The 57,671-nt window shown below is 56.1% G+C and carries 51 protein-coding genes and 1 pseudogene (1 of these 52 running past the window's edge); 19 read left to right on the forward strand and 33 right to left on the reverse strand.

Features of this window, described 5'->3' with window-relative positions; all coding sequences use genetic code 11:
* Window positions 1–225 precede the first annotated feature (225 nt).
* Genes FHC52_RS18500 through FHC52_RS18510 form a run of 3 tightly spaced genes read right to left on the reverse strand, consistent with a single transcriptional unit; the run spans window position 226 to window position 3,141 of the window.
* Window positions 226–696: a DUF1456 family protein gene (locus FHC52_RS18500; protein WP_008500891.1), complete on the reverse strand. Its 471-nt coding sequence runs from the start codon at window positions 694–696 to the stop codon at window positions 226–228.
* A 46-nt stretch (window positions 697–742) separates the two neighbouring features.
* Entirely contained in the window at window positions 743–1,462 is a 720-nt protein-coding gene (gene btsR, locus FHC52_RS18505) for a two-component system response regulator BtsR (protein ID WP_045418521.1), read from the reverse strand.
* Complete coding sequence (locus FHC52_RS18510; protein WP_032622865.1) at window positions 1,456–3,141, reverse strand: sensor histidine kinase; 1,686 nt, start codon at window positions 3,139–3,141, stop codon at window positions 1,456–1,458. Before FHC52_RS18510 ends, btsR begins: the two co-directional genes overlap by 7 nt.
* A 218-nt stretch (window positions 3,142–3,359) precedes the next feature.
* On the opposite strand from FHC52_RS18510, the gene mlrA reads away from it, so the two are divergent.
* Both mlrA and FHC52_RS18520 read left to right on the forward strand, forming a co-directional pair.
* Complete coding sequence (gene mlrA, locus FHC52_RS18515; protein ID WP_008500894.1) at window positions 3,360–4,100, forward strand: HTH-type transcriptional regulator MlrA; 741 nt, start codon at window positions 3,360–3,362, stop codon at window positions 4,098–4,100.
* Window positions 4,101–4,169: 69 nt separating this feature from the next.
* Window positions 4,170–4,283, forward strand: a complete 114-nt coding sequence (locus FHC52_RS18520) for a protein YohO (RefSeq protein WP_008500895.1) — start codon at window positions 4,170–4,172, stop codon at window positions 4,281–4,283.
* Here FHC52_RS18520 and FHC52_RS18525 read toward each other — a convergent pair.
* From FHC52_RS18525 to bglX, 5 genes are all read right to left on the reverse strand, one after another.
* Window positions 4,258–4,995 carry an ABC transporter permease gene (locus tag FHC52_RS18525; protein WP_023344535.1) on the reverse strand — a complete coding sequence of 246 codons (738 nt, stop codon included), beginning with the start codon at window positions 4,993–4,995 and terminating at the stop codon, window positions 4,258–4,260. The two genes, FHC52_RS18520 and FHC52_RS18525, sit on opposite strands and share 26 nt — an antisense overlap.
* Window positions 4,979–5,929 (reverse strand): ABC transporter ATP-binding protein, encoded by a 951-nt coding sequence (locus FHC52_RS18530; protein WP_008500897.1) that lies wholly within the window; start codon window positions 5,927–5,929, stop codon window positions 4,979–4,981. The genes FHC52_RS18525 and FHC52_RS18530 overlap by 17 nt, the downstream gene beginning before the upstream one ends.
* Complete coding sequence (locus tag FHC52_RS18535; RefSeq protein ID WP_023293823.1) at window positions 5,922–7,079, reverse strand: ABC transporter permease; 1,158 nt, start codon at window positions 7,077–7,079, stop codon at window positions 5,922–5,924. The genes FHC52_RS18530 and FHC52_RS18535 overlap by 8 nt, the downstream gene beginning before the upstream one ends.
* Before the next feature lie 12 nt (window positions 7,080–7,091).
* Window positions 7,092–8,009, reverse strand: a complete 918-nt coding sequence (locus FHC52_RS18540) for an ABC transporter substrate-binding protein (RefSeq protein WP_021241490.1) — start codon at window positions 8,007–8,009, stop codon at window positions 7,092–7,094.
* Between the two features lie 147 nt (window positions 8,010–8,156).
* Window positions 8,157–10,454 (reverse strand): beta-glucosidase BglX, encoded by a 2,298-nt coding sequence (bglX, locus tag FHC52_RS18545; RefSeq protein WP_220420193.1) that lies wholly within the window; start codon window positions 10,452–10,454, stop codon window positions 8,157–8,159.
* A 189-nt stretch (window positions 10,455–10,643) separates the two neighbouring features.
* Here bglX and dld point away from each other — a divergent pair, with 189 nt between their 5' ends.
* On the forward strand, window positions 10,644–12,392 hold the full coding sequence (dld, locus tag FHC52_RS18550; protein WP_032663196.1) for a D-lactate dehydrogenase: 1,749 nt from the start codon (window positions 10,644–10,646) through the stop codon (window positions 12,390–12,392).
* 112 nt (window positions 12,393–12,504) lie between these two features.
* Entirely contained in the window at window positions 12,505–13,059 is a 555-nt protein-coding gene (locus FHC52_RS18555; RefSeq protein WP_008500902.1) for a GNAT family N-acetyltransferase, read from the forward strand.
* An 83-nt stretch (window positions 13,060–13,142) separates the two neighbouring features.
* On the opposite strand, the gene pbpG is transcribed toward FHC52_RS18555, so the two are convergent.
* Window positions 13,143–14,066, reverse strand: a complete 924-nt coding sequence (gene pbpG, locus FHC52_RS18560) for a D-alanyl-D-alanine endopeptidase (RefSeq protein WP_023293820.1) — start codon at window positions 14,064–14,066, stop codon at window positions 13,143–13,145.
* Window positions 14,067–14,233: 167 nt separating this feature from the next.
* Window positions 14,234–14,821: a Yip1 family protein gene (locus FHC52_RS18565; protein WP_008500904.1), complete on the reverse strand. Its 588-nt coding sequence runs from the start codon at window positions 14,819–14,821 to the stop codon at window positions 14,234–14,236.
* A gap of 157 nt (window positions 14,822–14,978) precedes the next feature.
* Between FHC52_RS18565 and FHC52_RS18570 the strand changes: the two genes are divergently transcribed.
* Window positions 14,979–15,551 carry a DedA family protein gene (locus FHC52_RS18570; RefSeq protein WP_126289517.1) on the forward strand — a complete coding sequence of 191 codons (573 nt, stop codon included), beginning with the start codon at window positions 14,979–14,981 and terminating at the stop codon, window positions 15,549–15,551.
* An 82-nt stretch (window positions 15,552–15,633) separates the two neighbouring features.
* Here FHC52_RS18570 and FHC52_RS18575 read toward each other — a convergent pair whose 3' ends face one another.
* The 8 genes and pseudogenes from FHC52_RS18575 to FHC52_RS18610 all read right to left on the reverse strand — a co-directional run bounded on the left by FHC52_RS18575 (window position 15,634) and on the right by FHC52_RS18610 (window position 25,886).
* Window positions 15,634–16,398: an SDR family oxidoreductase gene (locus FHC52_RS18575; RefSeq protein WP_008500906.1), complete on the reverse strand. Its 765-nt coding sequence runs from the start codon at window positions 16,396–16,398 to the stop codon at window positions 15,634–15,636.
* Between the two features lie 50 nt (window positions 16,399–16,448).
* Window positions 16,449–17,867, reverse strand: coding sequence for a multidrug resistance outer membrane protein MdtQ (gene mdtQ / locus FHC52_RS18580; RefSeq protein WP_126289515.1), 1,419 nt, complete (start codon window positions 17,865–17,867; stop codon window positions 16,449–16,451).
* Between the two features lie 201 nt (window positions 17,868–18,068).
* The gene (locus tag FHC52_RS18585) at window positions 18,069–19,463 is read right to left on the reverse strand and encodes a glycoside hydrolase family 1 protein (protein WP_059363949.1); all 1,395 of its coding nucleotides are present in this window, start codon (window positions 19,461–19,463) and stop codon (window positions 18,069–18,071) included.
* Window positions 19,464–19,475: 12 nt separating this feature from the next.
* A pseudogene (bglF, locus tag FHC52_RS18590) lies at window positions 19,476–21,441 on the reverse strand (PTS beta-glucoside transporter subunit IIABC).
* A gap of 24 nt (window positions 21,442–21,465) precedes the next feature.
* Window positions 21,466–22,299 carry a BglG family transcription antiterminator LicT gene (gene licT, locus FHC52_RS18595; protein ID WP_023293816.1) on the reverse strand — a complete coding sequence of 278 codons (834 nt, stop codon included), beginning with the start codon at window positions 22,297–22,299 and terminating at the stop codon, window positions 21,466–21,468.
* 166 nt (window positions 22,300–22,465) lie between these two features.
* A complete protein-coding gene (locus FHC52_RS18600) occupies window positions 22,466–23,755 on the reverse strand; it encodes a carbohydrate porin (protein WP_404997210.1) in 1,290 nt (429 codons plus the stop codon).
* A gap of 359 nt (window positions 23,756–24,114) precedes the next feature.
* Window positions 24,115–25,047 (reverse strand): tRNA dihydrouridine(16) synthase DusC, encoded by a 933-nt coding sequence (gene dusC, locus FHC52_RS18605; protein WP_063615915.1) that lies wholly within the window; start codon window positions 25,045–25,047, stop codon window positions 24,115–24,117.
* A 41-nt stretch (window positions 25,048–25,088) separates the two neighbouring features.
* Complete coding sequence (locus tag FHC52_RS18610) at window positions 25,089–25,886, reverse strand: helix-turn-helix domain-containing protein (protein WP_045259735.1); 798 nt, start codon at window positions 25,884–25,886, stop codon at window positions 25,089–25,091.
* A 59-nt stretch (window positions 25,887–25,945) separates the two neighbouring features.
* Here FHC52_RS18610 and FHC52_RS18615 point away from each other — a divergent pair, with 59 nt between their 5' ends.
* From FHC52_RS18615 to FHC52_RS18640, 6 genes are all read left to right on the forward strand, one after another.
* Window positions 25,946–26,650 (forward strand): type 1 glutamine amidotransferase, encoded by a 705-nt coding sequence (locus tag FHC52_RS18615; protein WP_039266754.1) that lies wholly within the window; start codon window positions 25,946–25,948, stop codon window positions 26,648–26,650.
* 190 nt (window positions 26,651–26,840) lie between these two features.
* Entirely contained in the window at window positions 26,841–27,236 is a 396-nt protein-coding gene (locus tag FHC52_RS18620) for a CidA/LrgA family protein (protein WP_014884558.1), read from the forward strand.
* Window positions 27,233–27,928, forward strand: a complete 696-nt coding sequence (locus tag FHC52_RS18625) for a CidB/LrgB family autolysis modulator (RefSeq protein WP_008500916.1) — start codon at window positions 27,233–27,235, stop codon at window positions 27,926–27,928. The genes FHC52_RS18620 and FHC52_RS18625 overlap by 4 nt, the downstream gene beginning before the upstream one ends.
* Before the next feature lie 129 nt (window positions 27,929–28,057).
* Entirely contained in the window at window positions 28,058–28,942 is an 885-nt protein-coding gene (gene cdd, locus FHC52_RS18630) for a cytidine deaminase (protein WP_220420194.1), read from the forward strand.
* Window positions 28,943–29,069: 127 nt separating this feature from the next.
* Window positions 29,070–29,786, forward strand: a complete 717-nt coding sequence (gene sanA / locus FHC52_RS18635; protein ID WP_008500918.1) for an outer membrane permeability protein SanA — start codon at window positions 29,070–29,072, stop codon at window positions 29,784–29,786.
* A 124-nt stretch (window positions 29,787–29,910) separates the two neighbouring features.
* On the forward strand, window positions 29,911–31,299 hold the full coding sequence (locus FHC52_RS18640; RefSeq protein ID WP_126289521.1) for a glutamine synthetase family protein: 1,389 nt from the start codon (window positions 29,911–29,913) through the stop codon (window positions 31,297–31,299).
* 49 nt (window positions 31,300–31,348) lie between these two features.
* On the opposite strand, the gene mglC is transcribed toward FHC52_RS18640, so the two are convergent.
* The 7 genes from mglC to FHC52_RS18675 all read right to left on the reverse strand — a co-directional run bounded on the left by mglC (window position 31,349) and on the right by FHC52_RS18675 (window position 39,543).
* Entirely contained in the window at window positions 31,349–32,359 is a 1,011-nt protein-coding gene (mglC, locus tag FHC52_RS18645) for a galactose/methyl galactoside ABC transporter permease MglC (RefSeq protein WP_008500921.1), read from the reverse strand.
* A gap of 15 nt (window positions 32,360–32,374) precedes the next feature.
* Window positions 32,375–33,895: a galactose/methyl galactoside ABC transporter ATP-binding protein MglA gene (gene mglA / locus FHC52_RS18650; RefSeq protein WP_008500922.1), complete on the reverse strand. Its 1,521-nt coding sequence runs from the start codon at window positions 33,893–33,895 to the stop codon at window positions 32,375–32,377.
* 79 nt (window positions 33,896–33,974) lie between these two features.
* Window positions 33,975–34,973, reverse strand: a complete 999-nt coding sequence (gene mglB, locus FHC52_RS18655) for a galactose/glucose ABC transporter substrate-binding protein MglB (protein ID WP_008500923.1) — start codon at window positions 34,971–34,973, stop codon at window positions 33,975–33,977.
* 295 nt (window positions 34,974–35,268) lie between these two features.
* Window positions 35,269–36,291, reverse strand: coding sequence for an HTH-type transcriptional regulator GalS (galS, locus tag FHC52_RS18660; RefSeq protein WP_008500924.1), 1,023 nt, complete (start codon window positions 36,289–36,291; stop codon window positions 35,269–35,271).
* A gap of 155 nt (window positions 36,292–36,446) precedes the next feature.
* Window positions 36,447–37,604 carry a DUF418 domain-containing protein YeiB gene (gene yeiB, locus FHC52_RS18665; protein ID WP_032675203.1) on the reverse strand — a complete coding sequence of 386 codons (1,158 nt, stop codon included), beginning with the start codon at window positions 37,602–37,604 and terminating at the stop codon, window positions 36,447–36,449.
* Between the two features lie 19 nt (window positions 37,605–37,623).
* Entirely contained in the window at window positions 37,624–38,292 is a 669-nt protein-coding gene (gene folE / locus FHC52_RS18670) for a GTP cyclohydrolase I FolE (RefSeq protein ID WP_008500927.1), read from the reverse strand.
* Between the two features lie 102 nt (window positions 38,293–38,394).
* Entirely contained in the window at window positions 38,395–39,543 is a 1,149-nt protein-coding gene (locus FHC52_RS18675) for a YbfB/YjiJ family MFS transporter (protein WP_032652753.1), read from the reverse strand.
* A gap of 138 nt (window positions 39,544–39,681) precedes the next feature.
* On the opposite strand from FHC52_RS18675, the gene fghA reads away from it, so the two are divergent.
* Window positions 39,682–40,509 carry an S-formylglutathione hydrolase gene (gene fghA / locus FHC52_RS18680; protein WP_069598556.1) on the forward strand — a complete coding sequence of 276 codons (828 nt, stop codon included), beginning with the start codon at window positions 39,682–39,684 and terminating at the stop codon, window positions 40,507–40,509.
* Between the two features lie 103 nt (window positions 40,510–40,612).
* Here fghA and cirA read toward each other — a convergent pair whose 3' ends face one another.
* The 3 genes from cirA to yieE form a co-directional block, all read right to left on the reverse strand.
* Complete coding sequence (gene cirA / locus FHC52_RS18685; protein ID WP_126289508.1) at window positions 40,613–42,583, reverse strand: catecholate siderophore receptor CirA; 1,971 nt, start codon at window positions 42,581–42,583, stop codon at window positions 40,613–40,615.
* A gap of 224 nt (window positions 42,584–42,807) precedes the next feature.
* A complete protein-coding gene (locus tag FHC52_RS18690) occupies window positions 42,808–44,277 on the reverse strand; it encodes an amino acid permease (RefSeq protein ID WP_008500931.1) in 1,470 nt (489 codons plus the stop codon).
* Between the two features lie 158 nt (window positions 44,278–44,435).
* Window positions 44,436–45,302 carry a DNA-binding transcriptional regulator YeiE gene (gene yieE, locus FHC52_RS18695; protein WP_008500932.1) on the reverse strand — a complete coding sequence of 289 codons (867 nt, stop codon included), beginning with the start codon at window positions 45,300–45,302 and terminating at the stop codon, window positions 44,436–44,438.
* 97 nt (window positions 45,303–45,399) lie between these two features.
* On the opposite strand from yieE, the gene FHC52_RS18700 reads away from it, so the two are divergent.
* Together FHC52_RS18700 and nfo are read left to right on the forward strand one after the other, a co-directional pair.
* Window positions 45,400–46,446: a YeiH family protein gene (locus FHC52_RS18700; RefSeq protein ID WP_023294037.1), complete on the forward strand. Its 1,047-nt coding sequence runs from the start codon at window positions 45,400–45,402 to the stop codon at window positions 46,444–46,446.
* Between the two features lie 64 nt (window positions 46,447–46,510).
* Complete coding sequence (nfo, locus tag FHC52_RS18705; RefSeq protein ID WP_008500934.1) at window positions 46,511–47,368, forward strand: deoxyribonuclease IV; 858 nt, start codon at window positions 46,511–46,513, stop codon at window positions 47,366–47,368.
* A 46-nt stretch (window positions 47,369–47,414) separates the two neighbouring features.
* On the opposite strand, the gene fruA is transcribed toward nfo, so the two are convergent.
* The 3 genes from fruA to fruB are packed head-to-tail and all read right to left on the reverse strand — an operon-like array spanning window position 47,415 to window position 51,185.
* On the reverse strand, window positions 47,415–49,100 hold the full coding sequence (gene fruA, locus FHC52_RS18710) for a PTS fructose transporter subunit IIBC (protein WP_008500935.1): 1,686 nt from the start codon (window positions 49,098–49,100) through the stop codon (window positions 47,415–47,417).
* Window positions 49,101–49,116: 16 nt separating this feature from the next.
* Window positions 49,117–50,055, reverse strand: a complete 939-nt coding sequence (fruK, locus tag FHC52_RS18715; RefSeq protein ID WP_008500936.1) for a 1-phosphofructokinase — start codon at window positions 50,053–50,055, stop codon at window positions 49,117–49,119.
* Window positions 50,055–51,185, reverse strand: a complete 1,131-nt coding sequence (fruB, locus tag FHC52_RS18720) for a fused PTS fructose transporter subunit IIA/HPr protein (protein WP_039025028.1) — start codon at window positions 51,183–51,185, stop codon at window positions 50,055–50,057. The genes fruK and fruB overlap by 1 nt, the downstream gene beginning before the upstream one ends.
* Window positions 51,186–51,546: 361 nt before the next feature.
* On the opposite strand from fruB, the gene setB reads away from it, so the two are divergent.
* The gene (setB, locus tag FHC52_RS18725) at window positions 51,547–52,728 is read left to right on the forward strand and encodes a sugar efflux transporter SetB (protein WP_065102631.1); all 1,182 of its coding nucleotides are present in this window, start codon (window positions 51,547–51,549) and stop codon (window positions 52,726–52,728) included.
* On the opposite strand, the gene FHC52_RS18730 is transcribed toward setB, so the two are convergent.
* Window positions 52,725–52,910 carry a hypothetical protein gene (locus FHC52_RS18730; RefSeq protein ID WP_039025027.1) on the reverse strand — a complete coding sequence of 62 codons (186 nt, stop codon included), beginning with the start codon at window positions 52,908–52,910 and terminating at the stop codon, window positions 52,725–52,727. The genes setB and FHC52_RS18730 overlap by 4 nt on opposite strands.
* Window positions 52,911–52,999: 89 nt before the next feature.
* Here FHC52_RS18730 and FHC52_RS18735 point away from each other — a divergent pair, with 89 nt between their 5' ends.
* The 4 genes from FHC52_RS18735 (at window position 53,000) to FHC52_RS22825 (ending at window position 57,109) form a co-directional block, all read left to right on the forward strand.
* Window positions 53,000–54,916, forward strand: coding sequence for a recombinase family protein (locus tag FHC52_RS18735; protein WP_220420195.1), 1,917 nt, complete (start codon window positions 53,000–53,002; stop codon window positions 54,914–54,916).
* 505 nt (window positions 54,917–55,421) lie between these two features.
* Window positions 55,422–56,183 carry a lysozyme inhibitor LprI family protein gene (locus tag FHC52_RS18740; RefSeq protein ID WP_198680129.1) on the forward strand — a complete coding sequence of 254 codons (762 nt, stop codon included), beginning with the start codon at window positions 55,422–55,424 and terminating at the stop codon, window positions 56,181–56,183.
* Complete coding sequence (locus FHC52_RS18745; RefSeq protein ID WP_045339449.1) at window positions 56,173–56,541, forward strand: hypothetical protein; 369 nt, start codon at window positions 56,173–56,175, stop codon at window positions 56,539–56,541. The genes FHC52_RS18740 and FHC52_RS18745 overlap by 11 nt, the downstream gene beginning before the upstream one ends.
* Entirely contained in the window at window positions 56,525–57,109 is a 585-nt protein-coding gene (locus FHC52_RS22825) for a hypothetical protein (protein ID WP_129694150.1), read from the forward strand. Before FHC52_RS18745 ends, FHC52_RS22825 begins: the two co-directional genes overlap by 17 nt.
* Before the next feature lie 117 nt (window positions 57,110–57,226).
* On the opposite strand, the gene FHC52_RS18755 is transcribed toward FHC52_RS22825, so the two are convergent.
* Window positions 57,227–57,671, reverse strand: partial view of a VIT family protein gene (locus FHC52_RS18755; protein ID WP_129694149.1) — the 3' portion only. The gene runs 245 nt beyond the window's last position; 445 of the gene's 690 nt are visible here — the last part of the coding sequence; its start codon lies off the right edge, out of view; the stop codon is at window positions 57,227–57,229.

The raw sequence follows: 57,671 nt of genomic DNA on the forward strand, positions 1-57,671 counted from the left end.
CTGTCTCCTTTTACTTGTGGTGAGTAAGAAGAGATATTCCGGCATGGGCATTCTTCAGGCTATAGCCTTACAGGATCAATCACCACCTCCCCAGGAGGTGGTTTAGGGATGACAACAAAAAAGCCGGAGATTATCTCCGGCTTTTTTTTGCCCGGCGGCGCTACGCCTGCACGGGCCTACGGGTTTTGTAGGCCGGGTAAGGCGAAGCCGCCACCCGGCTAAACATCACGCCTTCGGGTGATGCACCCGGTGGGTCAGCCCGCGCAGGAAATTACGCAGAAACTGGTCGCCGCACTCGCGGTAGTTTTTATGATCCGGCGCGCGCATCATGGCGGTCACTTCCGGCACGGATACGCGGAATTTTTGCTCGGTCATGATCGCCACGATATCGTCCGTTTTCAGCGAGAACGCGATACGCAGCTTTTTCAGCACCGTGTTGTTGTTCACCCGACGCTCCAGCGCCAGCTCTGGCGCGGCAGGATCTTTGCCACGCTTATCGTAAATCAGGCCGTTCAGGAAGCCCGACAGAATGATATCAGGACAGCGGACAAACCCCTCTTCGTCTTCTTTGGTCATCCATGTGTCAAAACTCGCAGACGTGGATTCCATGTCGGACAGCGCAAGAATGCGCACCATGTCGTTATTGTTCGCTTTCAGGGTGTAGCGCAGGCTACGAAGAATATCGTTACTTAGCATAGAGCCTTCGAATGTCGATGATGCAATGGCGCGCAGTGTACCAGCTTTACAGCCCAATCGCCTCTTTCAAACTCTTCAGGTAGCGGCGGCTGACCGGGACGGTTTGCCCGGCGCGCAGCACCAGCTCGGCCTGGCCGTTATCTTCCAGGCGGATCTCCTTCAGATGCGCCATATTCACCAGGTACTGGCGGTGACAGCGAATCAGCGGCGTGCGGCTCTCCAGCGTGCGCAGGGTCAGCTCGGTAAACCCTTCGTTCCCTTCCGCGCTGGTAACAAATACCCCGCTCAGGCGGCTGCTGACAAAGGCAACATCATCCATCTGCAGAAGATAGATCCGGCTGTGCCCGGTGCAGGGGATAAACTTCAGCGGCTGCTGGTTCTCCGGCAGCAGCGTGACGTCCTGCACGGTACGCTCCTGGCGTAAACGGGTGAGCGTTTTATCCAGACGCTTCTCTTCAATCGGCTTGAGTAAATAATCAAACGCATGCTCCTCAAAGGCCTTAACGGCATATTCGTCGAACGCCGTCAGAAACACGATGTAGGGACGATGGTCCGGGTCAAGCATGCCGACCATCTCCAGCCCGCTGATGCGGGGCATCTGAATATCAAGGAACAGCACGTCCGGGCGCAGCTTGTGCACCGCGCCGATAGCCTCAATGGCGTTGGCGCACTCCCCCACAATCTCAATATCCGGCTGCTCCTGCAGCAGAACGCGCAGGTTTTCCCGTGCCAGCGGCTCGTCATCCACAATCAGCACTTTTAACATGCGTTTTCCTCCAGCGGCAGTCGTAGGGTAATACGGGTAAATCGGTCGGGCTCGCAGGCGACGGTAATGCCACAGTCATCGCCAAAATGGGCGCGCAGGCGTTTATCCACCAGGCTCATCCCTAATCCGCCGGAGGCGGAAGGCTGATAAAGCCCGGCATTATCTTCAATATCCAGCACCAGGTGATGGTTGAATCGGCTGGCGGCAATGGTTATCTCCCCCCTTCCCAGCAGCTGTGATGTACCGTGCTTAATGGCGTTTTCGACAATCGGCTGCAGGGTAAAGGCCGGAAGATGCTGATACGCCAGCTCGTCCGGCACGGAGAGCGACACCTGCAGACGCGACTGGAAACGCGCCTGCTCAATCTGCAGATAGGCATTCACGTGCTCAATCTCATCGGCGAGGGTCACGATCTCCGACGGCCGCTTCAGGTTCTTGCGGAAAAAGGTCGACAGAAACTGCACCAGCTGCGCGGCCTGATCGCTGTCGCGGCGGATCACCGCTTTAAGCGTATTGAGGGCGTTGAACAGGAAATGCGGATTGACCTGCGCATGTAGCAGCTTAATCTCCGACTGCGTCAGCAGGGCTTTCTGCCGCTCATACTGCCCGGCGAGGATTTGCGCGGACAGCAGCTGGGCGATCCCCTCCCCCAGCGTGCGGTTGATGGAGCTGAACAGACGGTTTTTCGCCTCATACAGCTTGATGGTGCCCATCACCCGCTGATTCTCGCCGCGCAGCGGAATCACGAGCGTGGAGCCCAGCTTGCACTGGGGATGCAGCGAACAGCGGTAAGGCACTTCGTTACCGTCGGCATACACCACCTCGCCGGTTTCGATGGCGCGCAGCGTATAGGCTGAGGAGATCGGCTTGCCCGGCAGATGGTGATCGTCGCCCGTACCGGTAAAGGCCAGCAGCTTTTCCCGATCGGTTATCGCCACCGCGCCGATATCCAGCTCCTTGTAGAGCACCTGGGCCACCTTCATGCTGTTCTCTTCGTTGAACCCCTGGCGCAGGATCCCTTCCGTCGAGGCGGCAACCTTCAGCGCCGTGGCGGAAAAGGCCGAGGTGTACTTCTCAAACATGGCGCGCTTGTCGAGCAGAATGCGCATAAACAGCGCCGCGCCCACGGTATTGGTCACCATCATCGGAGCGGCAATGCTGCTGACCAGGTGCAGCGCATCCTCAAACGGACGGGCAATCAGCAGAATGATCGCCATCTGCGCCATTTCGGCCACAAAGGTAATGGCTCCGGCGGTGAGCGGGCTGAAGACTTTATCCGGGCGACCGCGCTTGATCATATAGCTGTGCACCAGGCCGCCGAGGAGCCCTTCAACGATCGTAGAGATCATACAGCTCAGCGCCGTCATCCCGCCCATGGAATAGCGATGCAGCCCCCCGGTTAAACCGACAAGCCCCCCGACGACGGGACCGCCGAGCAGCCCGCCCATCACCGCGCCGATAGCGCGCGTATTGGCAATAGAGTCTTCGATATGAAGACCAAACCAGGTCCCCATAATGCAGAATATGGAAAATACGACGTAGCAGAGGAATTTGTGCGGCAGACGGACGGTGACCTGCATCAGCGGGATAAACAGGCGCGTTTTGCTCATCAGCCAGGCAATGACCAGAAACACGCACATCTGCTGAAGCAACAGCAGCACCAGGTTAAACTCGTACATACTCAAAACCGCACACGCTAAAAAACGCGTAACATACACGGATGCGGCTCAACTTTCTTTGAAGCATCCCAAAAAAGCGTAAAATCGTGCCCGTTATCACACCTTTTTCAGAATATCGCATACGCTTCGCATTCTTTGTGCAAAAAACAATCAATTCTTCCTGGTTCGGCAAAGTGGGTCTACAGTTAAGCTGGGGACGCGTAAGCCAGGGGGCGAATATGGCGCTTTACACGATCGGTGAAGTGGCACTCCTTTGTGATATCAATCCCGTTACCCTACGGGCGTGGCAGCGACGGTATGGATTACTCAAACCGCAGAGGACCGACGGTGGGCATCGCCTTTTTAATGATGACGATATCGACCGCATTCGTGAAATCAAAAGCTGGATCGACAACGGCGTGCAGGTTGGGAAAGTGAAGTCCCTGCTGAGCCACGACGACCCGGATACGCAACATCTCTGGCGCGAACAACAGGAAACCCTGCTGCGGCTCCTGCAGGCGGGCAACCTGCAGCGCCTGCGTGGATGGATAAAAGAGCAGGGTCGCGATTACCCGGCGCAGACGCTGATATCCCATCTTTTCATTCCGCTGAGGCGACGCCTGCAGTGCCAGCAGTCCACCCTACAGGCGCTGCTCAGCATGCTCGACGGCGTGCTGATCAACTACATTGCCGTCTGCCTTGCCTCAGCGAAGAACAAAGCCGGAAAAGATGCGCTGGTTGTCGGCTGGAACGTACACGATACCACCCGCCTGTGGCTGGAAGCGTGGATTGCCACCCAGAAGGGCTGGCGCGTGGATGTTCTGGCGCACTCGCTGGCGCAGCTCAGACCTGAGTTTTTCGACGGCCAGACCCTGCTGGTCTGGTGTGGCGAAGTGCCGTCCGCTTCGCAGCAACAGCTGCTGACGGAATGGCGTGAGAATGGTTACCCGGTCTATTCCCTTGGTCCGGATGAGCCATAACGGCATTTAATGGTTCATTAACAGCTGCGCTTCACCGTATAATTGTTCCGTTAACAACAGGAGCACATGATGAAGGCAACCAAACTGGCCATTATTACCCTTTTTGTCCTGATGGCCGTAAGCGGTATCGGCGGCGTGATGCTGGCAGGGTACTCGTTTATTGTTCGCGGCGGTGTCGGCTGAGGTACAGCGCCAGCCGCTCAAAAGCGCGATCGACGACGATTGCCGCCAGCGCAACCAGCAGCGCTCCCTGCACAATATACGCCGTATTAAACCCGCTTAAGCCGATAATGATCGGCGTGCCCAGCGTATTAGCGCCGACCGTCGACGCAATGGTCGCCGTCCCGATGTTAATGATGACCGACGTGCGGATCCCGGCAATGATAACCGGTGCCGCTAGCGGCAGTTCAACCTTGCGAAGCCGCTGACCGCGACTCATCCCCATCCCTTCCGCCACGCTCAGCACGGACGCAGGTACCGCCGCGAGGCCCGCCAGCGTGCCCTGCAGCACCGGCAATACGCCGTACAGAATCAGCGCAATGATGGCAGGCTGTTGGCCAAAGCCCATCACCGGCACCGCTATCGCCAGCACCGCCACCGGGGGAAACGTCTGTCCGATGGCCGCAATCGTCTCCACCAGCGGGCGAAACTCCCGGCCCGCGGGCCGCGTGACCGCGATGCCCGCCCCCACGCCCAGCACAACCGCGATGGCGCTTGAGAGCGCCACCAGCCAGAGATGCGCCAGGGCGAGATTAATGAAGCTCTCCTGTTGATACACCGGCCGCGGCAGCCCGGGAAAGAGACCGTTAAACAGCGCCGCGCTGTGGGGCATCAGAAACAGTAAGCCGACAAAGAGCGCTACCAGCCAGAGAAGCGGATCACGCAGTGCCTTCACGCGTCACCTCCCCGGCCAGCAGATCGCGAAAGTGTAAGGTGCCGCACGGCGCGCCCCGGGCATCCGAAACGGGCAATACTTCGCACTGGCGCGCGACAAACGCGGAGAGCGCATCCCGCAGGCTCATCTGCGCCTGCAGCGGTTCGCCGCTCACCGGCGCCGCCTCCCGACGCATATAGTCGCTCACCGTGCGCAGGGAGAGCAGCCTGACGCCCAACTCGCTGCGGCCAAAAAACTCGCGCACAAAGTCGTTCTTCGGCCAGGTTAACAGCTCAAGCGGCGAGCCCTGCTGCACCACTTCGCCATGATCCATCAGCACCAGATGGTCAGCCAGGCGCAGGGCTTCATCAATATCGTGCGTCACGAGCACGATCGTGCGTCCGAGAATGCGGTGAATGCGGGTCATCTCCGCCTGCAACGCGCCGCGCGTGACCGGATCCAGCGCGCCGAAGGGTTCATCCATCAGCAGCACCTGCGGGTTGGCCGCCAGCGCGCGCGCCACGCCCACGCGCTGCTGCTGCCCGCCGGAAAGCTGGTGCGGGTAGCGATCGCGCAGCGCGGGCTCTAGCCCCAGCAGAGCCATCAGCTCATCAACACGTTCGGCGATTTTCGTCCGCGACCATTTCTCCAGCTGCAGCACGGTGGCGATGTTCTGCGCCACCGTCCAGTGCGGAAACAGGCCGATGGACTGAATGGCATAGCCCATCCGACGGCGCAGCTCCAGCACCGGCAGGCTGCGGATCTCTTCCCCGGCAAAGCGGATCAGCCCGCTGTCATGCTCCACCAGCCGGTTGATCATCTTCAGGGTGGTGGATTTGCCCGACCCGGAGGTGCCAATCAGCACGGAAAACGCGCCCTCGGCAAAGTTCAGGTTCAGGTGGCTCGCCGCGGGGCGACCGGCAAAGGTTTTACTGACATCATGAAATTCAATCATTGGCTCTTCTCCCGAGCAGCGCGAGCCATAAGGCAAACAGTGCATCGACGACCACCGCCAGCGCAATCGTGGGCACTACGCCCAATAACACCAGATCCAGGGCACTGCTCAGCAGCCCCTGGAAGACCAGCGCGCCAAAGCCGCCCGCGCCAATCAGCGCCGCAATCACCGCCATGCCGACGGTCTGGACCGCCACCACCCTCAGGCTGCGCAACAGCAGGGGCAGCGCCAGCGGCAGCTGAATTTTCCAGAAACACTGCCGCGCGCTCATTCCCATCGCATGGGCGCTTTCCAGCACGTCAGGTGCGACCTGACCTAAGCCCGCGACCACGCCGCGTACCAGCGGCAGCAGGGCATACAGCACCAGCGCGATAAGCGCGGGCGTTAATCCCGTTCCGGCTATTCCCAGCATTCCCAGCGCCGGAAACGACTTCACCAGCCCGGCCAGCGGCGCAATCAGCAGGCCAAACAGCGCGACGGAAGGAATGGTCTGGATAACATTGAGCACGGTAAAAACCCCGCCCTGGCGTGAAGGATGGCGATAGCACCACATGCCAAGGGGGATCCCAACCAGAAGCGCCGGAAAGAGCGTACCGAAGAGGATCGTCAGGTGCTGCGCGAGGGCATCATCAAACACCTCCTGACGGTTGGCGTATTCTTTTAACAGCGAGAGGTTGTTCAGCTCACCGCTGAACAGCAGGAGTAAAGGAATACACCATATCTGCGCATTGAGCACCCATCGCCAGACGGCGCTGGGGATGAGTCGACGAATCGCATCGCTGCAGGCCAGCAGGCAGAGCGCCAGCCACAGCCACAGGCCGCTGCCGATAGTGGTTCTCGCCAGCGGACTTTCCGCCGAGGCCATATGCGTCGCCGCCAGCCCAGCGCTCCAGAACAGGAGAATAAACAGCCCTTCAGAGAGAAGCAGCGTCAGCCACTGGGCCAGGCGTCCCTGCCAGAGCGACAGGATCACCCACGCGCCCAGCGCCGCCGCCAGCCACCCCGGCGTAAACGACCAGACCTGCCAGAGCGCTTTGCCCTCCCCCGACATCAGGCGGTTTGGGGCAACGTTAACAAACGGTAACGCGACCGCCGCGATGGCTACGCAGGCCAGCAGCAGCAGGACGCGGTTATGACATTTTATTGGCACAGCCTTTTCCCGTTACTTCACAAGCCCTTGTTGTTTCAGGAAGTCGGCGGCCACTTTTTTGGCATCCAGCCCCTCGACGGCAATGCTGGCATTCAGCTGCTGCAGCGTTTTTTCATCCAGCTTTTCGAAGACCGGTTTGAGCCATTCTGCAATGTCCGGGTACGCTTTCAGCACCGCCTCACGCACCACCGGGGTCGGCGCGTAAATTGGCTGTACGCCTTTTGGATCGGTCAGGGTCTGCAGGCCAAGCGCCGCCACCGGGCCGTCGGTACCGTAGGCCATGGCCGCGTTAACGCCGGAAGTTTGCTGTGCCGCCGCTTTGATGGTCACCGCGGTATCCCCACCCGCCAGCGAGAGCAGCTGAGCCTGGTCGAGCTTGAAGTCGTAGGCTTTTTCAAACGCGGGCAGCGCGTCAGGACGCTCGATGAACTCCGCCGACGCCGCAAGCTTAAAGTCGCCCTTCTCTTTCAGGTAGCGGCTGAGATCCGCCAGGGTAGTCAGCTTCCCTTTCTCTGCCACGTCCTTGCGCACGGCGATAGTCCAGGTATTGTTGGCCGGCGCCGGGGTCAGCCAGACCAGTTTGTTCTGTTCCGCGTCGAGTTTTTTGACTTTCTCATACCCGGCTTTGGCGTTTTTCCATGCCGGATCGTTTTCATCTTTGAAGAAGAATGCGCCGTTGCCGGTGTATTCCGGGTAGATATCCAGCTCGCCGGAGGTAATCGCGCCGCGCACGACGGGCGTGGTGCCGAGCTGGACTTTATTGACCGTTTTCACGCCGTGGCTTTCCAGCACCTGCAAGATGATATTGCCGAGCAGCGCGCCTTCGGTATCGATCTTCGAACCCACTTTTACCGGCTCCGCCGCCTGTAACGGCAGGCTCAGCGCCGCCAGTAACACCGCAGATCCCAACATCCCCTTTGCAATCGTCATTCCGCTATCCTCATTTTTTTGCTGCCTTTTTCAGAGGCTTGAGAGAAAAGCGTAGCTTAAAACGGCGGAATTAACCGTCAAAATGCCTTTTTAGCATAAGGTAAGACGCCTCCCCCGCAGGACGGGGGGAGGCAAAGGAGGGAAAGGTTACAGCAGCTCGAACTCGCCTTTATTCACGCGGGCGGAGTCCACGCCGATAAAGACGTTAAATTTGCCCGGTTCCGCATCGTATTTCATCTGCTGGTTCCAGAACTTCAGCGCATCCACGTCGATCGGGAAGCTGATGGTTTTGGTTTCCCCCGGCTTCAGGTTGACCTTCTCAAAGCCGCGCAGCTGTTTCACCGGACGGCTCATCGACGCGGTGACATCCTGAACGTACATCTGAATCACCGTTGCCCCTTCGCGCTTGCCGGTGTTGGTCACCTCAACGCTGGCGGTGACCTTGCCGTCACGCTTCAGGGTCGGCGCCGACATTTTCACGTCGGAGACCTTGAAGGTGGTGTAGCTCAGGCCGTAACCAAACGGATAGAGCGGGCCGTTAGCTTCGTCAAAGTAGCGAGAGGTGTACTTGTTCGGCTTGTCGGCGTTATACGGGCGACCGGTGTTCAGGTGGCTGTAGTACACCGGGATCTGCCCGACGGAGCGCGGGAAGGACATCGGCAGCTTGCCCGACGGGTTGTAATCGCCAAACAGCACGTCGGCGATGGCGTTACCGCCTTCGGTACCGGCGAACCAGGTTTCCAGGATGGCGTCAGCCTGCTGGTTCTCTTTCACCAGCGCCAGCGGACGACCGTTCATCAGCACCAGCACCAGCGGCTTGCCGGTGGCTTTCAGGGCGGCAATCAGAGCGCGCTGGCTCTGTGGAATGGTGATATCGGTACGGCTGGAGGCTTCGTGCGCCATACCCTGCGCCTCACCCACGACCGCGACAACGACGTCAGACTGCTTCGCGGCTTTCACCGCTTCGTCAATCATCTCCTTCGGCGTGCGCGGATCGACCTTCACCGCTTCCTCGTACTGGTTGAGGAAGGTCACGATGTCTTTATCGTTGGTGACGTTCGCCCCTTTGGCGTAAATCACTTTGGCGTTTTCACCGACGGCACTCTTGATACCGGTCAGCACGGTCACGGACTGGTCAGCCACGCCCGCGGCAGACCAGCTGCCCATGACGTCGCGCTTGCTGTCGGCCAGCGGACCCACCACGGCAATGGTGCCGGATTTTTTCAGCGGCAGCGTGTCGAGGCGGTTCTTCAGCAGCACCAGGCTTTCGCGCGCGACGTCACGCGCCTCTTTGCGGTGCAGGCGGCTTTCAGCGTTGGTATCTGCCGGGTCGGAGTCTTTCGGACCCAGGTGGCTGTACGGATCGTTAAACAGCCCCATGTCGTATTTCACGTTCAGCACGTGACGGGTGGCATCGTCCAGCTCCGCCATCGTCACCTTGCCGCTCTTCACCAGCCCCGGCAGGTATTTGCTGTAATACTCGTCGCTCATGCTCATGTTGATGCCGGACTTGAGCGCGACGCGCACCGCGTCTTCCGGATCGGAGGCGGTACCGTGTTTGATCAGCTCTTTAATCGCGCCGTGGTCGGAAACGGTGATGCCCTTAAAGCCCCACTGGTCGCGCAGCACGTCTTTCAGCAGCCAGGAATCAGAGGTTGCAGGCGTGCCGTTCAGCGAGTTCAGCGCCACCATCACCGCGCCGCTGCCCGCATCCAGCCCTGCCTTGTACGGCGGCATGTAGTCGTTGAACAGGCGCTGCGGGCTCATGTCGACGGTGTTGTATTCTTTACCGCCCTCCACCGCGCCGTAGGCCGCAAAGTGTTTGACGCTGGTCATCACCGAGTAGCGGTCCGCGGGACTTTTGCCCTGCATCGCTTCCACCATGGTTTTACCCATCGTGGAGGTTAAATACGTATCTTCACCAAAGCCTTCCGAGCCGCGGCCCCAGCGCGGATCGCGCGAAACGTCCACCATGGGCGCCCAGGTCATGTTCAGGCCGTCGTCCGCCGCTTCATAAGCCGACACGCGCCCGACGGTTTTCACCGCGTCGAGGTTAAAGGAAGACGCTAAGCCGAGGCTGATGGGAAAGACGGTTCGCTGGCCGTGCACCACGTCATAGGCAAAGAACAGGGGAATTTTCAGGCGGCTGAGATCCATCACCTGGTCCTGCATCTTGCGGATGTCCTGGCGGGTGACGGTATTAAAGATGGCCCCTACCTGCCCGTCTTTGATCATCTCGCGGATGGCCTCTTTCGGGTTATCCGGGCCGACGCTGATCAGACGCAGCTGGCCGATTTTCTCATCGACCGTCATTTTCTTGAGCAATTCCGTGACAAACGCGTCCCGCGCTTCAGGCGTGAGCGGGTGATTGCCAAACAAATCCTCTGCCAGCGCAGGTTGCAGCGCCAGGCTGACGGCGACACCTACAGAACATAGCCATTTCATGTCGTTTTACTCTCTCATCAATAACCGCCGGACGATCTCGGCCATACCGTGCGAAAAGCGCAGTGTGCCACAAACCCTCCGATCGTTGCAGGGTTATTCTCTGATTTTTCTCGTGAATACTCGACCGCTTAACAGTTAATCGCGCTATGCTTTACAGCGAGAAATTTGCCCCACCACAAGGAGTGGAAGATGTCTTCTGTTCGAACTGACGATAACAAAACCTTTATTAACGAACTGTCGCGCCTGGTTGGCTCCTCTCACCTGCTTACCGACCCGGCTAAAACCGCCCGCTACCGCAAGGGCTTCCGCTCCGGTCAGGGCGAGGCGCTGGCGGTGGTTTTCCCCGGCACGCTGCTGGAGCTGTGGCGCGTCCTGAGCGCCTGCGTCGCCGCCGACAAGATTATTTTAATGCAGGCGGCCAACACCGGCCTGACCGAAGGCTCCACGCCGAACGGCAACGATTACGATCGTGACATCGTGATTATCAGCACCCTGCGCCTCGACAAGCTGCACCTGTTGGATAAAGGCGAGCAGGTGCTCGCGTTCCCCGGCACCACGCTTTACTCCCTCGAAAAAGCGCTTAAGCCGCTGGGCCGCGAACCACACTCGGTGATCGGCTCCTCCTGCATTGGCGCCTCGGTGGTCGGTGGGATCTGCAATAACTCTGGTGGCTCGCTGGTGCAGCGCGGTCCCGCCTATACCGAGATGTCCCTGTTTGCCCGTATTGACGAAAACGGCAAGCTGACGCTGGTGAACCACCTGGGAATCGATCTCGGCGTCACGCCAGAACAGATCCTCAGCAAGCTCGACGACGATCGCGTGAAGGACGAAGACGTTCAGCACGACGGTCGCCATGCGCACGATCATGACTACGTGACCCGCGTGCGGGATATCAACGCCGATACGCCGGCGCGCTATAACGCCGACCCGGATCGCCTGTTTGAATCCTCCGGCTGCGCGGGCAAGCTGGCCGTTTTTGCGGTGCGTCTCGACACCTTCCCGGCAGAGAAAAAGCAGCAGGTATTCTACATCGGCACCAACCAGCCTGAGGTTCTGACGGAGATCCGCCGTCATATTCTGGGCGAATTCACCCACCTGCCGGTGGCGGGCGAATACATGCACCGGGACATTTACGACATCGCCGAGCGCTACGGCAAAGACACGTTCCTGATGATCGACAAGCTCGGCACCGACAAAATGCCGTTCTTCTTCACCATGAAGGGCCGTACCGACGCGATGCTGGAGAAAGTGTCGCTGTTCAAACCCCACTTCACCGACCGCTTTATGCAGAAGCTGGGCAACGTTTTCCCGGCGCATCTGCCGGAGAGGATGAAAACCTGGCGCGACAGGTACGAACATCACCTGCTGCTGAAAATGGCCGGAGACGGGATCGCCGAAGCGCAGGCCTGGCTGACCGAATTCTTTAAAACCGCCGAAGGGGATTTCTTTGCCTGTACGCCTGAAGAGGGCAGCAAAGCCTTCCTGCACCGCTTTGCCGCCGCAGGGGCCGCCATCCGATATCAGGCGGTACATTCCGAAGAGGTGGAAGATATTCTGGCGCTCGATATCGCCCTGCGGCGTAACGACACCGAGTGGTTTGAACACCTGCCGCCGGAAATCGACAGCAAGCTGGTGCACAAGCTCTATTACGGCCACTTTATGTGCTATGTCTTCCATCAGGATTACATCGTCAAGAAAGGGGTCGATGCACACGAACTGAAGGAGCAGATGCTCGCCCTTCTGCGTGAACGCGGCGCACAATATCCTGCGGAACACAACGTCGGACATCTTTATAAAGCCCCTGACGCACTTAAGCAGTTTTATCGCGCGAATGACCCTACAAACAGCATGAATCCCGGCATCGGTAAAACAACGCGGAAGAAATACTGGAAAGAGAGCGCAGACGCGGAGCGGCACATAACGCAAACGTCTGATTAATTCCTACAGCCAAATTTGAGAGATTGTTAAGCGCTCCTTAATCGTAATAGAGTAACCGCTTATCGCCGGAGAAACGTTTCTCCGGCCTTCGATAACGAGGAGCAGGCACATCATGTCGGCTATTGATGTTTTATCCGAGACCGAGCTGGAAGTGCGCGACGCCCGTCCCGATGATGTGCATGCCATTGCCGCGATCTATGCCTGGCATGTGCTTCACGGGCGCGCGTCATTTGAAGAAGTCCCCCCGACTATTGACGAAATGCGTCATCGCATGAAAAGCGTGGCGGAGAACGGTTTACCGTGGCTTATCGCGCTGTATCGCGGCATTGTGGTGGGCTACTGCTATGCCACCCCTTACCGACCGCGACACGCCTACCGCTATACCCTGGAAGAGTCGATTTACGTGGATGCCAGCATCACCGGGCGCGGTTTTGGCACGGCACTGATGGATGCGCTGATCGCACGCTGCGAGCAAGGGCCGTGGCGGCAGATGATTGCCGTGGTAGGAGATGGCAATAACAATGCCGGCTCGTTACGTCTGCATAAAAAACATGGTTTCGTGATTGTCGGTCAGCTGCGCAGCGTAGGCTACAAGAAAGGCGACTGGCGGGATACGGTGATTATGCAGCGCCCGCTCAACGATGGTGACTGGACGCTGCCGGAATAAACGCAAAACGGTAACCTGGGTTACCGTTTTTAGTGTTTGTAGGCCGGGTAAGGCAAAGCGGCCACCCGGCGCTGACAGACGGCTCAGTCGTTCTGCGCCGTCGCCATCTGCTCCGCTTTTTGCTTTTTATACGTCAATGCCGCGGCCGGGACAGGCTGCACTTTTCCTGTTTCAATCCAGGTACGCAGGCGGCTCGCGTCGGCGAAGTGCGTATATTTGCCGAAGGCATCCATCACTACCAGCGCCACCGGCTTACCGTTAAATACGGTGCGCATCACCAGACAGTGTCCCGCCGCGTTGGTAAAGCCGGTTTTGGTTAGCTGAATATTCCAGTTATCCCGGTATACCAGATGGTTAGTATTGCGGAACGGCAGCGTATAGGCCGGGTTCGCAAAGGTCGCCATCTCTTCACGGGTGGTACTGAGCTGACCAATCAGCGGGTACTGTTTGCTGGCAATCAGCAGTTTCGTCAGATCGCGCGCCGTGGAGACGTTGTTGATCGACAGCCCCGTCGGTTCAACATAGTGCGTATTGTTCATCCCCAGCGCTTTGGCTTTCGCGTTCATCGCGCGGATAAACGCGTCGTAGCCGCCAGGATAGTGGTGCGCCAGGCTCGCCGCCGCGCGGTTTTCAGACGACATCAGCGCCAGCAGCAGCATATTTTTACGGCTGATCTCACTGTTCAGCCGCACGCGGGAGTAGATCCCTTTCATCTCCGGCGTGTGGCTAATATCCACTTTCAGTTTTTCGTCCAGCGGCAGATGGGCATCAAGCACCACCATCGCGGTCATTAATTTAGTAATTGAGGCGATCGGTCGCACCAGGTCCGGATGGCTGGCGTAAATCACCTTATTGGTGTTGAGATCGACAATCATCGCGCTGCCGGACGCAATTTGCGGCTGAGCAGCAGCGGTGGTCACCGCGGGCGTTTTGGCGACGGCCGGTACGACTGCGGACGCACCCAGCAACAGCGCCAGGCTAAGTAAAGAGACTCGGAATTTCAGCATGGTGAGACTTCTGATGATTATTCACGCACGTTATGACGTACACCGCCTGGGTTGTTGGATAAACACAGGCTGGCCTCGGCATCATAGCCGTCAGCGGGCGTTGTCGCCAGAGGATAATCGTGAACGGATGCTGCATTGCTGGCATTTACGCCAGCAATGCAGTGAACTCAGAAGAGACGGTATCCATAACCCCAAAGAATCACCGTCAGCGCCAGGAGCGCCTCCAGCACCAGCACCCCGATGGCGAGCGTTGAGCTCGAGAAGCTCAGCCCCTCTTCTTTATTGATATTCAGGAAGGTAGGAACCCCCAGATACAGCAGATAACCGGTGTAAAAGAGGGCAATGGTACCGATCAGCGCGCACAGCCAGACCAGTGGATAGAGCGCAACAATACCGCTTAAGAACAGCGGGGTCGCGACATACCCGGCAAAGACCATACAGTGCGCCAGCGATGGACGCTGCGGATAGTTACGCGCCATCCAGTGAATGACGCGCCCCATGACCGCCACCCCCGCCAGCATCAGGCCATAAAAGATGATGGCAAGATAGAGTCCCGTAAACCAGGAAAGCTGAACCACGGTGCCGTCACCGAAGTTCCAGCCGATTTGTGTCGTTCCGATAAAAGCGCATATTACCGGCACCGCGGCCATCAGCAGCACGTGGTGCGTGTAATGATGCGAGACCGTTTCGTTCTCACTTTTAATGACATGCATTTCACGATCGGGATGGGAGAAAAGTCCCCAGACATGGTTCATAGCGCCCCCTTGTTGTCGGCCCGTCAGCGATACCTTAAGTATAATGCAGGCTTTAGATTATTTTATGTACAGTGGGAAATTTCCGTTGATTTCCCCGCCGTTGATTCAAGGGGTATATGATTAAACGAGGCACGCAGAGGGAGAAAACCGTTACGTAATGGATATTAACGCACTCATTGAGCAATATGGCTATGCCGCGCTGGTCATCGGCAGCGTGGCAGAAGGTGAAACCATCACGCTGTTAGGGGGCGTCGCCGCGCATCAGGGGTTACTGAAGTTCCCGCTGGTTGTTGCCGCGGTCGCGCTGGGCGGGATGATAGGCGATCAGCTGCTCTACTTTCTGGGGCTGCGCTTTGGGCCCACGCTGCTCAAGCGTTTCGCAAAGCATCAGAAGAAAATCCGCCGCGCTCAGCGGCTCATTCAACGTCATCCCTACCTGTTCGTTATTGGCACGCGCTTTATGTATGGCTTTCGCATTATCGGGCCGATACTGATTGGCGCCAGCCATCTGCCGCCCAAAATTTTTCTGCCGCTCAATATTGTGGGCGCGATTGCCTGGGCGCTGATCTTTACGACGCTCGGCTATGTAGGGGGCGAAGTGATTGCGCCCTGGCTGCATAATCTCGACCAGCACCTGAAGCACTGGGCGTGGTTGATTCTGGTGGTTGTGGCGGTGATTGCGGTGCGACTGCGGCTGAAGCACCGTGAAAAGACGCGGGATGAGGAGTGAATGCGGCCTGATGCCCTCACACTAACCCTCTCCCACAGGGAGAGGGAACTAAAAATACCCTCTCTCACAGGGAGAGGGGAATCTATCCCTCCGGCTTAAACTGCGGGTTCGCCAGCATAAAGCCCCCGTCGACGATAAACGATTGCCCTGTTGTATAGCTGGCGTCGCTGTCACACAGCCACGCCACCAGGCTGGCAATCTCTTTCGTGTGGCCCGGCCTTGCCAGCGGGATTTCCGGCATGGAGCCTTCCTTCACTTCGCTGTCGTCCATGTCGTTCATCGGCGTGGCAATCGCACCCGGCGCGACGGCGTTCACCAGAATGTTGTGCTTCACCAGCTCCATCGCCATGGATTTGGTTAACCCGCCGAGCGCGTGTTTAGCCGCCGTGTAGGCACTCGCTTGCGGCAGAGGCGTGTGTTCATGCACCGAGGTGATGTTCACAATCCGTCCCCCTTCCCCCTGCTTCACCATCTGCCTTGCGGCTATCTGTGAACAGAGAAACGCACCGTCCACGTCGACGGTGAAAATATTCCGCCAGTCGTCAAACGGCATCTCGAGGAACGGCGCTTTGGTCATCGCCCCTGCATTATTGACCAGCACGTCCAGCCGGCCAAAGCGCGCAATCAGCGTCTCTATTGCCTCAGCGCCTTCCGGCAGCGTGCTTAGATCAAGATGGACAGCCTCCGCGCGCTGCCCCTGCGCTTCGACTTCACGGCAGGTTTCCAGCGCCCCTTTCTCATCCGAGTGCCAGGTGACGCCAATATCAAACCCGCGCTCTGCCAGCATCAGGGCCGTGGTTTTACCGATCCCGGAATCCGATGCGGTCACAATCGCTACTCTGGTCATACTCACCTCCTGAAAAACTGCAAAGAGGTAAGTATAGTTAATGACCTTTTTTAGCCATGATGATAGCCACCGCCCAGCGCGGAGGTCAGCTGCAGCGTGGCGTCTACATACTGCCCCTTCAGCAGCAGTCCTTCGAGGTGCTCTTTGAGGGCCGGTATTCTGGCTTCACTGACCCGGGAGCCCGCAACGATCCCCGCGCTGAAACGCGCCTGCGCCAGCGCTACAACCCGTGCCGCATCTTTTTCAACCTGCTGCTGGTGGCTGTTTTTCGCCATGAGCGTTTCGACTTCACTGGCCGTGTGTGCCACCTGATTGACGGCCTCTACCACCGCTTTGTTGTAGTTGGCTACTGAAAGGTTGTTCTGCGCCTGAGCGATATCCAGCCCGGCGTTAAGCCTGCCGCTGTCGAAAATCGGCAGCGTCAGCCCGGCGGTCACGCCCATCTGCTGCGCGGACGAACGGAACAGATCGCTCAGATGGAGGGCATCCTGCTGTAAGAACGCCATCAGGTTCACGTCAGGATAAAACGCCGCTCTGGCGGCCTCCACTTCGCTCATGGAGGCTTCGATATACCAGTGCGCCTCCTGCAGATCCGGACGGCGTGCCAGCAGTTCATAGCCGAGCATCGACGGTAGCGAGGCTTCCACCGTCGGCAGGGCGTGCCGCGTCAGCTTCACGGAGGAGGCGTTCGTCAGCGCAACCAGACGCGCCTCAATGGCTTTCATTTTCCCGTTGACTTCGGCCAGCTGCTCTTCGGTTTTGCTGGCGTTGATATCCGTTTCAACGCCCTCCACGGAGGAGGTGATCCCGTGCTGATACAGCTCGCGATCGGCACCGATAATATTGTCCTGCTCATGTTTAATCTGCGCGAGGACCTCCCCCACGCCGGCCTGCGTTTGCCACTCCCAGTAGAGCCGCGCCACGCTGCTGGCCAGCAGCTGACGGGTCTGCTCCAGCTCCGCTTTTTGCGCATTCACTTTGCCAATCCGGGCTTCGACCTGCGCGCGATTTTTTCCCCACAGATCGAGATCCCAGCCTGCCGTCAGGCCAAAGGTGCCGTTGGTGTACCACGGCCCGGTTGTCCCTGCCGCCGGGTCGGTAATGGCAAAGGGCCCCATCAGCCCCTCGGCGGACATTTTCTGACGTTCGGCATCCGCTGAAAAATCAATCTGCGGACCGTCGGCAGCCATAGCCGCTTTGGCCTGGGCTTCCGCAAGCGTAATGCGCTGACGGGCAATCTGCATATCCGGCGCATCGCTTAATGCTTTTGCAATAAGCCCGTTAAGTTCCGGATCGTTATATGCTTTCCACCACTCATTTTTCGGCCAGTCCTGATGATTCAGAACCGTATTCACCGACGCCGCCGTGGTTTGCGTTTTAATGGGAGATACCGTGGCATGTTCAGGCGCACAGGCAGCCAGAATAAAAACGAAGGGAGCACTCAGAGATAAAATAAGAGAACGTTTCATGACGCCATAAACTCAAAAAATAAAGGCGCAAATTACGCTTGATTCTCTTTATTTTTTTAGTAATGCGTGGCAATGCGTAAATTGTCATAGATTTAAATATACGGAAAAGTATTCACCAAAATTATTATTTAAATTGAATTATGCAAATGAAAAATAATCAACCCGACAGGGTGAACATCCCCTGTCAGGTTGATCGCTTTATTAAACTTTCAGCGAAGCGCCTTTTGTCGCAATAACCTCTTTATACCAGTAGAAACTTTTCTTACGGCTGCGCGCCAGCGTGCCTTTCCCGCTGTCATCGCGATCGACGTAAATAAAGCCGTAGCGCTTAGAAAGTTCAGCTTTTGATGCGCTCACCAGGTCGATGGGCCCCCAGCTGGTGTAGCCCATCACCTCAACGCCGTCTTCGATCGCTTCCCGCACCTGCACCAGGTGATCGTTGAGATAGCTGATGCGGTAGTCATCCTGCACCGTGCCGTCTGCGTCCGGTTTATCCTTCGCCCCGAGGCCATTTTCCACGATAAACAGCGGCTTCTGATAGCGATCCCAGAGCACGTTTAGCAGAGTACGCAGGCCGATGGGGTCAATCTGCCAGCCCCATTCGGAACTGGCCAGATGCGGGTTTGGCACCATGCTCAGGATATTGCCGCGCGCCTGCTGGTTGAGGGCGTCATCCGCGGTGACGCAGCCCGTCATGTAGTAGCTGAAGGAGATAAAATCGACGGTAGATTTCAGCGCCTCGCGGTCGGCGTCCGTGACCTCAAGCTGAATACCGTTGTCGCGGAAGAAACGCTGCATATACCCCGGGTAGGCGCCGCGGCACTGCACGTCGCCAAAGAATTGCCAGGCGCGGTTTTCCTGCAGCGTCTCCAGAACATCTTCCGGCTTGCAGGTCAGCGGATACATCAGGCCGCCCAGCAGCATGTTGCCGATTCTGGCATCCGGGATAATCTCATGGCAGGCCTTCACCGCCAGCGCGCTGGCCACCAGCTGGTGGTGGATCGCCTGGTACACCTCCCCTTTGCTGCTGGTTTCCGGCAGACCGACGCCGGTCATCGGCGCGTGCAGAGACATATTGATCTCGTTGAAGGTCAGCCACAGCTTGACCTTCTCTTTGTAGCGCGCAAACACGGTACGGGCATAGCGCTCAAAGAAGCCGATAGTCTGACGGCTGCCCCACCCGCCGTACTGCTTCACCAGCCCCCACGGCATTTCATAGTGCGACAGCGTCACCAGCGGCGTGATGTTGTGCGCGGCCAGCTCGTCAAACAACCGGTCGTAAAACGCCAGCCCCGCCTCGTTCGGCTGCTGCTCGTCACCGTTCGGAAAAATGCGGGTCCAGGCAATGGAGACGCGCAGGCAGCTAAAGCCCATCTCGGCGAACAGCTTGATGTCTTCCGGGTAGCGATGATAGAAGTCGATGGCGACATCCTTGATGCCGCTGTCCCCAGGGACGCGCTCAACTACCGGGCCGAAGACACCCTGCGGCTGAACGTCAGAGGTGGACAGCCCTTTCCCCTCTTCCAGATACGCACCCTCTACCTGATTCGCGGCAACCGCGCCACCCCATAAAAAATCGTCCGGGAAAGTTTTCATCACGTTCTCCTGTTATTGATGACTGACGCTGAGTAACGGCGCACCGGCATTGACGGACGTTGCCGCCACGGTCGCCACCTCGCGATACTCGTCGCTGTTACTGATAATAATCGGGGTCGCCAGGTCGTATCCGGCATCGATAATCGCCTGTCGGTCAAACTCCAGCAGCAGATCGCCGGGCTGCACCTTGTCACCGACCTTCACATGGGCGGTAAACGGCCTGCCGTCGAGCTTCACGGTGTCGATACCCACGTGGATCAACACTTCAATCCCGCTGTTACTGAGCAGGCCGATGGCGTGTTTGGTCTGGAACAGCGAAGCCACCACACCGGCAAACGGGGCAACCACTTTGTTATCGGAGGGAATAATCGCGGCGCCGCTGCCCAGCAGGCCGCTGGCAAACGTGGTATCCGGCACCTGGTCGAGAGCAAGAACGGTACCGGTCATCGGCGATAGCACATCGTTTTCGCCCGCGGAGACCACACCTTCTGGCGCGGTGTTTCCTGGCATACCGGCGAGCAGCGTCAGGCCGCAGCTCAGCACCAGCGCCACCACCGTGCCGATAATGCCTCCCCACAGCGTGGCGTCCACGCCGCCCGGCGGAATCATCTGAGCGATGGTAAAGATATTGGCGAAGCCGAAGGAGTAAACGTGGGTGTCGCTGAAGCCGACAATCGCCCCACCGATAGCGCCAGCCACGCAGCCAAAGATAAACGGACGGCGCAGCGGCAGGTTTACGCCATACACTGCGGGTTCGGTGATACCAAAAATACCTGCCGTCACGGATGAACCGGCCAGCATTTTCTGACGCGCATCGCGGGTACGCAGAAAAATGCCCAGCGCCGCCCCCACCTGGCCAAACACCGCAGGCAAAAGCATGGGCAGCATGGAGTCATGCCCCAGCACCGCCAGGTTGTTGATCATCAGCGGCACCAGCCCCCAGTGCAGGCCAAAAATAACGCAGACCTGCCACAGCGCGCCCATCGCCGCGCCCGCCAGCCACGGTGCCAGAACGTAAATAGTCTGATAGCCGTTCGCCAGCATCTGGCTCAGCCAGGTCGCCAGCGGCCCGATAACGAGGAAAGTCAGCGGCACGGTCACGGCCAGACAGATCAGCGGCGCGAAGAAGTTTTTCATCGAGGAAGGCAGCAGCCTGGTGCTCTGTTTTTCCAGCCAGCAGCTGACCCACGCGGCGAGAATAATCGGGATCACTGACGCGCTGTAGTTGAACCACGTGACGGGGATGCCCAAAAAGGCTTCCGATACCGCGCCCGGCTGCTGGCTGGCGTTGAACGCCGCAATCATCACCGGATGGGTGAGCGCCCCGCCGATCACCATGGTAATAAACGGGTTGCCGCCGAACTTTTTCCCGGCGGTATAGCCCAGCACCAGCGGGAAGAAGAAAAACAGCGCATCGCTGGCGGCAAACCAGATTTTATACGTGCCGCTCTCGGTCGTGAGCCAGCCGCAGACCACGGCCAGCGCCAGCAGCCCCTTCAGAATACCGGACGCGGCCAGAATGCCAATAAATGGGGTAAAGATCCCGGAGACGATGTCAATCAGGCGGCCCAGCAGGTTCCCCTTTTCGCCCTTCTCTTCCACGACAGGGGCGTCGTCGGTCAGGCCTGCTTCATTGCGCACTGCCTGCCAGACGTCGTGAACGTGGTTGCCAATCACCACCTGAAACTGGCCGCCGCTTTCGACCACCATGATCACGCCCGGGTTTTTCTTGAGCCCTTCCGCATCCGCCCGTTGATTCTCTTTCAGTTTGAAGCGAAGCCGGGTCGCGCAGTGCACAAGACTGACGATGTTCTCTTTTCCGCCAACGTGGCCGAGAATATCCTTCGCTAACGCCTGGTATTCCATCTCGATTTCCTTACATCCGATGCCCGCAGGCACCTGTTGACTGAGTACAAAAATAAAAAAACCCGAGAACGACCTTCTGACGAAGGTCGCGCTCAGGTTTTGCCTGCGTGATGCAGTAACAATCCTGTTTTGAGGCTTAACGCCCCTCTTTTCTCACCCGCTCGATATGAATGGCGAGGAACATAATTTCTTCGGTTGTCAGCTCACGCTGGTAGCTTTTGTTCAGGTGCTGCGCAATTTTCTCGGCGCATTTCCACGCCTTCGCGTAGTTGTCTTTGACTGCCGTATGCAGCGAGACATCGTCATCTTCCACCACGGTGCGGGTGAGCATCCGCTGGGCAAAAAACTTCAGGTGGGTGACGAAACGCTGGTAGCTGAGCGACTCTTCGTCATACTCAAGCTGCAGCTGATACTTCACCAGCTGCAGGATCTCCTGCATCACCCGCGTCACGTGCATCACCTCCGGCATTTCGCTGTTCAACTGCGCGGTAACCAGATGCAGCGCGATAAAACCGGCCTCATCCTCCTCCAGTTCGACGTTAAGGCGTCTGGCGATAATGGCCCGCGCCTCCTGCCCTAATTCGAACTCCTTCGGATACAGCCGTTTAATATCCCACAGCAGCACGTTTTTGATGGCCAACCCGTTCTTCTGCCGCTCAATCGCAAAGTAGCAGTGATCGGTGAGGGTGATATATAAGCTCTCCTGCAGCTTGCCCAGCCGCTGCGCCGCCAGCCCGATGATGCGGTCGCAGGTGGTCATCACCTCCAGCGGAATCTGACTCAGCAGCTCGCCGAGCCGACGCACCAGTTCATCGCTTTGTAACGCAAACACCTTTTCAACCCGCGCGGTATCCAGCGCCTCACCGACGCGCTTCTGAAAGGCCAGCCCACGGCCCATCACCACCTGTTCGCGCCCGCGCTCATCCTGAACAACCACCACGTTATTATTGAGTATCTTGGCGATTTTCATCTGAACCCCAGAAACAAAAAAACCTGACCTCCGGCAGATGCCAGAAAATCAGGTTTTGCCTGCCTAAGCAGTAACAATCCAGTTCTGGCACTCTAACAGTTTCATTCGTAGCCTCAATGCGTCACGCGTCAGAAACGTGACGCGGATCGAACTTGCTACCGTGATATCAGAAGGTCACCACCGTTTTCAGCTCGGTGACCCAGGCATCCTGGGTTCGGCTGACCCCGCCGGGATGGTGCCAGTACTGAATGCCAGGCTGCAGTTCAAGCCATGACACCGGACGAAAGCGGTAGTAAAACTCGCCGTTCAGGGAATGGCCCGGCACGGGGTGCCAGGCCGGATTGTTGTAGTCGCTCACGCCGCTCAGGCTGTTCAGGTAACGCTGGTTGCGGGCGTACTGGCTGCTCATATCAATCCAGGTTAAGCCAAAGCCAATCCAGTCTTCCGGTCGGGCATCAAACAGTCCGCGATAGCGCAGCGAGGCGGCGTAAACCTGATGCATGTAGTTAGTGCTCTGATCCGCAAGGCTCATGCTGAACGAGGTGCTCAACCCGCGATTCGGGTCATCCTGATGCTGCGTAAGCTGCTGGTTCAGCCCGGCGTACATGAACCAGGTCCGGTTGTGGGTATCGAATCCGTCCGGGTCCGTCGCGCCCGCCCCGCCGGATTTGCCGCGATAGAGATCGGTTTGCGGCGCGTTGGTAAACACCACGCCCAGGTTGTACGCGCCCGGCAGGCCGTTAATCAGCGGACGCGCTTCGATTTCAACCGGCAGTAAGATCCCTTTGCTGCCCTTCGTCGACCAGCTCCAGGCATGGCTGCGGCTGGCGGCCTGCGGATTCTGCTCCATTACGCCGCCTTTTAAGGTCAGCGTCGGGGTGAGTTTATAGGCAAGCGTGGTGCCCCAGGTGTGTACGTTCCAGTTGTTCCAGGTCAGCGAGTTGGCTGACTTCCCGCCGCACTGGGACAGCAGCTGGAAATCACAGGGGATAATTTGATCGAAGGTCTGCACCTTGTTCATCATCCCGATGCGCCAGGTCAGACGCCGGTCGTCAAAGCTGCGGGCAAAGGTTAGCCAGCCCAGACGGGTAATCGACTGCCCGCCCCAGCTCTCCTGGGTCAGATCGTTGAAGTTGACGCGCGGGTCCTGCACGCGTTTGGTGGTGAGATCGTCATTGTGGTTGCGGTTGACGATGTTCCCCTCGATACGCGCGTCCGGGATACCGGTCCAGCGCTCCAGGTCCTGGTTGAAGGTCAGCGCGAACTGGTCAATATAGGCCACGTGGGAGTCGTGGTTATATCCGCCACCGCCGTTCCAGCCAATTTCATTCAGGTATCCGAGGTTATAGGTAAAACCGTTATCGTTAAGGATTTTGCGTATGCCGAGCATTTCGCCCAGCACAGGCTCCGACGGAGCTTCAAACCCTAATACCGTACCGTTCCAGTCTTGCGCCATCGACAGCGGGGATATCGCCAATAAGGCGAACGCATAGAGTTTATTTTTATATGCCATGATAACAACCTGTGATTGAGTATTGAGTGCGTAACCGGCCGCAGGAAATTTTTCTATTTCCTGTCGCTATTTCTTTTTTTAAAAATCATTAAAAAGCGCTAAGCCAAATATCTCTCCTGCGTAAATGACAGGCAAAAAAAAACCTAAGCGCCCCACAGCGAAAATGCTGTGGAACGCTTAGGTTTTGCCTGTTAACCAGTCACAATCCTGCGTTGAAAACAGTGGCACCTTAACACCGTCGCGCCACGTTGAAAACCTGAACTGTTTTCTGTTTTAAAAAAATGTGAGCAATTTAACGCTTATTATTTGGACTGAATCACCCGCGCAATATCAGCCGACGTCTGTAAAGTACGAATCTCCTGAAATAATTCCAGCGCTTCATCGTACTCTTTGCGTAAATAACTCAGCCACTGCTTAATACGCGCGACGTGATACAAACCGGTATCGCCCTGCTTTTCCAGACGGCTGTATTTTTGCAGCAGCGTGACGACATCTGCCCACGGCATACGCGGTTCGTTATATTTCACCACCCGGCTGAGGTTAGGCACATTCAGCGCGCCGCGGCCGATCATTACCGCATCGCAGCCGGTGGCCTGCAGACAGGCCTGCGCGCTCTCGTAGTCCCAGATTTCGCCGTTGGCGATCACCGGAATGGAGAGGCGTTTGCGGATCTCACCGATCGCCTGCCAGTTTATGCGATCGGCTTTGTAGCCATCTTCTTTAGTGCGGCCATGCACCACCAGCTCGGTGGCCCCGGCCTGCTGCACCGCATCGGCGATCTCGAACTGTCGGGCATCGCTGTCCCATCCCAGCCGAACCTTTACCGTCACCGGCAAATGCGCGGGCACGGCCTCGCGCATGGCTTTCGCGCCGCGGTAAATCAGCTCAGGATCTTTCAGCAACGTCGCCCCGCCGCCGCTGCCGTTCACCAGCTTCGACGGACAGCCGCAGTTGAGATCCACCCCGTAAGAGCCCAGCTCAACCGCGCGGGCGGCGTTTTCCGCCAGCCATTCAGGATACTGGCCGAGGAGCTGAATCCGCACCAGCGTGCCGGAAGAGGTCCGGCTCTGGTTGTGCAGCTCGGGGCAAAGCCGGAAGAAGGATTTTACCGGCAACAGCATATCCACCACGCGCAAAAACTCCGTCACGCAGAGATCGTAGTCGTTCACCTCGGTCAGAAGCTCGCGCACGAGGGAGTCGAGCACGCCTTCCATTGGGGCCAGTAAAACACGCATAGCAGTACCTGTGAAAAAAGACGCGCTATAGTAGCCGCTCTCTATATCGCTGGGAAGCGCTTCTGTTCAGGCAGAAAGTCACCCGGCGTTGCCCCAACAATGGCGCGAAACGCCGCCGCAAATGCCGCCGGGCCGGAGAACCCCAGCATCCAGGCCACCTGCTTAACCGGGTATCCGTTGGCGAGGAGATCCAGCGAGGCACAAATCCTTGCGCGCTGTCGCCAGGCCCGGAAGCTAAAGCCGGTATCGTTGATAAACGCGCGTGAAAATGTGCGTTCTGACATCGCGGCCCGTTCCGCCAGCCTTTCCAGAGAGAGATCCCAGAGATTGTTGGCAATGATGTCACAGGCCACGCGATGTAAGCGCTCATCCACGGGCATCGGCAGTTCGGCTGAAATCTGCTGCGTCTCGCTGAGGATGTCGAGCAGCAAAACGGCCATGCTGCGCTGGCTTGCCGGCCGGTATTCCGCGCTGAACAGCCCGGCAATCAGCTCTTTGAACAACGCTGTGGCCATAATCACGTGAACCTCGTCTTTCCGCTTAAAAGGTTCGCATTGCGAAATCAGTGCCGGGCTAAACCAGACCGCGCGAAGCTCCGTTGCGGATAACACGCTGTAGGTATGCTCCTGAAAGGGAGGGATCCACAGCGCGCGCTGCGGCGGTATGACCCAGCGTTTGCTGCCGGTTTCGACCAGCATGACTCCTTTGATGGCAAACAAAAGTTGTCCCTGCGAATGCTGGTGAGGCGGATCGACTTCGCCGCGCGTATAGCGAATTGCCCCTCTTGACCATCCGATGGCATCGTCGTGAATTGGCGTTTTATCGATAACGGTTGGCATTTCACATTCCCCCCTTCCTCTTATGATGCTGCTTGTACACGTAACCGGAGAGAGACGCAATGCACATCCATTTTATTATTCATGAACATTTCGAGGCGCCAGGCGCCTATGAAATCTGGGGGAAAAGTCGCGGCTGCAGTCTGAGCTACACCAGAGTGTATCAGGGCGATTCATTACCTGAGGAACTGGGGCACACAGACCTGCTTATCATCATGGGAGGCCCGCAATCCCCCGCCACCACGCGTGAGGAATGCCCCTGGTTTGATGCGCAGGCGGAAAAGGCACTCATCAGCCGCGCGATAGAGGCAGGTAAAACGGTGATAGGCGTTTGTCTGGGCTCACAGCTTATCGGCGAAGCGCTGGGCGCCGCGTTTTGCCACAGCCCGGAAAAAGAGATCGGCAAATTTCCCGTCAGGCTCACAGATGCAGGCAAGGCGAACCCGCTGTTTGAAGACTTTGGCAGCGTGCTGAACGTCGGTCACTGGCATAACGACATGCCTGGGTTGACGCCGCAGGCTAAGGTTCTGGCTTACAGCGAGGGCTGTCCCCGCCAGATCGTGCAATACAGCGAACGGGTTTACGGTTTCCAGTGCCATATGGAGCTAACGCCGGAGGTGGTAGAGTTGCTGATTGAGCATTCGCAGAATGACCTTCGCCGCGCGGGTGAATTCCGTTTTGTCGAAACGGCGGAAAAACTCCGTTCGCATGATTATCGCGAAATGAACGAGGTGCTGTTTTCTTTTCTCGATAAGCTGACCGCCTGACGCTGATGCCTTCTCTGGCGCGTTACTTCGCGAGCGCAACCCCTTTCCTCTAAACTGTAGCCTGCACCAGTAAGGTGATACCGGACGTTCCATTCCGGAATGTCTGGTATGCTCAAAATTCATGATGTGATCCGTGGCACATTTTTAGGTTTAATTGTATGATGAATGCGTTTCAGCAAGGACTATCACCATGAGCAAATCATTGAACATTATCTGGCAATATCTGCGCGCATTCGTCCTGATTTACGCCTGCCTGTATGCCGGGATTTTCATCGCGTCGCTGCTGCCCATCACCATTCCCGGCAGCATTATCGGCATGCTGATCCTCTTCGTGCTGCTGGCGCTGCAAATCCTGCCTGCAAAGTGGGTCAATCCCGGCTGCTTCGTCCTCATTCGCTATATGGCGCTGCTTTTCGTGCCTATCGGCGTCGGGGTCATGCAGTATTTTGATTTGCTCAAAGCCCAGTTCGGCCCGATTGTTGTTTCCTGCGCGGTGAGTACGCTGGTGGTTTTCCTGGTGGTGAGCTGGAGTTCACATCTGGTGCATGGCGAACGTAACGTGATTGGGGAGAAAACAAAAAAATGATGGACAATATCTGGTGGTCCCTGCCGCTCACCCTAGCAGTGTTCTTCGCCGCACGTAAGCTTGCCGCGCGTTTCAAAATGCCCTTGCTGAACCCCCTGCTGGTGGCGATGGTGGTGATTATTCCGTTCCTGCTGCTCACCGGCATTCCTTACGAACGCTACTTTGCCGGCAGCAAAATCTTAAACGACCTGCTGCAACCCGCCGTCGTGGCGCTGGCGTTTCCTTTATACGAGCAGCTGCACCAGATCCGCGCCCGCTGGAAATCCATCATTACCATCTGTTTTGTGGGTAGCCTGGTGGCGATGATCACCGGCACGTCGGTGGCGCTGCTGATGGGCGCTTCCCCACAGATTGCGGCGTCAATCCTGCCTAAATCGGTGACCACGCCTATCGCGATGGCGGTTGGGGGCAGCCTCGGCGGCATTCCGGCCATCAGCGCAATGTGCGTCATTTTCGTCGGTATTCTCGGCGCGGTGTTTGGCCACACCCTGCTGAACGCGATGCGTATTCATACTAAGGCGGCACGGGGGCTGTCGATGGGCACCGCCTCGCACGCGCTGGGCACTGCCCGCTGCGCGGAGCTGGATTATCAGGAAGGGGCGTTTAGCTCCCTGGCGCTGGTGATCTGCGGGATTATTACCTCCCTGCTGGCCCCGTTCATTTTCCCGCTGATTCTGGCAGTGATGGGCTAAAATTTGCGATGCGTCGCGCAAATTTCATTTTGATTTCATAAGTTGCATACATAATGAGAAGTGGATCACATATAAAGCCCTGACGGCTCCGTAAACTACCGATCCATTAACCTTTATGAGGCAAACGCCATGCACCCACGTTTTCAAGCTGCTTTCGCCCAGCTTGCAGAGAATTTGCAGTCAGCCCTTGCTCCCGTTCTGGCAGATGCGCACTTCCCCGCCCTGCTGACCGCGGAGCAGGTCACGATGCTGAAACAGGCAACGGGACTGGACGAAGACGCGCTGGCTTTCGCACTGCTTCCTCTGGCTGCCGCCTGCGCGCGGGCCGATCTCTCCCACTTCAACGTCGGGGCCATTGCGCGCGGCGTCAGCGGCACCTGGTACTTCGGCGGCAATATGGAGTTCCTGGGCGCAACCATGCAGCAAACCGTTCACGCCGAGCAGAGCGCCATCAGCCACGCCTGGCTGCGCGGTGAAAAAGCGCTGAGCGCCATTACCGTGAACTACACCCCCTGCGGCCACTGCCGTCAGTTTATGAACGAGCTGAACAGCGGGCTGCAGCTGCGCATCAACCTGCCGGGTCGCGCGCCGCACACGCTGGCGGATTACCTGCCTGACGCGTTTGGCCCGAAAGATCTGGAGATCAAAACCCTGCTGATGGACGAGCAGGACCACGGTTTCGCCCTGTCCGGCGATGACCTGAGCCAGGCGGCGATTGCCGCCGCCAACAAGAGCCACACGCCGTACAGCACGTCCCCGAGCGGCGTGGCGCTGCAGTGCCGCGATGGCCGAATCTTCACCGGCAGCTATGCGGAAAACGCCGCGTTTAACCCAACGCTGCCGCCGCTGCAGGTCGCACTCAACCTGCTGAGCCTGAACGGCTATGATTATCCTGACATTCAGCGCGCCATTCTGGCTGAAATTGCCGATGCGCCGCTGATTCAGTGGGATGCCACTGCCGCAACGCTTAAAGCGCTGGGCTGTACGACGATTGACCGCGTGCTGCTGGCGTAACCCTTCCGGCGGGCAGAAATGCCCGCCAGTTTGCTGAAAAACCCCTCAGTTGAGTCGCTGTTTCTTGCGCTAACCAGGCGGGTAAAGTAGCCTGAGTTAAATTTCACCTTCGGTACGAGCCATCTGCATGTTAAAGCGCGTTTTTTACAGCCTGTCTGTCCTGGTCGGCATACTGCTGTTGATCGTGCTCGGCCTCGACCGCTGGATGAGCTGGAAAACCGCCCCCTATATCTTTGACGACCTGCAGGACCTGCCCTATCGTCAGGTTGGCGTGGTGCTCGGCACCGCCAAGTACTACCGCACCGGCGTCATCAACCAGTATTACCGTTACCGCATTCAGGGCGCGCTGAACGCCTACAACAGCGGCAAGGTGAACTACCTGCTGCTGAGCGGCGATAACGCCCTGCAAAGCTATAACGAACCGGTGACGATGCGTAAGGACCTGATTGCCGCGGGCGTGGATCCTGCCGATATCGTGCTCGACTACGCGGGCTTCCGCACCCTGGACTCCATCGTCCGCACGCGCAAGGTCTTCGACACCAACGACTTCATCATCATCACCCAGCGCTTCCACTGCGAGCGCGCGCTGTTTATCGCCCTGCACATGGGCATTCAGGCGCAGTGCTACGCGGTGCCGTCGCCAAAAGATATGCTGAGCGTGCGCGTCCGCGAGTTCGGCGCCCGCTTTGGTGCCCTGGCCGATCTGTATATCTTTAAGCGCGAACCGCGCTTTTTAGGCCCGCTGGTGCCGATTCCGGCGATGCACGAAGTGCCGGAAGACGCGCAGGGTTATCCGGCCGTCACGCCCGAGCAGCTGCTGGATATGCAGAAAAAAGAGAAATAACAGAGCCGCCTTTATACTTTCTTTACGCCGGGCCTGACGCTTTTTATCTCCCCTTTACGTCGGCTCTTTTAAGCTGAGTTCACTGCCGCTACGGCTTCATTGAAGAATGACTATGAACTCGATAATGAATGCGTTTTTCCTCAAAAGTCTCCGCCCGTACTTTAACTTTCCCGGCTTATCACTCCCTGGCGCACTTAATTCTGGCCTCTGGCTGGATGAAAAAATTGACGCCCTGCAGCACAACGTTGCCGTGGAAGTGGCCGATTATCTGGAACGTTACCCGCAGACGAAACATGTTGACGTTTACCTGAACGATATCAACGGCACGATGCGCGGCAAGCGCCTCTCGGTAGAGAGCATGCTGAGCTTGGAAAAAGGCTGTTATTTTCCGCTTTCCGTCTACTCCATGGACCAGAAGGGAAACATCGCCGCCCCGCTTTATGATGAACCCGACCGGCTGTGCGTCCCGGTCGCCGGTTCTCTACGCCCCTGTCCGCAGGATCCGGAGCACACCGCGCGGATCCTGCTGACGATGAAAGACAGCGACGGTAACCCCTGCCCGCTTGAGCCGCGCGCGATACTGCAGAACGTCGTGGCCCGCTTCCACCAGCACGGCCTCTTCCCGGTGATTGCCCCGGAAATCGAGTTCTATCTGACGGGACAGGGCGATCGCGATCCGCAAAATCAGGGCTGTTTTCACATGGATGCCTCGCCGGCGCATGCGGCGCTGTTTGACGAGCTGGAACAGCTGGCGCACCTGCAGCGCATCCCGCTGTCAGGGGTGGTAGCGGAAGCCGAGCCCGGACAGTACGAATTAAACCTGAAGCACAGCCAGCGCGTCGTAGAGGTCTGTGATAACGTGCTGGCCCTGCGCCGCCTGACCCGCTATGTCGCTGAAAAGCATGGTCTTCAGGCCAATTTTATGGCTAAGCCGTTCAGCCAGCTCTCCGGCAGCGGTTTGCACATCCATTTCAGCCTGAACGATAGCCGTGGCGAAAACGTTTTTGCCTCGCCGGTCAACGCGCTGAGCAGCATGATGCGCTTGTGCATCGCGGGCCAGCTGGCGCTGATGCCCGCCTCCGTCGCCATTCTTGCGCCGGGGGTCAACGCGTTTCGTCGCCTGCGTAAAAACCTGACGGAACCCGTCTTTAACTCCTGGGGCTATAACACCCGCTCCGCCGCCTTGCGTATTCCCTGCTCGGATGAGAGCAACCGTCGTATCGAGTACCGGCTGGCCGGGGCCGATGCGAATCCGTATCTGGTGGCGGCCACTATCCTGACAGGCATGCTGTACGGGCTGGAACATATCGACGAGGGGGATCTCCCTGAGCCGCAGCACGACCAACCCGAACTGCCGCTGTTCCAGCAGGAGGCGATTGAGGCCTTTGCCTGCTGTCAGTATCTCACCGACAGCCTGGGCGACGCCTTTTCCGAACAGTGGGTCGCCTGCAAGCTTTCTGAACTCGACTGGTTTGAGCGGATTGTGACGCAGGAGGAGTCCCATCTGGCATAGGGCATAAAAAAGCCCGCTCGGTGAGCGGGCCGGGTATGGCGAGTGACGATTACTTCTTACGGGCGTACTTCAGTGAATCCAGCGCAACCGCGAAGATAATGATGGCGCCCTTGATGATGTACTGCCAGTACGGGTTCACGCCGATGTAGGTCAGCCCGTAGTTGATGACGGTGAAGATGATCACACCGGTCACCACGCCGAGTACGGTACCCACGCCGCCGCTGAAGGAGACGCCGCCCACCACGCAGGCTGCGATCGCATCCAGCTCGTACATGAAGCCAAGGTTGTTCGTTGCAGAGCCGATGCGGCCCGCTTCCAGCATCCCGCCGAAGGCGTAGAACACCCCGGACAGGGCATAGATGATGAGCAGGTTCAGGGCGACGTTTACGCCGGACACTTTCGCCGCTTCCGGGTTACCGCCGATAGCGAAGATGTTTTTGCCAAAGCGCGTTTTGTTCCACAGGATCCAGACGAAGGCGACCGCAATCAGCGCATAGAAGGTGATGTACGACAGGCGGAAGCTGCCCAGCGCGATAAACCCTTGCGTAAAGGTCGAGAAGCCGCTGTCAAAGCCCGAGATGGGCGAAGCACCGACGAAGTCGTAGTACAGGGAGTTGATACCGTAAACGATGATCATCGTACCCAGGGTGGTGATGAATGGCGTCACGTTCAGGTAGGCGATGATAATACCGTTGATCAGACCAATCACCGCACCAATGGCGCAGACAATCAGGATCACCACGAAAATCGGCATGGTGGCCATTTCCGGGAAGACCTTGTTGGCGTTTTCCATCGACTGCAGCAGGGTTGCCGCGATAACCGCCGCCAGACCTACCTGGCGACCGGCAGAAAGATCCGTCCCCTGGGTCACGATCAGGCCCGCCACGCCCAGCGCAATGATAATACGCACGGAGGACTGGGTCAGAATGTTACTCAGGTTGAGCAGGCTTAAGAACGTAGGGTCCTGGAAAATGATGATTGCCAGCAAGACTAAAAGAACAACGTAAATACCGCCTTCTTTCAGGTAAGTGAGAAAACTTTTTTTATTTAACGCACTCATGAGGAGCCCCTGATCTTAAAGGTGCAAAGACGCAAGACGCAAAATTTCATTTTGCGTTGTCGTTTTGGTGTCAACAATACCGGCGACGAGACCATTGCTCATAACCAGAATACGGTCCGTGATCCCTAACAGTTCCGGCATTTCGGAAGAAATGATAATGATCCCTTTATTCTTTTTCGCCAGCTCGGCAATCAGCTGATAAATTTCAAACTTCGCGCCGACGTCAATACCGCGGGTCGGCTCATCCAGCATCAGGATTTCGGGCTGCGTTAATAACCAACGGCCAATAATCACTTTCTGCTGGTTACCGCCTGACAGCGAACCAATCTGGGTGCGGTGGCCTGGCGTTTTCACGCGCATGGAGTCAATCACCCACTGGGTATCGCTTTTCATGCGGGAATTATCCAGCAGCCCGACTTTGTTTTTGTAATTGCGAATGTTAGAAATTAACGAGTTAAAGTTAATATCCAGATAAGCATAAATACCGGTCGAACGACGCTCTTCCGTCACCAGCGCAAAACCATTATTAATGGCTTCGTTGGCGTTGTGGTTATTGATTTTCTTACCGTGCAGCGTAATGGTGCCTTCGGCTTTCTCACGAATGCCAAACAGGGTTTCCACGATATCGGTACGCTTTGCCCCCACCAGGCCGGCAATCCCCAGGATTTCACCCTTGTGCAGGTCGAAGGAGACATCGCGGATAGACGGCTGACGCAATGAGGTCAGATTGCGCACTTCCAGAATCACTTCACCTGGCTTGTTTTCTTTGTCCGGGAAGCGCTGGTTCAGGGAACGGCCGACCATCATGGCGATGATCTTGTCCATGTCCAGCCCTTCCAGCGGCTGCGTGGCGATCCACTGGCCGTCGCGCAGGATGGTGATCTCATCGCACAGCTGGAAGATCTCTTCCATTTTGTGGGAGATGTACACAATGCCGCAGCCGCGATCTTTCAGCTTACGAATAATGGTAAAAAGGTGGTTAACCTCTTTTTCCGTTAATGAGGATGTCGGTTCGTCCATGATGACAATTTTCGCATCATAGGAGAACGCTTTGGCAATTTCGATCATCTGCATCTGGGAGACGGATAATGTTCCCACGCGGGCGCGCGGATCGATATCAATATCCAGCTCGTCGAAAATCGCCTTGGTGTCGCGATACATTTTGTCCTGATCGACAAAAACACCTTTGGTGGGATAACGCCCCAACCACATGTTATCCATGACTGAACGCTGCAGCACCAGGTTTAATTCCTGGTGAACCATCGAGATACCGTTTTCCAGTGCTTCTTTCGCTGAATGGAAATCGATCTCTTTCCCCTGAAAAAGAATGCTGCCAGAATCTTTTTGATAGATCCCAAAAAGACATTTTAATAATGTTGATTTACCCGCACCGTTCTCCCCCATTAAGGCATGAATAGAGTGAGGACGCACTTTTAAATTAACATTATCGAGTGCCTTAACGCCGGGAAATGACTTGTTGATGCCGCTCATTTCCAACAGGTATTCACCGGATGACTGAGTTGTTGTGCTGACCATAATTATACCTTGTTGGCCTCGCATATCGCGTTATAAAAGGGCGCAACTCGTTGCGCCCAGTGAAGACAAGTTAACTCTTTTATTTACCGATAAACTCAGCCAGGTTGGACTGGTCTACGCCCACGTAAGGTACGCGAACGATTTTGTTGTCAATTTTCCAGTTGGTGCCATCTGCCGCACCTTTGCCATCGGCCAGGTTTTTCGCCAGGTCGAAGGTGGCTTTCGCCTGGTTGTTGGCATCGTTCAGCACGGTACCGGCCATCGCACCGGATTTAACCAGCGCCAGCGCTTCTGGCAGCGCATCTACGCCGAATACCGGGATAGAGGATTTGTTGTGTGCTTTCAGCGCTTCTACCGCACCCATTGCCATCGCATCGTTGTTGGCGATAACCACTTCGATTTTGTTGGCGTTAGGGCCGGACAGCCACGCGTCCATCTTATCTTTCGCCTGAGCGGTATCCCACATCGCGGTATCTAACGCCAGCTGCTGGGTTTTCAGGCCCTTGTCGTTCAGCTCTTTGATAACGTAGGTGGTACGCGCTTCAGCATCCGGGTGGCCAGGTTCGCCTTTCAGCAGCACGAACTGAATCTGACCGTCTTTGTTCAGGTCCCAGTTCGGGTTCGCCGCCCAGTGTTTCGCGATCAGATCGCCCTGAATAATACCGGACTCTTTGGAGTCGGTACCGACGTAATACGCTTTGTCGTAGCTATCCAGCGCCTTACGGGAAGGTTCTTTGTTGAAGAAGACGATCGGCACGTTCTGGCCGCGCGCCTTTTCAATAACCGTGCCTGCTGCAGCCGGGTCAACCAGGTTGATGGCGAGGGCTTTCACGCCTTTCGCCAGCAGAACGTCGATCTGGTCGTTCTGTTTGGACTGGTCATTCTGGGAGTCGTTCATCAGCAGCTGAACGTCTGGCGCTGCTTTCGCATCTTTCTCAATCGCTTTACGCACAACAGACATGAAGTTGTCGTCGTATTTATAGATGGTCACACCAATACGGGTATCCGCAGCGTGCGCTGCTGCACCAAAAAGCATGCTTGCCATTACAGCAGACAGGGTCAACACCTTCTTATTCATGGTATCTCCGGTTTTTTTTATGCAGGGTAGTTCTTGTGAATAACGAGCGGCGGGCAGATGTTAATAAAACGTTACTGACAGCCGAGGTTCACTTATAAAATTTCTCTCTTCCGTGTTCGGTAACGCTCCAGAAATGCGTTTTATTCGTTGTTTGCGGCACATTGGCTATAGTGAAAGTGAATAATCACTGTTACATAGCGTTTCAGCCCCTAAAACGCTGACATCATAGTCAGCGCCTTGTTAAGATACTGTGAATTTACTCACAGATTGAAAACGGTTACATCACCACATGTAATCAGTTAGTGATCGGAACCACAATTTGCCGGGCCGCGACGGAGTGGCGGCGCACTAAAGTCGGCATGAAACAGTGTGTTGCCCCCGGATCCAGCATGCCTGCTGCCCCCTGTAACGCCAGCTCAGTCGCCAGTTTCGCCATAGAGGCAATCGGGTAACGCACGGTTGTCAGCTGCGGGTCGGTGTAACGGGCAATCGGGATATCATCGAAACCAATGAGTGATAAATGCTGTGGCACCGCAATGCCGTTATCCTTCAGCGCGGTCAGGGCGCCTGCCGCCATGCTATCGTTATAGGCAAACACCGCAGACAATTGCAGATTGCGGCCCAGCAGCTCTACCATCGCCGCTTCACCGCCCTGCATGTCCGGCGTGCCGGTTCCCACCCAGCTCTCGGATGGCGTAATGCCATGCTCTTTCAGGGCGTTTTGCCACCCCTCGCGCCGCAGTTCGTCATCTTCAATCGCGTGGCTGGAAGCCAGATAACCGATCCGCTGATGCCCGTTGTTGATGAGCATTTTCGTGGCCATCATGGCGCCGCTGACGTTATCCAGCCCGACGCAGCGGTGGGCATAGCCGGGGACGATGCGGTTGATCAGCACCATGCCCGGGATCTGCTCCATCAATCCGGTTAGCTCTTCATCGCTCAAGGCTTTTGAATGGACAATCAAGGCGTTACAGCGCTGGCGGATCAGCACTTCAATGGCATGGCGTTCTTTTTCCGCCTCATGATAGCTATTGCCGATCAGGACATATTTCTCATGCTGCTGGGCGACCATATCGACCGCTTTCACCAGTGCGCCGAAAAAGGCATCCGAGACATCCATCACCACCACGCCGATGGTGTCGCTGACCTGCGTCGCAAGCGCCTGGGCATTGGCATTTGGCCGGTACCCGAGCTGGGTCACGGCTTTCATTACGGTTTCTCGGGTTTCAGGGCTGACCAGCGCGCTATTGTTCAGCACGCGTGAGACGGTAGCCACAGAAACGCCCGCCTGACGGGCGACGTCACGAATGGTGATCATATTCACCATCCTTCAAAGGATTGCAGCAACTCACAGACACCCCCTGTGTTTAGCAAGGTGGCTATTTTGGCAGCGAGAGAAAGGGGACTACGTGAAGAAGCTCACAGTCATGAAAACGCTTACATCCGTTTTGTTAATGATTGTGATCCAGATCGTTATCTGGATGTATTTTTCAATGATATCCCTGAAGCACGTGCGGTTAACTGACGCCATACCCACTCCAGCGGTCCCTGGCGGAAATAGCGTAGCCAGAGAACAGAAAACGCCAGGTTTACTGCCCAGACCGGAATAACAAACGCCAGCAGCGTAAGTCGGTCGAATTTCATAAACAGGCCAAAGCGATAGAAAAGCGTGGTGCAGATCAGCGTTTGCAGGAGGTAATTGCTTAACGCCATGCGTCCCACGCAGGCGATAGCGCTGACCATCCACAGACGAGAAAGCGAGGGCCAGAAGCCGTAGATCAGCGCCGCGTAGCCGATGGTCTGGAACGGTGCGCTCAGTTCACGCGGCACCTGGAGCAGGAACGCGCACCAGCGGTAATCCCAGTGGATATGCCACTGCACCATCACCGCCGGGAGGTTAATCAGCACGCCGAGCAGCACCAGACCGGCGCCGGTACGGCGATAGTGACGCAGGCTGAATTCCCCTTTCAGCCAGCCGGTGCGCATCAGTGACGCGCCCATCAGCATCATGCCCGCCAGCTGCCAGCCGTATTGCGCGCCCAGCGCGAGGAGGTTATCCCCCAGCATATCCGCGCGGTTGCTTATCGCTTCCGTACCGCCCTTCAGCTTCCAGAACTGTTCGTACTGCAGGTTAGCGGCATCCGGGATCCAGGCACGATTCGTCGTCTCCCCGGAGATCATCCCCAGCAGCAGCAGTACGCCAAGCCCCATGACATAGAGCATCACGCCGGTGTTGAACAGGCTTTTAACGCTGTGCGCATCGCGAATGAGGCGCCAGCAGATGAGCCCGACTAAACCATACGCGAGAAGAATATCGCCGTCCCAGAAGAACAGGCCATGGATAAAGCCGAGGATAACCAGCAGCGTCAGGCGCGACTGGATCCAGCGCGTACCGCGTTTGAGGAGAAGCTGCAGGCCTGCGCCAAACAGCAGGGCAAAGAGCGTGAGGAATTTGACCTGCGCAAAGAGATCGAGGATTGCCCAGGTCCAGGCATCACTGCGGGTAATGTCGCCATACCACGCGGGATTGAGATACGCCGCCTTCGGCAAACCGAAGGCGGTGATATTAAGCAGCAGGATACCGAGAATGGCGACGCCGCGAACAAAATCGAGCGTGACGTTTCGCTCCATGGTCCCTGCCCTGTAAGACTTAGTTGTGGTGACGTACGGCGCGCAGGAACTCCTGGCGGGTATTCTGGCTCGATTTAAACAGACCGCCCAGCGAGGTTGTGGTGGTCGCACTGGTGGCATCGCGCACGCCGCGCGCTTTCACGCAGTAGTGAACCGCGTCGATAGAGACGGCCACGTTATTGGTGCCCAGCAGCGTTTGCAGCGCGGTCAGGATCTGCTGGGTCAGACGCTCCTGCACCTGCGGACGCTGAGCGAAGAACTGCACGATGCGGTTGATCTTCGACAGGCCAATCACCGTGTCTTTAGGGATATACGCCACGGTCGCTTTACCGTCGATGGTCACGAAATGATGTTCGCAGGTGCTGGTCAGCGTGATATCGCGGACCGTTACCATCTCATCCACTTTCATCTTGTTTTCAATGACGGTGATTTTCGGGAAGTTGGCGTAATCCAGGCCGGAGAAAATTTCGTCGACGTACATTTTCGCGATGCGGTGCGGCGTCTCCATCAGACTGTCGTCACTCAGATCGAGATTCAGCAGCTCCATGATGTCGGTCATATGGCCGGCAATCAGACGCTTGCGGGTTTCATTGTCCAAATCCTGTACGGGCGGACGCAGTGGCGTTTCAAGACCGCGCGCAACCAGGGCTTCGTGGACCAGGGCAGCTTCTTTACTGAGTGATGACATTTTGTTCTCCTGCAGGTGTGGCGTCTTTTGCCCTCGTTGTGGCAAAAGTATGCGTTCATTGTGCGTGAGGCGGCGCACATAATCCAGTATTCACGACGATAATTATTGCGATTGCTGTTGCCTTTCAGCGTGACGATTCCAGACAAGCGCTCCTCCAACGAACAGCGCAATGCCCGCCAGCCCCAGCGCGGGCTCCAGCCGGTGGGTGAGCCAGGTTGATAACGCCGAGGTGACCGGACCAATCAACTGCCCAATCGCATACCCGGTGGTGAGCAGGCCCGCCATATAACGCGTGTGGTTTGGCGCCAGCTCGCGGCCGTATAAAAGAGAGAGCTGCACGGCACACAAAAAGCCGCCGCCCACCAGCAGCCCACCCGTCAGCAACCCGCCAATCCCCGGCAGCAGCCAGGCCGCCAGCACGCCTGCGCCCTGTAACCACAGTACGATAGCCAGCCTGCGGTTAGCCGTTGAGGTATGGCGTAACAGAATACTGAGCGCAATCCCCACCACGGCGGCGAGACCAAAAATCGGCCAGACAAACTGGGCAAACAGGCTGCCGGGAAAACGCACGGCCGCCATTTGCGACAGGAAGGTCGCCGGGAGGATATAGCCAAACCCGGCCAGGCTGTAGCTCCAGACCAGACGCGTTAAATCCGCCGTCAGCACCAGCGGCTCCGGCGCGGTGCCGGGTCGATGGAGCTGCCCGGATCGCGGCAGGTAGCGCGCCACCAGGGCAATCAGCACCAGCGCCAGTACGCCGTAGATTTGCCATGCCGCCCCGGCCGACAGGGACTTCGCCTGAATATAGACGGCGAGCAGGCCGCTCAGGGCGATACCTGCCCCGGGCCCGGCAAAGACAGCCGCACTGAGCCCCGGTTTACCCAGCTGTCCCAGCCGCTCGTTGGTCCAGGCAGCAATCAGCACCATTGACCAGCCGCTCATGCAGCCAATCACAAAGCGCAGCAGGCCGTGCACGACGGCGTTCTCCGCCGCCGCGGAGAGCAGCGTCAGCGCCACCGCGCCGGTGATGCCCAGCCAGAGGCGCGTTTCAACGAAGCGGTGCGCACGCATCGCATCCCACGCACCCACCAGATAGCCCAGATAATTCATCGCCGCCACCAGACCCGCGCTGGTCAGCGTAAGCTGTCCGGCAGCAATCATCAGCGGCACCTGAGGCGTAAAGGCAAAGCGCCCTATCCCCATCGCCACCACCAGAACGACAAACCCACTGAGCGCAATACGCAGCGCCATGACCGCTCCAATTGTTAAAGAAAAGTAAATTTATGATGCAGCATCTCGCCGCCTGGCGAAAGTGAAAGTTACTCACAGGTCAATGAAAAGGCTGTATTATGGGTTTTATGAATACGCATTCTCATTAAGGAGCCCTGCATGGAACTGCTCGAAGAGCACCGTTGTTTTGAAGGTCGACAGCAGCGCTGGCGGCACGACTCCACCTCTCTGAACTGTGCAATGACGTTCAGCATTTTCCTGCCGCCGACGGAAAACCCGCCGGTTTTGTTCTGGCTTTCCGGCCTGACCTGTAACGACGAAAACTTCACCACCAAAGCCGGCGCGCAGCGTATTGCCGCCGAGCTGGGCATTGCGCTGGTGATGCCAGACACCAGCCCGCGTGGCGACGATGTGGCCGACGATGCCGGATACGACCTGGGCAAAGGCGCCGGATTTTATCTCAATGCGACCGAGCAGCCCTGGGCGCGCCACTACCGCATGTATGATTACCTTCGGGATGAACTTCCTGCGCTGGTGCAGTCGCAGTTTGCGGTTGGCGAGCGCTGCGCGATCAGCGGCCACTCAATGGGCGGACACGGGGCGCTCATCATGGCGCTGAAAAATCCGGGGAAATACGTCAGCGTGTCGGCATTTGCACCAATTGTGAACCCAACGCAGGTGCCGTGGGGGCAGAAAGCCTTCACACACTATCTGGGTGAGGATGTGGAAAAATGGCAGGCATGGGACAGCTGCGCGCTGATGCTGGCCAGCAAAGCTGAAGAAGCCATTCCTACCCTTATCGATCAGGGTGATGCGGACCAGTTCCTCGCCGGACAGCTGCAGCCTGCGGTACTGGCAGAAGCGGCACGCCAGAAAGACTGGCCGCTGACGCTGCGCATTCAGCCGGGATACGATCACAGCTATTACTTCATCGCGTCCTTTATTGAGGATCATCTCCGCTTCCATGCGGAGCATTTATTTGCATAAGCACCGCCTGTTTTGCCCGGTGGCGCTTCGCTTACCGGGCCTACGGGCCTGTGCCCTTATGTAGGCCGGGTAAGGCGCAGCCGCCACCCGGCACATGGCTACATCAGAACTTATAATCCACGCCGACAAAGTAGCGACGGCCATCTTCCGTGTAGCTGTAATCGTCGCGGCTCAGATCTTTGTCCAGCAGGTTCTGCACGCCCGCGCGCAGCTTCACGCTTTTCGTCGCCTGCCACGCGGCGCCGGTATTCCAGATAACATAGCCACCCGGCGTTGGGTCGCTGCTGGTCAGCGCGCGTTTCTCACCGGTGTAGTTGCCCTGAACATAGAACGACCAGTCCTGCGTCGCCTTCCAGTCAACGGTCCCGTTGGCGGTGTGGAACGGCAGATCGGACAGCGGTTTGTTGCCGCCGTTGCTGATATCACGACCGTCGTTGTAGGTGTAGTTCAGCGTCACTTTCCAGTCGTCCGCCAGCGGGAATTTCAGCTCGGTCTCCACCCCGCGGATGCGCGCCTTGTTGACGTTGTAGTAGCGGAATATCGGCTCACCGTCCGCATTCAGGCCAACGTAGTTAGGGTAGCTCTGCGCCTGCTTCGCATTGGCCGTACGGCTGATGCTGATGCGGTCATCGACGTTATTCTGGAAGGTGGTCACGCTGGCCTGCACGCCCTCTAACCAGCCCTCTTCCCCGCTGTAGTACAGGCCGAATTCGAAGCTCTCGCTGGTTTCCGGCTTCAGATCCGGGTTACCGACAATCTCACAGGCACCGCGGCACGAGCCGGTGACCCAGTCCGGGCTCAGCTGCAGCAGTGACGGCGCTTTAAACGCGGTCGCCCAGCCCCCTTTCACCGTGACGGTATCGGTCGCGTTGTAGACCAGATAGGCGCGCGGGCTCCAGTGGTCGCCGTAGGTATCATGGTCGTCCATACGGATGCCGGTGGTCAGCGCCAGAGGTTCAAAAATACGCCACTCGTCCTCCAGGAACAGGGCATACTGGCTTGTCGACGTACTGCTGCCGGAGCCGCCCGTCAGGTTGACCGGATCCTTCAGCTTATCGTGACGCCATTCGCCGCCGAAGGTCATCAGCTGGTTGATGTCGCCCAGCGGCAGCACGTATTTCCCGTCTACCGCGTTGCTCTCGGAGGTGATCGGATTGCTGTTGCCCGGGTTTTTGTTATCCACCTTCTCGCCGTAAACCTTCAGCTCGCTGTTGCCGACGCCCCAGCGGCCGTTGTGGCTGAGAGAGTAGTTCTGACGCTCAAGGCGGTTTTTGTCGAGGGAATCCGAGTCACGATCCTGACGGTCGAAACCGTAGCCCGCCGTAAAGTCGTGATTTTCAGACGGCGTCCAGGCGAACTCCACATTCGCATCGCGGCTGGTGAAGCCTTCAATGCGCGGTGTTTCACCGCTCGCCGTGGTAGAGGACTTCTGCTGACCGTCTTTCTCACGCTTTGCGAGGCTACCGTAGGCTTTCAGCCCCAGCAGGCCGTCCACCAGCGGACCGCTGGTATAGAACTGGCCGTCGTACGTATCACCACGATCGCGATGTTCCTGAATTGTGGAATCAGCGCTCAGGGTGCCCGTCCATTTCTGGTCGATTTTTTTGGTGATAATGTTCACCACGCCGCCCAGCGCATCGGAGCCATAAAGCGAGGACATCGGCCCGCGCACGACTTCGATTCGTTCGATGGCGTCAACCGGCACCCAGTTGAGGTCGAAATCATTATGGCGGAACACTGCGTTACGGGAATTGACGCGCTTGCCGTCGATCAGGATCAGCGTGTAGCTGCTGTCCAGCCCGCGAATACTTACCCCTTTACGGTTGTCCCCTTCGCTTGTGAGCTGCACGCCCGGCACATCCCGTAACACATCTTTCAGATTTTGAACGGGTTTGCGCTGCAAATCTTCCTGGGTAATCACGCTGATGCTTGCCGGTGCGTCTTTCAGGTTTTGCTCGGTCGCGGAGGCCGTAACAACCATTGTGTCGCCGGATTCCGCTGCGATAACAGGCAGGGCCAGGGACATTGCGGACGCACAAAGTCCTCCCCTGACGAAGGGATTCAACCTAAACATTCCATATCTCCATGAGGTAAATACAACTCAATCAAATCATCATTGCTCACAGCGTCTTCCTTGCCGCCCACATCTCCGGTGGGTCGGTGACACGCTTATTTTTGATAACGATAAAGCAAACGATAATTATTATCAATTAAATTGTTAAGAAATATATCTTTGTTACAGGAGGCGGAAATAAAAAAGCCCGCTCAAACGAGCGGGCTAAGAGAGAGGAAGTGCGATTATTGTTTAAATCGTTCCGGGAATTCCATTTCACTGTAGCGAACGAAGTGTGTTCCTTTCGTCAGCTTGTAGCCAAACCAGATGACGAGGAACAGCGGAATACCAATGTAGGTTGCCGTGACGGCGCCCCAGTCAATGGTGTCCGCCAGGAACGCTTCATAGTTCTGTCCCAGCGTAATAATCAGGCACAGAATGAAGGCGAAAATGGGACCCAGCGGGAAGAACCCTGAGCGATACGGCAGCTGGTTAACGTCATAACCCTGTTTGACGTAGCCACGGCGGAAACGATAGTGGCTAATGGCAATCCCCAGCCAGGCAATAAAGCCCGTCATCCCGGAGGTGTTAAGCAGCCACAGGTACACCGTCTGGTTGCCAAACATAGAGGTCAGGAAGCACAGGCCGGCAATCACCGTTGTGGCGTACAGTGCGTTGCGCGGTACGCCGCCACGGGACAGTTTCGCGAAGATACGCGGCGCTTTACCGTCACATGCCAGCGTGTAGAGCATACGTGTGGACGCGTACATTCCGGAATTACCGGCAGAAAGTACGGCGGTCAGGATAACGGCGTTCATCACTGCTGCGGCTGAAAGCAGGCCGGCATGCTGGAAGACCAGCGTGAACGGGCTGACGCTAATGTCTTTGACATCATTACGCAGCAGGCTTGGATCGGTGTACGGAATGATCAGGCTGATAATCAGGATCGCGAACACATAGAACAGCAGGATACGCCAGAAGACCTGACGAACCGCGCGCGGAATATTCTTCTCCGGGTTTTCTGACTCACCGGCAGCAATGCCAATCAGCTCGGTTCCCTGGAAGGAGAAGCCGACAATCATTGCCACGCCAATCATTGCCGACAGTCCACCGGCAAACGGCGCATCGCCTATTGTCCAGTTACTCCAGCCCGCAGGTTCAGCGCCTTTGAAAATACCAACGATCATCGCCACACCGACGACGATAAAGATGATGACGGTTGCCACTTTGATCAAAGAGAACCAGTATTCCGCTTCGCCGAAACCGCGCACGGAGATGTAGTTCAGCAGGAAGATGACGGCCAGGAACAGGGCGCTCCAGATCCAGCCCGGCGTATCCGGGAACCACCAGTTCATCACCAGCTGTGCGGCGACAAGGTCAACGGCGATGGTGACCGCCCAGTTGTACCAGTAGTTCCAGCCCAGCGCGAAGCCGAAGCCTTCTTCAACGTATTTTTGACCGTAGGTCGAGAACGAACCGGATACCGGCATGTACGCGGCCAGTTCGCCGAGACTGGTCATCAGGAAGTACACCATCAGGCCAATCAGGATATAAGAGAAAAGTGCCCCACCCGGGCCGGCTGCCGAAATCGTTGCGCCAGAGGCAACGAAAAGACCTGTACCGATGGAGCCGCCAATGGCGATCATCGTCAGGTGACGCGCCTTGAGTTCACGACGTAGCGTGGGCGCTTCTGTGGTTTTAATTTCTGAAACCATATGAAAATGCTGTCCATTTAATAAATGAGGCGCGATTGTAGCAGACGATCCGCGTTCCTTCCGGCAGAAATACTCAGTTATAAGAGAGCTTCATGACGCGGCCAGGATTATAAGTAAAGCATAATTTTTCCCTCTTCCCTTTGGGGTGAGGGACGATGTCAGATTTCGCAATAGCGCAGAAAACGCTGCAGGGAGCTGGAAAGGTGTTTCTGGCGATGATGAATGCACCACAGCGTGCGCACCAGTTTCGGGAGCGGAACGGGAATCTCCACCAGCGATCCGGTTTCCAGCTGTTCGGCAATAACGCGCCGGGAAAGACAGCTGATACCCAACCCGTGGCGCACCGCGTGCTTAATCGCCTCGGAGTTCCCCAATTCCATCCCCAGCTGGAAATGCGGCAGATGGGACAGCAGCAGGTAATCGACAATTTCACGCGTGCCGGAGCCCTGCTCGCGCAGGATCCACTGCGCCTGCGCCAGCCGCTCCAGCGTCACCTCGCCCTGCAATAACGACGAGGCCGGGGATGCAAACACCACCAGCTCGTCTTCCAGCCAGGGCTCGGCAATGATATCGACGTTGTGGCAGGGCCCCTCGATGAGGCCGATATCCACGCGGAAGTCGATCACCGCGTTGATGACGTCCTGGCTATTGCCCACGCTCATCTCCAGCGGCAGGGTGGGAAAATCCCGGCGGTAGCGGGCAATCACTTCCGGGAGAATGTAGTTCCCGATGGTGCTGCTGGCGTAGACGCGGATCGCACCGTTATCTTCGCGGAACAGCTGTTCGATTTCGATAGCCTGCTCCAGCAACGCCAACGCACGTGGATAAAGAAGACGACCGTGTTCGTTGACCACCAGACGCTTCCCTACCCTGTCGAAAAGCTGAACGCCCAGCTGTCCTTCAAGATCGGTCAACGCCGCGCTGACCGCAGACTGCGAGAGCGCCAGCATTTGTGACGCCTGGGTCGTCGAGCCGCTTTTCAGCACCTCGGCAAACACTTCCAGCTGACGCAAAGTAATGTGCATGGTTGCTTACCACTTATATAGATTGATTATAAGTATATAATCAATTTTATTTTTAAGCCAGACCGCCGTAACCTTTAGCCAGACAAAGGAGAAGGTTATGTCAGAAATCACCTTACAACATCATCGTACAGTGTGGCACTTCGTGCCGGGTCTTGCGCTCAGCGCCGCAGTGACCGCCGTCGCGCTGTGGGGCGGCAGCATCCCGGCCATCGCAGGCGCAGGTTTCAGCGCGCTGACGCTCGCCATTTTGCTCGGCATGGTCGTGGGTAACACCGTTTATCCACATATCTGGAAATCCTGCGACGGCGGCGTAATCTTTGCCAAGCAGCATCTGCTGCGTCTTGGGATCATTCTTTATGGCTTTCGTCTCACCTTTTCGCAGATTGCGGATGTGGGTGCGAGCGGGATCGCCATCGACGTTCTGACCCTGACCAGCACCTTTTTACTGGCCTGCTTTATCGGTCAGAAAGTGTTTGGCCTGGACAGGCAAACCAGCTGGCTGATCGGTGCCGGGAGCAGTATCTGTGGCGCAGCGGCGGTGCTGGCAACGGAGCCGGTCGTGAAAGCCGAAGCCAGCAAGGTAACGGTTGCCGTCGCGACGGTGGTGATCTTCGGTACGCTGGCGATTTTCCTCTACCCGGCCATGTATCCGCTGGTCGCCCACTGGTTTAGCCCGGAAACCTACGGCATCTATATCGGCTCGACCATGCACGAAGTGGCCCAGGTGGTCGCAGCAGGACACGCCATTAACCCGGACGCTGAAAACGCGGCGGTGATTGCCAAAATGCTGCGCGTGATGATGCTGGCGCCGTTCCTGATTTTCCTGGCCGCACGGGTTAAACAGCTGGCTCCGGCGGGCGGCAGCGAGAAGAGCAAAATCACCATTCCGTGGTTTGCGATCCTGTTCATCGTGGTCGCTATCTTTAACTCCTTCCACCTGCTGCCGAAAGCGGTGGTGGATATGCTGGTGACGCTGGATACCGTACTGCTGGCGATGGCCATGGCGGCGCTGGGGGTGACCACGCACGTCAGCGCGCTGAAAAAAGCCGGTGCGAAACCGCTGCTGATGGCGCTGGTGCTCTTCATCTGGCTGATTGTCGGCGGTGGCGCAATTAACCTCGCGGTCCATAGCCTGATGGCATAAACCACTACATCCTTCTCCTGTTAACCCGCTATCATAGGCATTTCGGGTTAACAGGAGTCCCTTTATGAAATATGTTGGAGCGCACGTCAGCGCTGCAGGTGGCCTTGCGAATGCCGCCATTCGTGCCGCCGAAATTGAGGCGACCGCTTTCGCCCTGTTCACCAAAAATCAGCGCCAGTGGCGCGCCGCACCGCTCACCGCTGAGGTGATTGATGATTTCAAAGCCGCCTGTGAGAAATACCGCTACGGGCCCGGCCAGATCCTCCCCCACGACAGCTACCTGATCAACCTCGGTCACCCGGTTGAAGAAGCGCTGGAAAAATCCCGCGAGGCGTTTCTTGATGAAGTGCAGCGCTGCGAACTGCTGGGGCTGACGCTGCTGAACTTCCATCCGGGCAGCCATCTGATGCAGATCGACGAAGATGCCTGCCTGGCGCGCATTGCGGAGTCCATCAACATCACTCTGGATAAAACCAAAGGCGTGACGGCGGTGATTGAGAACACCGCTGGTCAGGGCAGCAACCTCGGCTTTAAGTTCGAACATCTGGCGGCGATTATCGACGGCGTGGAGGACAAATCCCGCGTCGGCGTGTGCATTGATACCTGCCACGCGTTTGCCGCCGGTTATGACCTGCGCACCACCGAGGCAACAAAAAACACGTTTGATGAGTTCGAGCGCATTGTGGGCTTTAAATATCTGCGCGGAATGCACTTAAACGATGCGAAAAGCGCCTTTGGTAGCCGCGTTGACCGCCATCACAGCCTGGGCGAAGGCAACATTGGCCACGATGCGTTCCGCTTTATCATGCAGGACGCTCGCTTCGACGGTATTCCGATGGTGCTGGAAACCATCAATCCGGACATCTGGGCAGAAGAGATTGCCTGGCTGAAGGCACAGCAAACCGCTGAACAGGCGGCATAAAAAAAGCCGGGTTGCATCACCACCCGGCTTTTTTATTGCTTACCGCTTACGCTGCTTTCGCCACAACTTCCGCTTCCGGACGTTTCAGCACCGCGTAAGAGAGGCCCGCCACCAGCGTACCGGCAACAATCGCCAGCAGGTAGCCCAGCACCGGGGTGATGGCGCCAGGGATCAGCAGCACGAACAGACCGCCGTGTGGTGCCATCAGTTTTGCGCCAATCGCCATGGAGATTGCACCCGTTACCGCACCACCTGCGATACAGCACGGCAGCACACGCATTGGGTCACGCGCCGCGAACGGAATCGCGCCTTCGGTGATGAAGCACAGACCCAGCACCAGCGCGGCTTTACCGCCTTCCTGCTGCGCTTTATCGAACTTACGACGGGCAATAATCGTCGCCAGGCCGAGCGCCAGCGGAGGCACCATGCCTGCCGCCATGATGGCCGCCATTGGCGCGTAGGTCTGGGTACTCAGCAGGCCCACACCAAAGGCGTACGCCGCTTTGTTCACCGGACCACCCATGTCGGTACACATCATGCCGCCGAGGATTGCACCCAGCAGAACCGCGTTCGCGGTGCCCATGGTCTGCAGCCAGTGGGTCAGACCCGCCAGGATGCCCGCAACCGGCTTACCAATCAGGTAAATCATCGCCAGGCCGACCACCAGGCTGGAAATCAGCGGGATGATCAGGATCGGCTTCAGCGCTTCCATACTCTGCGGCAGCTTCAGCTTCGAGCTAATCAGCTTCGCGACGTAACCGGCGAGGAAGCCCGCGATGATACCGCCGATAAAGCCAGAACCGGTGCTCACGGCCAGCATACCGCCGATAAGACCCGGGGTCAGACCCGGGCGGTCAGCAATGGAGAAGGCAATAAAGCCCGCCAGTACCGGCACCATCAGGGCGAAGGCTGAGCCCCCGCCGATCTGCATCAGCGCTGCCGCCAGCGTTCCTTCTTCTTTAAACGCCGTGATACCAAACGCGAACGAGAGCGCGATACACAGACCGCCCGCGACCACCATCGGCAGCATGTAAGACACGCCGGTCAGCAGGTGACGATAGGCGCCTGCGGACTCTTTCTTCCCTTCCGTCGCGGTCTGGCGCGCGCCGGTTGCCTGATACGGCTTCGCTTCCACCAGCGCTTTATCAAACTCCTGCGCGGTCTTTTTCAGCGCCAGGCCGGTGGAGGTGCGGTACATTGGCTTACCGGCAAATTTCGCGAGGTCCACTTCGATATCCGCCGCCACAATCACCAGATCGGCCTCCGCCACTTCCTCTGGGGTGATGGCATTGCCGGCACCGACGGAGCCGCGCGTTTCAACTTTTACCCACCAGCCGCGTTTTTTTGCTTCGGTTTCAATGGCTTCAGCCGCCATAAAGGTGTGAGCCACCCCCGTCGGGCAGGCCGTCACCGCCACAATGCGTTTCGGGCCCGTGGCCGCAGCCGGTGCCGTCGCGACAGGCGCGCTGTAGACAGACGCGTGGCCTTTCGCTTCGCTCAGGAACAGTTCCGGATGTGCCACCGCGCGATTAATATCGCCCAGCCACACTTTTTTGCCGTTCAGCGCACTGTCAGCCGGGATGTTGTCGCCCAGGACAATGGCCAGTTCGGCATCGCCCGGGTTATCAGTCATCTCGAGATGTGCTTTGTTCGCCGCCGCTCCCAGCAAGGTCTTCGCCATATAGGCGCGTGCCTGTCCGAGACCGGAGTCAATGATCAGCAGCGTTTTCATTATTCCTCTCCTGCTGTTAGTTAAAAGGTTTTAAGTCAACGCGCGCCATCATCGCGGCTAACTGGGTACGATCGGTAATACCGACATTGCTCTGGCTGACGGCCAGGGCAGCAACGGCAGTGGCAAGACGTAAAGTATGTTCACTGGATTCCCGCATCAGCAGACCATAAATCAGTCCGCCAACCATGGAATCCCCTGCGCCAACGGTACTCACAACCTCCATTGACGGCGGTTTGGCGATCCATTCGCCAGACGCGTTAACCCACAACGCGCCTTCTGCACCAAGCGAGATCACCACGTGAGCGATGCCCTGCTCGCGCAGCGCATGGGCAGCGTCAATCACATCTTTTAATTCTGGCAGCTTACGGCCCGCCCAGATCTCCAGTTCGCGGCGATTTGGCTTCACCAGCCACGGAGAGGCTTTCAGGCCCGCGACCAGCGCGTCACGGCTGCTGTCAAAAATAATGCATGGGCACTGGCTGCGCAGGCGCGTCATCCAGTCGGTAAACGCTTCCGGGCTGACGCCGGACGGCAGGCTGCCGCTGACGCACACCATGTCGAACTGGCCCAGCCAGGTCAGCGAGTCGTTGACAAAGCGTTCCCAGTCTGACGGCGTCACTTCGAAGCCAGAGAAGTTCAGATCGGTCACTTCACCGTCTTTCTCCGTCAGCTTAACGTTGATACGGGTACGGCCCTGAACAACCTGGAAACGATTGGCAATGCCCAGCTCGCTGAACAGCTGCTGGAAACCATCCTGGTTGTCTTTACCGAGGAATCCGCCCACGGTGACATCGATACCGAGATCCTTGAGCACTTTCGCGACGTTAATCCCTTTGCCCGCAGCATGCAGGCCGGTGGTACGCACGAGGTTAACTTCGCCGCGCTCAATTTCCGGGCAAAACCCCACCAGGTCATAAGCCGGGTTCAGCGTAATAGTCGCAACACGTCTGCTCATTATGCGCCCTCCCCCAGACCCGCCGCGATGGCATCGCCAATCGCTTTCAGCGCCTGTTCAGCATCGGCACCCTGCGCGGTGAAACGCAGACGGTGGCCTTTCTTCACGCCCAGCGCGACCACTTTCATCAGACTACGGCCGTTGGCCGGTTTGCCCGTGCCGTCAAGATTCGCCACGGTAATCTCACTCTCAAATTGTTTAATGGTATTCACCAGCATGGTGCCCGGACGGGCATGCAGGCCGTGCTCGTTACGCACCACGAACTCCGCGGTTAGCACGTCATCCGTCAGCGCATCATCACTGGTCAGCAGTGCCAGCACGGTGGAGGCATCAGCGTTCAGCAGTTTTTCAGCTTTGTTGTTCAGCAGCAGATCGCCAAGACGCTTCAGCACGGAAACCGGCTGTTCATCAGCCATCGCGACGGTCACCAGCATGGCTGCGCGCTCGCCTTCTACCTCAAACGCCGTGGCAGCACGGCTCACGGCAATCGCACTGCGCAGGTTGCCTTCAGCACTGTCGTTCAGCCAGATACCCTGACCCAGATTCAACGGCTTATCGTTAATCACGCGCGTCACAAAGGTGGCATCCGCCGCGCCGGCTTCTTTCAGACGACCCGCGTTAAGCGCCTGCAGCGTCACCAGATCGGAAGCAACCACATCCAGCGTCAGCGTTTCATTATCCAGTTTCAGCGCTTCACTCTGTTTTTCGCCCATCAGCAAGGCGCGCAGCTCTTCCGCGGTGGTGGCGGATTTAAGCTGTTCAGCCACCGCGTCATCGCTCAGGACATGCGTCAGCTGACGCAGCAGACCTAAATGTTCATCGCTGCTGGCCGCGATACCGATGGCCACATAGGCCACCTGACCGTCGCCCCAGAGCACGCCCTGCGGGAACTGATACACCTTAACGCCGGTTTTCAGCACCTGATCGCGGGTGTCGGTGGTACCGTGCGGAATGGCAATGCCATTGCCGAGGAAGGTTGAAGTCTGCTGCTCGCGGGCCAGCATGCCGTTGACATAGCCGTCCGCGACGTTACCCGCCTGCACAAGCGCAGCGGCAACCTGGCGAATAGCCTCTTCTTTATCCCCGGCCTGAGCGCCCGGGTGGATATCCTGAACAGATAACTGGAACATGGTTCTCCACTCCTGCTGAACTTGAATCGTTTCAGCTTTAATGAGAAAAAACGCGCTAGCCTGCTCCGTTTGTTAAAACAAGATAGCGCTGAAACGTTTCAAAAAGTCTTGCGCTTTCTGCTGTACCTTGCAAGTAAACTCGTCTTTCTGATATCAGAATTTAGAGATACAGCACATTTCTTCTTCATTGAGCTGAATTTTGCTGAAGTTCAGCAAGTCAGTTTCAGCTAAGGTCAGCAGCGTGAGAGGCAAGTTGAAATGCCATTTTGATTTTTCGTGGCATCATTGACCGCACCCACTGTTTATTTTTTAGCTGACGGCGTACACTCCGCCCCTCTCTGCTACTCGCTAATTATAAAACATGCATAACACCCCTGCGGCTGCCTCGCCAAAGCCCTTTGACTTGACCTCAGCGGCCTTCCTGATTGTTGCCTTTTTCACGGGCATTGCTGGTGCGTTACAGACGCCGACGCTGAGCTTATTTCTGACCAATGAGGTTCATGTTCGTCCGGCGCTGGTTGGCTTCTTTTTTACCGGAAGCGCCATCATCGGCATCCTGGTCAGTCAGTTTCTGGCGGGGCGATCCGACAGAAAAGGCGATCGTAAAAGCCTGATCGTTTTCTGCTGCCTGCTGGGGGTCATGGCCTGCGTTCTGTTTGCCTGGAACCGCAACTACTTCATTCTGCTTTTCGTCGGGGTATTCCTGAGCAGCTTTGGCTCGACGGCTAACCCACAGCTGTTTGCGCTTGCCCGCGAACACGCCGACCATACCGGACGTGAAGCGGTGATGTTCAGCTCTGTCCTGCGTGCGCAGGTGTCGCTGGCGTGGGTGATTGGCCCGCCGCTGGCCTACGCGCTGGCGATGGGTTTTGGCTTTACGGTGATGTACCTGAGCGCGGCAGTCGCGTTTGTGGCGTGCGGCGCGCTGGTGTGGTTCTTCCTGCCGTCAATGCGCAAAGAGCCCAAGGTGGCAACAGGTGTGCTGGAAGCGCCGCGCCGTAACCGCCGCGATGCCCTGCTCCTGTTCGCGATCTGCACGCTGATGTGGGGCACCAATAGCCTCTATATCATCAATATGCCGCTGTTTATCATTAATGAACTGCACCTGCCGGAGAAGCTGGCGGGCATCATGATGGGCACCGCAGCCGGGCTTGAGATCCCGACCATGCTGATCGCAGGCTATTACGCAAAGCGCTTCGGGAAACGTTTTTTAATGCGCATCGCCGCCGTCGCCGGTCTGCTGTTTTATATCGGTATGCTGACGGTACATACGCCGGGGCTATTGCTGGCGTTACAGCTCCTGAACGCTATCTATATTGGTATTCTCGCCGGGATAGGCATGCTTTATTTCCAGGATCTGATGCCGGGCCAGGCAGGCTCTGCCACCACCCTTTATACTAATACCACCCGCGTGGGCTGGATTATTGCCGGTTCAATGGCCGGTGTCGTGGCCGAAATCTGGAGCTATCACACGGTGTTCTGGATTGCGCTGGTGATGTGTACGCTGACGATTGGCTGCCTGGCGAGGATTAAAGACGTTTAAGGCGCGGTGAGCGCTTCCAGCTCAAGAAGGTACGTTATCGCCTGCTCTCGCGTGCTGCCGCACATTTCAGCCGTGGGCTGAAGCCCGGAGCAGACCTTCGGGCGCAACGGTGAGCCAAAGATCATGCACAGGTTCGTTTCCGAGAGCTGAACGCAGCGGGTATTGGCAGGTTTGCCTAACATATAATTATTCACTGTTTAAAATTCACATTCCTGCTGTTAGCATCAGGTCCATCTGATCAATCAATACCATCCGAAGGGAATCACACTTAATGAAACCTAAGCTGTATTCGTACGTGCGTTTTTCATCTGTGAAACAACGGGAAGGCAACTCCCTGGAGCGTCAGCAAGATACCGCTCTAAAAATTGCGACCCGTTATAATCTCGAACTTGATACAACGGCTTTCCATGATCTCGGCATGTCCGCGTTCAAAGGAAAAAATGCTCATGAAGGGAAGCTATCGGAGTTCATCAAGCAGATTGGGGTTAAAGTTCCCGTTGGTTCGTGGCTGGTAGTCGAAAATCTTGACCGCATTAGTCGTGATGATGCCTGGAGCGCTTTGGATATATTCAAGAGCATACTTAGCAAGGGGATAGTCGTTGTTACTGGTATGGATGAAAAGGTCTATAAGTACGCGGACGTAAAGAATAATCCAACCGATTTAATCATTTCGTTGTTGATGTTCACACGCGCCCACGACGAATCGTTGACAAAAAAGAATCGGGTTGAAGCCCAGGCTCGTTCGCTGATAAGACACAACCTGACAAGAGAACCGGGAACACCAGCAAAAGCCATAGAATCAGTAGGTCAGAATGTCTGGTGGGTAGACACAAAATCAGGATACGTTACCCCACACTCCATTTATTTTGCCGCAGCGCAGAAGATTATCGAACTAAAACAAAACGGTGAAACTCTTCTTGGTATCCAACGATATCTTAACGAACACTACACTGCCCCTAAAAAGAGGGTTTATAAAGACAAGACAGGTCAAGCGCTGACACCCAAAACGGAGCAATGGGGCAAACATTTGATCAGAACCTTTTTGAATCCCACTGTTCACGGACAAAAAATCTTCACGCTGGATAAACGCGATGAATCAGGTGCCATCATATACGATTCCGAATCAGATGAACCGTTGAAAGAAACATTCATTATTCCGGATTACTATCCAGCACTTATGTCGGAAGTAGACTACTTGACACTTTCGAAGTTAGATCGACATCGTGCTGTCACTCGTAGTTCATCAACATATCCAGGAGGTAATCCTGAACCTGAAATACCGCTACTCTCAGGTATCGGTATTCTTTTTTGCGGTAAATGTGGATCTTTCATGTTCAAATCTGGTTCAAGTGAAAACAAGTACCGATATATATGTGGTTCAAAAATCGTTCAGGGTAAACCTTGCGGTAAAAAAGGATTTACGTCATACCAACTTGAGCACACTGTTTTACAACTAATCGCTGATCACGTCTGGAACAACCACCAAGAGGATAAAACAGCATGGTACGAATCTGAGATTGAAAAGGCATCTGAAGCTGTTAAGAAGCTGCTAAAACTAGCAACTTTGACAGACAACATCGAAGAATTGGCAGATCAGATTAATGCCAATAAACAAAAAAAAATTACGCTTGAGAAAGAGTTTCAACAGTACAAAATCAGCCGTTCAGAAATTCAAACTACTGGCTGGGATCAATTCCGACATTTCGATGTTCATGACACAAAGAATCCTGAGCGTAAGCGGATTAGACTGAAGGTAAAGCAAGCTATCAAACGTATTGATTGTTATGACATTGATGGTCGGCACAGTCATTTTGAAGTGACCTTCGCCGACGAAACAAAGCAGAGAATAGTGATTAAGTTTAATCGCAACAGATCACCTGGTATTTCGTATGTAGAGGCACAAACAGTAAACGATCATGACTTACTAAAAATGCAGGGACTTGTGTTGCACTCCTTCATTGATGAACTGATTTCACCTGAAAAATTTGCGCAGCATATTAAAGACAAACACGAAGTCAGCATTCTAAACCCGACATTTATAACCGAGCTGGAGGATGGCGTAACCCGAGACGAAGACAGTGGAATGGCTATCAGGGTAGATGGCATTACGAGCAAATCATATGCAACTGTCAACGGCATTAAGTACGAGATTAACTCACTGGAAGACTTAAAGAAACTTTCACAGTAAATAACACGCTAAATCACTCTCCCCTTGCCTACCTGACAAGGGGAAAGCAACCAAACCGTCCCGCAGATACCATTCCATACCAAAGCCCCGTAAAACTTGATACCGAGCGTTTTAGAGCAAGGGTTCAAATTACATCGTATTCATTATGCCTACGAACAGTGCGAGTTGCACCGCTTCTTATCGAAACACCTCTATGGTTGCCGGAAACCGCACACAAAGTAGATGGTTATGTCTTTCAATCGCAGTATTCAAGACTAAGCGCAGCCCCACATTAGCGTCAAGCATATGAACCATACAAAAACCCTGTAAATACAATCGACTTAGTAACAATCCCCTCTCTTCCTCCCATGTCAATTGATCGTTTTTATAGATCAATTTTGCAATATTGATAGATTTAATAGATCAATGTAAGGTCATGATTCTTCGGTTGGTGTTTCTCGTAAACAAGACTCATGGAATGAATACTCTGTCCACGATGGAGTGAGAACGATAGAAGGCATCCAGAATGACTATCCTTATAAAAACCTTAAAAATCATGGCGTCAGGTGTTGTTTTCGTTTCAGGTATAACCACCGCCTCCAGTACCGTCTATTTCTTGCCAGAGGCAAAATCAGCAGGTGTCGCAAGCAGCGACAAAAACGCCCTGATGTTTCTCGGGATGGACAGGGATGTAAATCTGAAGGGGATATGCTTCGCGATGACAAAGCAATCCTCATCAATCGTTCCGCTGGTAGATATCACTGCTACAACTGATAACGGCAGATTCACGATGCACGGGTTACGCCCTAATGTCAGTGATACTAAAGAAGTCGCTTGTTCCTTCGGGTCCGAAGCTGGTGATTTCTTGACTGGCATTTCGAAGTCAACAGCCGTTAACGTGAAGCTGGATTTCAATGGCGAGATCCGCAATTACAGTTTCGACACCACAGAGTTCGGAAAAATGTTGACTGCCAATGGGAAAGGCGTGTGGGAAAAAGCAGCTAAAGATTACGCTCAGGGAGTACGTGCACCCGTTTTCTATAGCAGCGGTAGCGAAGCTCCCAAAAACAATGCAGTAACCTCAAACGTCGATACACACAGTTATAAAGCAAGCGATGAGAAACTTAATTCGGTCTGGAAAAGCCTTAGCCCTGAAACCCGAAAACGATTGCTTCCTTCTCAAAGAGAATGGATAAAGCACAAATCCGGCTGCAATAATGAACAGAAATGTCTTACCGACATGACGAACAATCGCATTCGTGAACTGGAGTCTGAAAATGGAAAATAATGCACTGACTTTGGTTTTAAAAAACGATTGGGTAGCATCGTCTTCTGGTAATACCTATACCGGAAAATACACAGTTGGACGGTTTCACCTGACAGATGCGTTCATCGTTGTGTATATGAAGCTGATACATGGAATTGAAATACCCGATTTATGGGTCAGTAGCAGCTTCACTAACATACCAGATACCGATACCCGAAGGGTTATGTATATGGAAGGCTGTGATATGTTATCGAAAGATACAATGAACGAAATCCGTAATGCAGTGAAGTCTCCGCCTGACAAGCTGAAAATATATCGTAATGGAGAGCGTATTGTTAAGATAGAAGTTATGGAGAAACAAAATGACCTCAAAATTTAAAAAGTCAACGACAATTGTTGCCTTCTTCTTCGGACTTTATATATTGAACGGAATAGCAATAACACCCAGCCAAGCCAGAACATCTGAATCGATACATTTCTCGAACGGAGGTTCAGCATCTTTACAACAAAACGAACAATCAACAAAATCATCGATAATCGATATACTTCCAAGACTGTATACAACCGAAGAAGTTTATGCACGATTTCAGGAACATGAGTTCAGAGCAACAAATGACTTCAAAAAGTGCCGATTGATGGTTACAGGAAAAATAAAAAAGATTAGCGCAGCCACCTTCAGTAAAAATCCGTTAGTAACGTTACACATCCCTAATTCAAGTGAAGGCTTGAAATTCCTTTTCGAAAACACGGATTATGATAACAATACTGTAGCAGCATTAAACGTGGGCGATACAGTGATTATTGCTGGATGGAATGCACGACCAGGAACATTTGGGGACATTTTTTTAGATGATTCGCAAATCATGACAAAAATGGTTTCAAAGAAGAAGAGGCAAATGCTGGCTTTAAACGGTGGAATTTATGATCGGGAGATTTGTCATAAGTGACGTACTTCAAATGCACGGCACAATCCCATGGAATCACTAATTCAATTGCATTTTCTCGCGCTTACGAAGGTGTTGATAATTATCCGCGTCAGGCAACACGGATAATTGAGTAGTTTCTTAAAGCAAGGCCTGCCCTGCAAAATGACCAATTCCCATAGATAATAGCATAGCCATGGTACTCCAGAACGTGATTCTAATGATCGCCCTGACAGGAGAGGCTTTACTCACAGCCGCAGATATATAGCCAAGGACCGCCAGTGAAAAAAGGGTGGAAAGGATTATCAACAAAAAAGCCAGTTTCAGAGGGGAGAGCCATGCCACGATTAAGGGTAACACCGCACCAGCGGAAAAACTCAGGGCAGAAAAGACAGCTGCCTGTAGGGGCTGTGCAGAATTTATATCCGTCAACCCCAGTTCTTCACGGGCATGAGCATCCAGGGCATCTTTGACCATAAGTTGCTCCGCAACCTGCCGGGCAAGCTCTGGCTCCAGTCCACGTTGCATATAAAGTGAAGTCAGTTCCCGCACCTCTCCCTGATAATCAGTTTCCAGCTCCCTTTTT

The organism is Enterobacter sp. EC_64, from assembly GCF_019584165.1.
Taxonomy (GTDB): Bacteria; Pseudomonadota; Gammaproteobacteria; order Enterobacterales; family Enterobacteriaceae; genus Enterobacter; species Enterobacter roggenkampii.

Coding starts and splice junctions, on each gene's coding strand:
- FHC52_RS18500 (WP_008500891.1), bottom strand. CDS start 696: ATGCTAAGTAACGATATTCTTCGTAGCCTGCGCTACACCCTGAAAGCG.
- btsR (WP_045418521.1), bottom strand. CDS start 1,462: ATGTTAAAAGTGCTGATTGTGGATGACGAGCCGCTGGCACGGGAAAAC.
- FHC52_RS18510 (WP_032622865.1), bottom strand. CDS start 3,141: ATGTACGAGTTTAACCTGGTGCTGCTGTTGCTTCAGCAGATGTGCGTG.
- mlrA (WP_008500894.1), top strand. CDS start 3,360: ATGGCGCTTTACACGATCGGTGAAGTGGCACTCCTTTGTGATATCAAT.
- FHC52_RS18520 (WP_008500895.1), top strand. CDS start 4,170: ATGAAGGCAACCAAACTGGCCATTATTACCCTTTTTGTCCTGATGGCC.
- FHC52_RS18530 (WP_008500897.1), bottom strand. CDS start 5,929: ATGATTGAATTTCATGATGTCAGTAAAACCTTTGCCGGTCGCCCCGCG.
- FHC52_RS18540 (WP_021241490.1), bottom strand. CDS start 8,009: ATGACGATTGCAAAGGGGATGTTGGGATCTGCGGTGTTACTGGCGGCG.
- bglX (WP_220420193.1), bottom strand. CDS start 10,454: ATGAAATGGCTATGTTCTGTAGGTGTCGCCGTCAGCCTGGCGCTGCAA.
- dld (WP_032663196.1), top strand. CDS start 10,644: ATGTCTTCTGTTCGAACTGACGATAACAAAACCTTTATTAACGAACTG.
- FHC52_RS18555 (WP_008500902.1), top strand. CDS start 12,505: ATGTCGGCTATTGATGTTTTATCCGAGACCGAGCTGGAAGTGCGCGAC.
- pbpG (WP_023293820.1), bottom strand. CDS start 14,066: ATGCTGAAATTCCGAGTCTCTTTACTTAGCCTGGCGCTGTTGCTGGGT.
- FHC52_RS18565 (WP_008500904.1), bottom strand. CDS start 14,821: ATGAACCATGTCTGGGGACTTTTCTCCCATCCCGATCGTGAAATGCAT.
- FHC52_RS18570 (WP_126289517.1), top strand. CDS start 14,979: ATGGATATTAACGCACTCATTGAGCAATATGGCTATGCCGCGCTGGTC.
- FHC52_RS18575 (WP_008500906.1), bottom strand. CDS start 16,398: ATGACCAGAGTAGCGATTGTGACCGCATCGGATTCCGGGATCGGTAAA.
- mdtQ (WP_126289515.1), bottom strand. CDS start 17,867: ATGAAACGTTCTCTTATTTTATCTCTGAGTGCTCCCTTCGTTTTTATT.
- FHC52_RS18585 (WP_059363949.1), bottom strand. CDS start 19,463: ATGAAAACTTTCCCGGACGATTTTTTATGGGGTGGCGCGGTTGCCGCG.
- licT (WP_023293816.1), bottom strand. CDS start 22,299: ATGAAAATCGCCAAGATACTCAATAATAACGTGGTGGTTGTTCAGGAT.
- FHC52_RS18600 (WP_404997210.1), bottom strand. CDS start 23,755: ATGGCGCAAGACTGGAACGGTACGGTATTAGGGTTTGAAGCTCCGTCG.
- dusC (WP_063615915.1), bottom strand. CDS start 25,047: ATGCGTGTTTTACTGGCCCCAATGGAAGGCGTGCTCGACTCCCTCGTG.
- FHC52_RS18610 (WP_045259735.1), bottom strand. CDS start 25,886: ATGCCAACCGTTATCGATAAAACGCCAATTCACGACGATGCCATCGGA.
- FHC52_RS18615 (WP_039266754.1), top strand. CDS start 25,946: ATGCACATCCATTTTATTATTCATGAACATTTCGAGGCGCCAGGCGCC.
- FHC52_RS18620 (WP_014884558.1), top strand. CDS start 26,841: ATGAGCAAATCATTGAACATTATCTGGCAATATCTGCGCGCATTCGTC.
- FHC52_RS18625 (WP_008500916.1), top strand. CDS start 27,233: ATGATGGACAATATCTGGTGGTCCCTGCCGCTCACCCTAGCAGTGTTC.
- cdd (WP_220420194.1), top strand. CDS start 28,058: ATGCACCCACGTTTTCAAGCTGCTTTCGCCCAGCTTGCAGAGAATTTG.
- sanA (WP_008500918.1), top strand. CDS start 29,070: ATGTTAAAGCGCGTTTTTTACAGCCTGTCTGTCCTGGTCGGCATACTG.
- FHC52_RS18640 (WP_126289521.1), top strand. CDS start 29,911: ATGAATGCGTTTTTCCTCAAAAGTCTCCGCCCGTACTTTAACTTTCCC.
- mglC (WP_008500921.1), bottom strand. CDS start 32,359: ATGAGTGCGTTAAATAAAAAAAGTTTTCTCACTTACCTGAAAGAAGGC.
- mglA (WP_008500922.1), bottom strand. CDS start 33,895: ATGGTCAGCACAACAACTCAGTCATCCGGTGAATACCTGTTGGAAATG.
- mglB (WP_008500923.1), bottom strand. CDS start 34,973: ATGAATAAGAAGGTGTTGACCCTGTCTGCTGTAATGGCAAGCATGCTT.
- galS (WP_008500924.1), bottom strand. CDS start 36,291: ATGATCACCATTCGTGACGTCGCCCGTCAGGCGGGCGTTTCTGTGGCT.
- yeiB (WP_032675203.1), bottom strand. CDS start 37,604: ATGGAGCGAAACGTCACGCTCGATTTTGTTCGCGGCGTCGCCATTCTC.
- folE (WP_008500927.1), bottom strand. CDS start 38,292: ATGTCATCACTCAGTAAAGAAGCTGCCCTGGTCCACGAAGCCCTGGTT.
- FHC52_RS18675 (WP_032652753.1), bottom strand. CDS start 39,543: ATGGCGCTGCGTATTGCGCTCAGTGGGTTTGTCGTTCTGGTGGTGGCG.
- fghA (WP_069598556.1), top strand. CDS start 39,682: ATGGAACTGCTCGAAGAGCACCGTTGTTTTGAAGGTCGACAGCAGCGC.
- cirA (WP_126289508.1), bottom strand. CDS start 42,583: ATGTTTAGGTTGAATCCCTTCGTCAGGGGAGGACTTTGTGCGTCCGCA.
- FHC52_RS18690 (WP_008500931.1), bottom strand. CDS start 44,277: ATGGTTTCAGAAATTAAAACCACAGAAGCGCCCACGCTACGTCGTGAA.
- yieE (WP_008500932.1), bottom strand. CDS start 45,302: ATGCACATTACTTTGCGTCAGCTGGAAGTGTTTGCCGAGGTGCTGAAA.
- FHC52_RS18700 (WP_023294037.1), top strand. CDS start 45,400: ATGTCAGAAATCACCTTACAACATCATCGTACAGTGTGGCACTTCGTG.
- nfo (WP_008500934.1), top strand. CDS start 46,511: ATGAAATATGTTGGAGCGCACGTCAGCGCTGCAGGTGGCCTTGCGAAT.
- fruA (WP_008500935.1), bottom strand. CDS start 49,100: ATGAAAACGCTGCTGATCATTGACTCCGGTCTCGGACAGGCACGCGCC.
- fruK (WP_008500936.1), bottom strand. CDS start 50,055: ATGAGCAGACGTGTTGCGACTATTACGCTGAACCCGGCTTATGACCTG.
- fruB (WP_039025028.1), bottom strand. CDS start 51,185: ATGTTCCAGTTATCTGTTCAGGATATCCACCCGGGCGCTCAGGCCGGG.
- setB (WP_065102631.1), top strand. CDS start 51,547: ATGCATAACACCCCTGCGGCTGCCTCGCCAAAGCCCTTTGACTTGACC.
- FHC52_RS18730 (WP_039025027.1), bottom strand. CDS start 52,910: ATGTTAGGCAAACCTGCCAATACCCGCTGCGTTCAGCTCTCGGAAACG.
- FHC52_RS18735 (WP_220420195.1), top strand. CDS start 53,000: ATGAAACCTAAGCTGTATTCGTACGTGCGTTTTTCATCTGTGAAACAA.
- FHC52_RS18740 (WP_198680129.1), top strand. CDS start 55,422: ATGACTATCCTTATAAAAACCTTAAAAATCATGGCGTCAGGTGTTGTT.
- FHC52_RS18745 (WP_045339449.1), top strand. CDS start 56,173: ATGGAAAATAATGCACTGACTTTGGTTTTAAAAAACGATTGGGTAGCA.
- FHC52_RS22825 (WP_129694150.1), top strand. CDS start 56,525: ATGACCTCAAAATTTAAAAAGTCAACGACAATTGTTGCCTTCTTCTTC.